Annotated in this window: 53 protein-coding genes (2 of these 53 cut by a window edge); 24 read left to right on the plus strand and 29 right to left on the minus strand. The window is 72.6% G+C overall.

The window, feature by feature from the left end; all coding sequences use genetic code 11:
• Both ACTWNK_RS24480 and ACTWNK_RS24485 read left to right on the plus strand, forming a co-directional pair.
• Positions 1-634, plus strand: partial view of a S41 family peptidase gene (locus ACTWNK_RS24480; RefSeq protein WP_474306828.1) — the 3' end only. It extends 809 nt beyond the left edge of the window; 634 of the gene's 1,443 nt are visible here — the last part of the coding sequence; its start codon lies beyond the left edge, outside the window; it ends in the stop codon at positions 632-634.
• A gap of 41 nt (positions 635-675) precedes the next feature.
• A complete protein-coding gene (locus ACTWNK_RS24485; RefSeq protein ID WP_474306829.1) occupies positions 676-1,851 on the plus strand; it encodes an alpha/beta hydrolase family protein in 1,176 nt (391 codons plus the stop codon).
• On the opposite strand, the gene ACTWNK_RS24490 is transcribed toward ACTWNK_RS24485, so the two are convergent.
• Positions 1,803-2,657: a sulfite exporter TauE/SafE family protein gene (locus ACTWNK_RS24490; protein WP_474306830.1), complete on the minus strand. Its 855-nt coding sequence runs from the start codon at positions 2,655-2,657 to the stop codon at positions 1,803-1,805. The genes ACTWNK_RS24485 and ACTWNK_RS24490 overlap by 49 nt on opposite strands.
• A gap of 65 nt (positions 2,658-2,722) precedes the next feature.
• Between ACTWNK_RS24490 and ACTWNK_RS24495 the strand changes: the two genes are divergently transcribed.
• Complete coding sequence (locus tag ACTWNK_RS24495) at positions 2,723-3,448, plus strand: phytanoyl-CoA dioxygenase family protein (protein ID WP_474306831.1); 726 nt, start codon at positions 2,723-2,725, stop codon at positions 3,446-3,448.
• A 7-nt stretch (positions 3,449-3,455) separates the two neighbouring features.
• On the opposite strand, the gene ACTWNK_RS24500 is transcribed toward ACTWNK_RS24495, so the two are convergent.
• The 3 genes from ACTWNK_RS24500 to ACTWNK_RS24510 are packed head-to-tail and all read right to left on the minus strand — an operon-like array spanning position 3,456 to position 8,481.
• Positions 3,456-5,195 carry an ABC transporter ATP-binding protein gene (locus ACTWNK_RS24500; protein WP_474306832.1) on the minus strand — a complete coding sequence of 580 codons (1,740 nt, stop codon included), beginning with the start codon at positions 5,193-5,195 and terminating at the stop codon, positions 3,456-3,458.
• On the minus strand, positions 5,192-7,738 hold the full coding sequence (locus ACTWNK_RS24505) for an ABC transporter ATP-binding protein/permease (protein ID WP_474306834.1): 2,547 nt from the start codon (positions 7,736-7,738) through the stop codon (positions 5,192-5,194). Before ACTWNK_RS24505 ends, ACTWNK_RS24500 begins: the two co-directional genes overlap by 4 nt.
• Entirely contained in the window at positions 7,738-8,481 is a 744-nt protein-coding gene (locus ACTWNK_RS24510; RefSeq protein WP_474306835.1) for a TetR/AcrR family transcriptional regulator, read from the minus strand. Before ACTWNK_RS24510 ends, ACTWNK_RS24505 begins: the two co-directional genes overlap by 1 nt.
• A 225-nt stretch (positions 8,482-8,706) precedes the next feature.
• On the opposite strand from ACTWNK_RS24510, the gene ACTWNK_RS24515 reads away from it, so the two are divergent.
• Positions 8,707-9,747, plus strand: a complete 1,041-nt coding sequence (locus ACTWNK_RS24515; protein ID WP_474306836.1) for a PP2C family protein-serine/threonine phosphatase — start codon at positions 8,707-8,709, stop codon at positions 9,745-9,747.
• 42 nt (positions 9,748-9,789) lie between these two features.
• On the opposite strand, the gene ACTWNK_RS24520 is transcribed toward ACTWNK_RS24515, so the two are convergent.
• Complete coding sequence (locus ACTWNK_RS24520) at positions 9,790-10,113, minus strand: cupin domain-containing protein (RefSeq protein ID WP_474306837.1); 324 nt, start codon at positions 10,111-10,113, stop codon at positions 9,790-9,792.
• A gap of 71 nt (positions 10,114-10,184) precedes the next feature.
• Here ACTWNK_RS24520 and ACTWNK_RS24525 point away from each other — a divergent pair, with 71 nt between their 5' ends.
• Positions 10,185-11,210, plus strand: a complete 1,026-nt coding sequence (locus ACTWNK_RS24525; RefSeq protein ID WP_474306838.1) for a helix-turn-helix domain-containing protein — start codon at positions 10,185-10,187, stop codon at positions 11,208-11,210.
• Here ACTWNK_RS24525 and ACTWNK_RS24530 read toward each other — a convergent pair.
• Positions 11,108-13,309 (minus strand): penicillin acylase family protein, encoded by a 2,202-nt coding sequence (locus tag ACTWNK_RS24530; RefSeq protein WP_474306840.1) that lies wholly within the window; start codon positions 13,307-13,309, stop codon positions 11,108-11,110. The genes ACTWNK_RS24525 and ACTWNK_RS24530 overlap by 103 nt on opposite strands.
• A 257-nt stretch (positions 13,310-13,566) precedes the next feature.
• Between ACTWNK_RS24530 and ACTWNK_RS24535 the strand changes: the two genes are divergently transcribed.
• Positions 13,567-14,475 (plus strand): D-alanyl-D-alanine carboxypeptidase family protein, encoded by a 909-nt coding sequence (locus ACTWNK_RS24535; protein ID WP_474306841.1) that lies wholly within the window; start codon positions 13,567-13,569, stop codon positions 14,473-14,475.
• Here the strand turns inward: ACTWNK_RS24535 and ACTWNK_RS24540 are convergent.
• The gene (locus ACTWNK_RS24540) at positions 14,465-15,757 is read right to left on the minus strand and encodes an RNA polymerase sigma factor (protein ID WP_474306842.1); all 1,293 of its coding nucleotides are present in this window, start codon (positions 15,755-15,757) and stop codon (positions 14,465-14,467) included. The genes ACTWNK_RS24535 and ACTWNK_RS24540 overlap by 11 nt on opposite strands.
• A gap of 15 nt (positions 15,758-15,772) precedes the next feature.
• Complete coding sequence (locus ACTWNK_RS24545) at positions 15,773-16,192, minus strand: YciI family protein (protein WP_474306843.1); 420 nt, start codon at positions 16,190-16,192, stop codon at positions 15,773-15,775.
• Positions 16,193-16,394: 202 nt separating this feature from the next.
• Here ACTWNK_RS24545 and ACTWNK_RS24550 point away from each other — a divergent pair, with 202 nt between their 5' ends.
• Together ACTWNK_RS24550 and ACTWNK_RS24555 are read left to right on the plus strand one after the other, a co-directional pair.
• Complete coding sequence (locus ACTWNK_RS24550) at positions 16,395-18,569, plus strand: transglycosylase domain-containing protein (protein ID WP_474306844.1); 2,175 nt, start codon at positions 16,395-16,397, stop codon at positions 18,567-18,569.
• A gap of 65 nt (positions 18,570-18,634) precedes the next feature.
• Positions 18,635-19,390 carry a peptidylprolyl isomerase gene (locus ACTWNK_RS24555; protein ID WP_474306845.1) on the plus strand — a complete coding sequence of 252 codons (756 nt, stop codon included), beginning with the start codon at positions 18,635-18,637 and terminating at the stop codon, positions 19,388-19,390.
• A gap of 22 nt (positions 19,391-19,412) precedes the next feature.
• Here ACTWNK_RS24555 and ACTWNK_RS24560 read toward each other — a convergent pair whose 3' ends face one another.
• A complete protein-coding gene (locus tag ACTWNK_RS24560; RefSeq protein WP_474306846.1) occupies positions 19,413-20,273 on the minus strand; it encodes a TIGR03619 family F420-dependent LLM class oxidoreductase in 861 nt (286 codons plus the stop codon).
• A 155-nt stretch (positions 20,274-20,428) separates the two neighbouring features.
• On the opposite strand from ACTWNK_RS24560, the gene ACTWNK_RS24565 reads away from it, so the two are divergent.
• Positions 20,429-20,992, plus strand: coding sequence for a dihydrofolate reductase family protein (locus tag ACTWNK_RS24565; RefSeq protein WP_474306847.1), 564 nt, complete (start codon positions 20,429-20,431; stop codon positions 20,990-20,992).
• Here ACTWNK_RS24565 and ACTWNK_RS24570 read toward each other — a convergent pair.
• The 5 genes from ACTWNK_RS24570 to ACTWNK_RS24590 all read right to left on the minus strand — a co-directional run bounded on the left by ACTWNK_RS24570 (position 20,958) and on the right by ACTWNK_RS24590 (position 27,661).
• Positions 20,958-24,566, minus strand: coding sequence for a protein kinase domain-containing protein (locus ACTWNK_RS24570; protein ID WP_474306848.1), 3,609 nt, complete (start codon positions 24,564-24,566; stop codon positions 20,958-20,960). The two genes, ACTWNK_RS24565 and ACTWNK_RS24570, sit on opposite strands and share 35 nt — an antisense overlap.
• Positions 24,567-24,572: 6 nt before the next feature.
• Positions 24,573-24,911, minus strand: coding sequence for a hypothetical protein (locus tag ACTWNK_RS24575; RefSeq protein ID WP_474306849.1), 339 nt, complete (start codon positions 24,909-24,911; stop codon positions 24,573-24,575).
• A gap of 214 nt (positions 24,912-25,125) precedes the next feature.
• The gene (locus ACTWNK_RS24580; protein WP_474306850.1) at positions 25,126-25,602 is read right to left on the minus strand and encodes a hypothetical protein; all 477 of its coding nucleotides are present in this window, start codon (positions 25,600-25,602) and stop codon (positions 25,126-25,128) included.
• Positions 25,603-25,685: 83 nt separating this feature from the next.
• Entirely contained in the window at positions 25,686-26,789 is a 1,104-nt protein-coding gene (locus ACTWNK_RS24585; RefSeq protein ID WP_474306851.1) for an ABC transporter permease, read from the minus strand.
• Positions 26,786-27,661 carry an ABC transporter ATP-binding protein gene (locus ACTWNK_RS24590; protein WP_474306852.1) on the minus strand — a complete coding sequence of 292 codons (876 nt, stop codon included), beginning with the start codon at positions 27,659-27,661 and terminating at the stop codon, positions 26,786-26,788. The genes ACTWNK_RS24585 and ACTWNK_RS24590 overlap by 4 nt, the downstream gene beginning before the upstream one ends.
• A 209-nt stretch (positions 27,662-27,870) precedes the next feature.
• Between ACTWNK_RS24590 and ACTWNK_RS24595 the strand changes: the two genes are divergently transcribed.
• The 3 genes from ACTWNK_RS24595 to ACTWNK_RS24605 all read left to right on the plus strand — a co-directional run bounded on the left by ACTWNK_RS24595 (position 27,871) and on the right by ACTWNK_RS24605 (position 29,883).
• Positions 27,871-29,130, plus strand: a complete 1,260-nt coding sequence (locus ACTWNK_RS24595) for a serine/threonine-protein kinase (protein WP_474306853.1) — start codon at positions 27,871-27,873, stop codon at positions 29,128-29,130.
• A gap of 118 nt (positions 29,131-29,248) precedes the next feature.
• On the plus strand, positions 29,249-29,737 hold the full coding sequence (locus tag ACTWNK_RS24600) for a hypothetical protein (RefSeq protein ID WP_474306854.1): 489 nt from the start codon (positions 29,249-29,251) through the stop codon (positions 29,735-29,737).
• Positions 29,738-29,760: 23 nt separating this feature from the next.
• Positions 29,761-29,883 (plus strand): hypothetical protein, encoded by a 123-nt coding sequence (locus tag ACTWNK_RS24605; protein WP_474306855.1) that lies wholly within the window; start codon positions 29,761-29,763, stop codon positions 29,881-29,883.
• Between the two features lie 32 nt (positions 29,884-29,915).
• On the opposite strand, the gene ACTWNK_RS24610 is transcribed toward ACTWNK_RS24605, so the two are convergent.
• Positions 29,916-30,755: an alpha/beta fold hydrolase gene (locus tag ACTWNK_RS24610; protein WP_474306856.1), complete on the minus strand. Its 840-nt coding sequence runs from the start codon at positions 30,753-30,755 to the stop codon at positions 29,916-29,918.
• A 106-nt stretch (positions 30,756-30,861) separates the two neighbouring features.
• Here ACTWNK_RS24610 and ACTWNK_RS24615 point away from each other — a divergent pair, with 106 nt between their 5' ends.
• Positions 30,862-31,401: a GAF domain-containing protein gene (locus ACTWNK_RS24615; RefSeq protein WP_474306857.1), complete on the plus strand. Its 540-nt coding sequence runs from the start codon at positions 30,862-30,864 to the stop codon at positions 31,399-31,401.
• 36 nt (positions 31,402-31,437) lie between these two features.
• Entirely contained in the window at positions 31,438-32,319 is an 882-nt protein-coding gene (locus tag ACTWNK_RS24620) for an LLM class flavin-dependent oxidoreductase (RefSeq protein ID WP_474306858.1), read from the plus strand.
• On the opposite strand, the gene ACTWNK_RS24625 is transcribed toward ACTWNK_RS24620, so the two are convergent.
• The 3 genes from ACTWNK_RS24625 to ACTWNK_RS24635 all read right to left on the minus strand — a co-directional run bounded on the left by ACTWNK_RS24625 (position 32,311) and on the right by ACTWNK_RS24635 (position 35,527).
• Positions 32,311-33,972 carry an ABC-F family ATP-binding cassette domain-containing protein gene (locus ACTWNK_RS24625; protein ID WP_474306860.1) on the minus strand — a complete coding sequence of 554 codons (1,662 nt, stop codon included), beginning with the start codon at positions 33,970-33,972 and terminating at the stop codon, positions 32,311-32,313. The genes ACTWNK_RS24620 and ACTWNK_RS24625 overlap by 9 nt on opposite strands.
• Before the next feature lie 586 nt (positions 33,973-34,558).
• Positions 34,559-34,882 (minus strand): hypothetical protein, encoded by a 324-nt coding sequence (locus ACTWNK_RS24630; protein WP_474306861.1) that lies wholly within the window; start codon positions 34,880-34,882, stop codon positions 34,559-34,561.
• Positions 34,883-35,041: 159 nt separating this feature from the next.
• Entirely contained in the window at positions 35,042-35,527 is a 486-nt protein-coding gene (locus tag ACTWNK_RS24635) for an ATP-binding protein (RefSeq protein ID WP_474306862.1), read from the minus strand.
• 406 nt (positions 35,528-35,933) lie between these two features.
• Here ACTWNK_RS24635 and ACTWNK_RS24640 point away from each other — a divergent pair, with 406 nt between their 5' ends.
• Both ACTWNK_RS24640 and ACTWNK_RS24645 read left to right on the plus strand, forming a co-directional pair.
• On the plus strand, positions 35,934-36,758 hold the full coding sequence (locus tag ACTWNK_RS24640) for a helix-turn-helix domain-containing protein (RefSeq protein ID WP_474306863.1): 825 nt from the start codon (positions 35,934-35,936) through the stop codon (positions 36,756-36,758).
• Entirely contained in the window at positions 36,740-36,958 is a 219-nt protein-coding gene (locus ACTWNK_RS24645) for a DUF397 domain-containing protein (protein WP_474306864.1), read from the plus strand. The genes ACTWNK_RS24640 and ACTWNK_RS24645 overlap by 19 nt, the downstream gene beginning before the upstream one ends.
• Before the next feature lie 78 nt (positions 36,959-37,036).
• Here the strand turns inward: ACTWNK_RS24645 and ACTWNK_RS24650 are convergent, their stop codons facing one another.
• The 4 genes from ACTWNK_RS24650 to ACTWNK_RS24665 all read right to left on the minus strand — a co-directional run bounded on the left by ACTWNK_RS24650 (position 37,037) and on the right by ACTWNK_RS24665 (position 39,955).
• Positions 37,037-37,345: a hypothetical protein gene (locus ACTWNK_RS24650; protein WP_474306865.1), complete on the minus strand. Its 309-nt coding sequence runs from the start codon at positions 37,343-37,345 to the stop codon at positions 37,037-37,039.
• Positions 37,346-37,398: 53 nt separating this feature from the next.
• Entirely contained in the window at positions 37,399-38,106 is a 708-nt protein-coding gene (locus ACTWNK_RS24655; RefSeq protein ID WP_474306866.1) for a hypothetical protein, read from the minus strand.
• Between the two features lie 116 nt (positions 38,107-38,222).
• Positions 38,223-38,870 (minus strand): response regulator, encoded by a 648-nt coding sequence (locus ACTWNK_RS24660; protein ID WP_474306867.1) that lies wholly within the window; start codon positions 38,868-38,870, stop codon positions 38,223-38,225.
• Complete coding sequence (locus ACTWNK_RS24665; RefSeq protein WP_474306868.1) at positions 38,870-39,955, minus strand: sensor histidine kinase; 1,086 nt, start codon at positions 39,953-39,955, stop codon at positions 38,870-38,872. The genes ACTWNK_RS24660 and ACTWNK_RS24665 overlap by 1 nt, the downstream gene beginning before the upstream one ends.
• 122 nt (positions 39,956-40,077) lie before the next feature.
• Here ACTWNK_RS24665 and ACTWNK_RS24670 point away from each other — a divergent pair, with 122 nt between their 5' ends.
• Complete coding sequence (locus ACTWNK_RS24670) at positions 40,078-41,109, plus strand: DUF418 domain-containing protein (protein WP_474306869.1); 1,032 nt, start codon at positions 40,078-40,080, stop codon at positions 41,107-41,109.
• Between the two features lie 57 nt (positions 41,110-41,166).
• On the opposite strand, the gene ACTWNK_RS24675 is transcribed toward ACTWNK_RS24670, so the two are convergent.
• Positions 41,167-41,553 (minus strand): hypothetical protein, encoded by a 387-nt coding sequence (locus ACTWNK_RS24675; RefSeq protein ID WP_474306870.1) that lies wholly within the window; start codon positions 41,551-41,553, stop codon positions 41,167-41,169.
• Between the two features lie 180 nt (positions 41,554-41,733).
• Between ACTWNK_RS24675 and ACTWNK_RS24680 the strand changes: the two genes are divergently transcribed.
• Together ACTWNK_RS24680 and ACTWNK_RS24685 are read left to right on the plus strand one after the other, a co-directional pair.
• The gene (locus ACTWNK_RS24680) at positions 41,734-42,513 is read left to right on the plus strand and encodes an SDR family oxidoreductase (RefSeq protein WP_474306871.1); all 780 of its coding nucleotides are present in this window, start codon (positions 41,734-41,736) and stop codon (positions 42,511-42,513) included.
• Between the two features lie 84 nt (positions 42,514-42,597).
• Positions 42,598-42,966: a peptidase inhibitor family I36 protein gene (locus ACTWNK_RS24685; RefSeq protein ID WP_474306872.1), complete on the plus strand. Its 369-nt coding sequence runs from the start codon at positions 42,598-42,600 to the stop codon at positions 42,964-42,966.
• A gap of 41 nt (positions 42,967-43,007) precedes the next feature.
• Here ACTWNK_RS24685 and ACTWNK_RS24690 read toward each other — a convergent pair whose 3' ends face one another.
• On the minus strand, positions 43,008-43,343 hold the full coding sequence (locus ACTWNK_RS24690) for a hypothetical protein (RefSeq protein ID WP_474306873.1): 336 nt from the start codon (positions 43,341-43,343) through the stop codon (positions 43,008-43,010).
• 262 nt (positions 43,344-43,605) lie between these two features.
• On the opposite strand from ACTWNK_RS24690, the gene ACTWNK_RS24695 reads away from it, so the two are divergent.
• From ACTWNK_RS24695 to ACTWNK_RS24705, 3 genes are read left to right on the plus strand one after another with little or no spacing between them, the layout of a single operon-like run.
• Positions 43,606-45,273, plus strand: a complete 1,668-nt coding sequence (locus tag ACTWNK_RS24695) for a serine hydrolase domain-containing protein (protein ID WP_474306874.1) — start codon at positions 43,606-43,608, stop codon at positions 45,271-45,273.
• A gap of 4 nt (positions 45,274-45,277) precedes the next feature.
• Positions 45,278-45,949 carry a response regulator transcription factor gene (locus ACTWNK_RS24700; protein ID WP_474306875.1) on the plus strand — a complete coding sequence of 224 codons (672 nt, stop codon included), beginning with the start codon at positions 45,278-45,280 and terminating at the stop codon, positions 45,947-45,949.
• Positions 45,946-46,986, plus strand: a complete 1,041-nt coding sequence (locus ACTWNK_RS24705; protein WP_474306876.1) for a HAMP domain-containing sensor histidine kinase — start codon at positions 45,946-45,948, stop codon at positions 46,984-46,986. Before ACTWNK_RS24700 ends, ACTWNK_RS24705 begins: the two co-directional genes overlap by 4 nt.
• A gap of 4 nt (positions 46,987-46,990) precedes the next feature.
• On the opposite strand, the gene ACTWNK_RS24710 is transcribed toward ACTWNK_RS24705, so the two are convergent.
• Positions 46,991-47,950, minus strand: a complete 960-nt coding sequence (locus tag ACTWNK_RS24710) for a helix-turn-helix transcriptional regulator (protein ID WP_474306877.1) — start codon at positions 47,948-47,950, stop codon at positions 46,991-46,993.
• A 132-nt stretch (positions 47,951-48,082) separates the two neighbouring features.
• On the opposite strand from ACTWNK_RS24710, the gene ACTWNK_RS24715 reads away from it, so the two are divergent.
• On the plus strand, positions 48,083-48,424 hold the full coding sequence (locus tag ACTWNK_RS24715; RefSeq protein WP_474306878.1) for a peptidase inhibitor family I36 protein: 342 nt from the start codon (positions 48,083-48,085) through the stop codon (positions 48,422-48,424).
• Here the strand turns inward: ACTWNK_RS24715 and ACTWNK_RS24720 are convergent.
• The 4 genes from ACTWNK_RS24720 to ACTWNK_RS24735 all read right to left on the minus strand — a co-directional run bounded on the left by ACTWNK_RS24720 (position 48,377) and on the right by ACTWNK_RS24735 (position 53,910).
• Complete coding sequence (locus tag ACTWNK_RS24720; protein ID WP_474306879.1) at positions 48,377-49,633, minus strand: RNA polymerase sigma factor; 1,257 nt, start codon at positions 49,631-49,633, stop codon at positions 48,377-48,379. The genes ACTWNK_RS24715 and ACTWNK_RS24720 overlap by 48 nt on opposite strands.
• Positions 49,630-49,965 (minus strand): YciI family protein, encoded by a 336-nt coding sequence (locus ACTWNK_RS24725; protein WP_474306880.1) that lies wholly within the window; start codon positions 49,963-49,965, stop codon positions 49,630-49,632. The genes ACTWNK_RS24720 and ACTWNK_RS24725 overlap by 4 nt, the downstream gene beginning before the upstream one ends.
• Before the next feature lie 15 nt (positions 49,966-49,980).
• Positions 49,981-50,607: a dihydrofolate reductase family protein gene (locus ACTWNK_RS24730; protein WP_474306881.1), complete on the minus strand. Its 627-nt coding sequence runs from the start codon at positions 50,605-50,607 to the stop codon at positions 49,981-49,983.
• Positions 50,608-50,682: 75 nt separating this feature from the next.
• Positions 50,683-53,910: a tetratricopeptide repeat protein gene (locus ACTWNK_RS24735; protein WP_474306882.1), complete on the minus strand. Its 3,228-nt coding sequence runs from the start codon at positions 53,908-53,910 to the stop codon at positions 50,683-50,685.
• Between the two features lie 142 nt (positions 53,911-54,052).
• Between ACTWNK_RS24735 and ACTWNK_RS24740 the strand changes: the two genes are divergently transcribed.
• Positions 54,053-54,152: the beginning of a MauE/DoxX family redox-associated membrane protein gene (locus tag ACTWNK_RS24740; RefSeq protein ID WP_474306883.1), read on the plus strand. 398 nt of this gene lie beyond the right edge of the window; the window shows 100 of its 498 coding nt (coding positions 1-100); the start codon lies at positions 54,053-54,055; the stop codon falls past the right edge of the window.

The raw sequence follows: 54,152 nt of genomic DNA on the forward strand, positions 1-54,152 counted from the left end.
GCCCGGCCTGTTCACACTGGGCGAGGACCAGGGGCCGATGACCGCGACCCGGCTGCCTTCGGGCGCCGCCCACATCCGGCTGAACGGCTTCGCGCCGCAGGCCGCGGCGCGGGTGCTCAGGGCGATCACCGAGCTCGGTGCGACCAAGCCGGTCACCGGGGTCGTGCTCGACCTGCGGACCAACACCGGCGGCAGCCCCCGTGAGGTGAACCAGTTGCTCGGCGCCTTCGCGCACGGCAAGGTGACCGCCTACTTCTGCACCGCCGCCGGAGCCTGCGAGGCCCAGCGCACCGACGACGGCGTCGCGCTGCTCGGACTGCCCCTGGTCGTGCTCACCGGCCGCGAGTGCGCATCGGCGTGCGAGCACTTCAGCGGCGCGGTCAGGGACCTGGGGCTCGGGCCGATCGTCGGGACCAGGACGGCGGGCGCGGTGTCGGGCCCGGCCGAGCCGTGGCTGCTGAGCAACAACAGCCGGATGGGGCTGCCCTCCCGGCACCATCTCGGGCCCGCGCGCGAGGTGCTCGACCGGATCGGCGTCGCGCCGGACCACTACGTGCCGCCGAGCGCGGCCGATGTCGCGGCCGGGCGCGATCCGGCGCTGGCCAAGGCCGTGTCGCTGCTGCCTGGCGGCTGAGCCCGCTGTCCGTCGAGGGATGTCGAAGAAGGGATGAGGTCATGCGTTTCGTGTCCGGACGTCGAGGGGTCGCCTGCGCCGCCCTGCTGCTCGTGGCGTCGGTCTCGGGCTGTTCGCCGGTCGCGCCGTCGGCCGCCGCCGCGTCGCCCGCGCCCTACCTGCCCGCGCCGACGGGGCCGCATCGCGTCGGCGCCACGGTGCTGTATCTGAAGGACGCCTCGCGGCGTGACCCTTGGGTGGCGTCCTCGCCCGCCAGGGAGCTCATGGTGACGCTGTGGTACCCGACCGAGGCGCGAACGGGGCGGCGGCTGCCGTACCTGACGGCCAAGGAGTCGGAGCTGCACCTGAAGGGCAACCGGGTGAGCACCCTGCCCTACGACGTGCTGAGCAGGACGCGCACCAACGCCTTCGTCGACGCGCCCGCGGCGGGCCAGGCGCGCACGCTGCCGCTGGTGGTGCTCTCGCCGGGCGGCAACAAGCCGCGTGCCACGCTGTCCGGCCTGGCCGAGGAGCTGGCCGGCCATGGGTACGCGGTGGCCGCGATCGACCACACCTACGAGAGCTACGCCACCACCTTCCCCGACGGCCGGGTGGCCACCTGCATCGCGTGCGAGAGCGACTCCGACCCGGGGTTCGGCGCCAGGACGGTCGCGATCAGGGCGGCCGACGCCTCGTTCGTCGTCGATCGGCTGACCCGCTCCCCCTCGGTGTGGAAGGGGGCCTCGCTCATCGATCCGTCGAAGGTGGCGATGGCGGGGCACTCGCTCGGCGGGGCGAGCGCGCTGGCGGCCATGCTGAAGGACAGGCGGTTCCTGGCCGGGGTCAACATGGACGGCACCAGCTACGCCACCATCACGCCGCGCGGCCTGGCCCGGCCGTTCCTGCTGCTGGGCACGCAGGACGGGCACAGTCCCGGCGGGCGCGACACCTCCTGGGAGGCCGACTGGAAGCGCCTGACCGGCTGGAAGCGCTGGATCGTGGTGGCGGGCACGCACCACGCGTCGTTCACCGACGTCCAGGTCCTGCTGGCCGACCAGCTCGGCCTGCCCCTTGAGGCCAGCACCAAGGGGGCACGGGCGATGGAGATCACCAGGGCCTATGTCCTGGCCTTCCTCGACAGGCACCTGCGCGGGCGGCGGCCGCCGCTGCTCGACGGGCCTTCGGCGCGCTACCCCGAGGCGAAGATCTGCTCGGTCCGCGAGAAGTCCTGTGCCTGACCGGTGGCCAGGGCGCCGGGCAGCGACTGCCAGAGGTAGGACAGGGCCAGCGCCACCGCCAGCACGCCCAGCAGCAGGCGCAACGCGGTCTCGGGCATGCGCGGCTGCAGCCTGGCGCCGACGTAGCCGCCCGCCAGGCCACCGAGGCCGCAGCTCAGGCCCAGCAACCACTCGGGCGCGATGTCGCCCGGCGTGGTGAGCGACAGCACGCCGTAGGTGAGGGCGCCCGCGAGCGAGGTCAGGAACGTCGAGGCCAGCGCCGCGGGCGCCACCACCGCGACCGACATGCCCCACCCGACGAGGATCGGCCCCAGGATCGACCCGCCGCCGATGCCGTACACACCGCCCACGACACCCACCGCCAGCGCCAGCGCGCTCACCACGCGCGGGCCCGGCGTCCTGGCCCCACCCTTGCTCCGGGCGCCCGGTCGCAGCGTGCGCAGGCACAACCACACGCCGAGCGGCAGCAGCAACGCCGCCACCAGCAGCCGGAACACGTGCGGCCCCGGCACCACGAACACCCGCACGACCGCGCCGATCACCACACCCGGCAGCGTGCCCAGCACGAGCTGCCTGGTCAGCGGTCCCAGCAGCTGCCCGTGCCGCCGATACCTCAGCAGCGCGCCCGGACCCGACACCACATTGAACAGCAGGTTCGTCGGCGTCACCGCCGGGCTCGGCACCGCCAGCACGCTCATCTGCACCGGCAGCAGGAACACCGCGCCCGACACGCCGACCGGCGTGGTGAACACCGAGATCACCAACCCGGCGACCAGCCCGATCACACACTCGGCCAGCAAGGACACGGAGGCGATCTTATGCGTCCCGGCAGGCGGGAAAACGCGTGGACAGGGTCGTTAGCGTGGAGGACATGCAGAACATCGATGTCGACGCCTTCGTCAGGGACGGTTTCGTCAAGGTGGAGGAGTCCGTGCCCCGCGAGGTCGCCGACGCGGCGCGTGAGGTGTTGTGGCGGCAGATCGGGCTGTCGCCGGACGAACCCGAAGGCTGGACGCAGGCCGTGGTGTGGACGGCCGACATGACGGGGCAGGGGCCCTTTCGCGCATTGCTCGCCAGTGAGCCGCTGCGGGAGGCGCTCGACGCCGTCGCCGGGCCCGGTGGATGGGCGCCGAGGGGGGCGCTCGGCAACATGCCGATCAGGTTCCCCCGTCAGCCGCCCGCCGAGGACAGGGGGTGGCACGTCGATGCCTGTGTGGCGCAGGAGGGCGGCTCGTGGGCGGTTTCGGCCAGGCCCGAGACGCTGCTCGTGCTCACCCTGATGTCGGATGTCGGGCCGGACGACGCGCCGACGCGTATCCGGGTCGGCTCGCAGCGCGACGCCGTCAAGGTGCTCGGCGACCAGGTGCTCGATCCGTTCGTCGCGGGGCCGCTGCTGGACGAGGCCAGTGCGCACCGGCCGCTGGCCCTTGCGACGGGCCGGCCGGGCGATGTGTACCTGGTGCATCCGCTGACCGTGCACGCCGCCGACGAGCATCGGGGCGCCACGCCCAGGTTCATGGCCCAGTCGCCGGTCTTCCTCACCTCGCCGGTCGTGGCCGGGCAGGACAGCGCCCTGGCGCGGGCACTGTCCGGCTGAGGCGGTCCTAGGTCGCGGACGTGGTGCTCAGCTGCCACCCCGCGGCCTGCTCGCGCCTGTTCCAGTACGCGGCGAAGCGGCCCTGCGCGGCCAGGAGTTCGGCGGGCGTGCCGATCTCCACGACCCGGCCCTCCTCGAGGAAGACGACCTGGTCGGCCCTGGCGATCGTGCTGAGCCGGTGGGCGATGACCAGGGTGGCACGCCGGTCGCCGCCGAGTTCGAGCGCGCCGACGACGGCCCGCTCGTTGGCGGCGTCCAGTGCGGCCGTGGCCTCGTCGAGCAGCAGCAGGGGCGCGTCCTTGAGCAGGGCGCGTGCGATGCTGACGCGCTGGCGCTCGCCGCCCGACAGGGCCGCGCCGCGTTCGCCGACCTTGGTGTCCCAGCCGTCGGGCAGGCGTTCGACGACCTCGTCCAGTCTGGCCGCCGCTGCCGCCTTCTCGACGGCCTCGGCGCTCGCCGCCGGGTCGCCCAGCCGTACGTTCTCGCGAAGGCTGGCGTCGAAGAGGTAGACGTCCTGGAAGACGATGCCGAGGCCGTTCATGAGCTGGGGCGGGTCGTAGGCGCGCACGTCGTGCCCGGCCACGCGGACGGCGCCCGAGCCCACCTCGTGGAAGCGCGCGATGAGGGCGAGCAGGGTGCTCTTGCCCGCGCCCGACGGGCCCACGACGGCGGTCGTGGTGCCGCGCTCCACGACGAAGGACACCCCGGCCAGCGTCTCTGTGCCCGGTTCGTAGCCGAAGTGCACGTCGTCCAGTTCGAGCGCGGGCGCGGCCGGGTCGGGCACGACCTCGGCCTGCGGCGGCGCGAGGATCGGGGCGTCGAGCATCGCGTGCACCCGGCCGAGCGTGCCGCGCATGGCCTGCACGGCGGGGAACAGCTCGGCCAGGGTGACGAACGGCTCGACCAGCCGCACGGCGACGATGACGAGCGCGACGACCTCGGCGCCCGCCAGCGCGCCCTCGACGCCGAGCACGACGGCGGTCGCGGCCAGCGCCAGCAGCACCACCTGGGTGACGACGCCGAACATCACCTGCCCGGGCAGGCCGTACCCGACCAGGCGCAGGGTCGCGGCGCGCTGGCGCTCCAGCGCCCGGCCCACAGCCGAGTCCGGCGTGCCGGCCCTGCCCGCGGCGCGCAGTGCGGGCTGCGCCTGGGCCAGTTCGATGATGCGCCGACCGGCCTCGGCCGACGCCTCGGCGTAGGAGTCGTCGGCGGCGCGCAGGAAACGCGCGCTCGCCCAGAGGGTAGCCATCAGCACGGGCACGGCGGCCAGCGCGACGAGCCCCAGCGGCCAGGCGACGACCAGCAGCCCGGCGCCGATCAGCGCGGGCGTGGTGAGCGCGTTGGCCGCGGGCGTGATCAGGTAGCCGATGCCCTGGCACAGCTCACGGCCCGAGGAGGTCAGCGCCCGCTGCCCGTCGGCCCTGCGATCGGCGGTGAACCAGCCGAGCGCGATGCGCTGCAGCCGGTCGACGACCCGCCCCTCCATGCTGGACAGCAGTGCGAACCCGATCGTGAACCCGGCGCCCGCCACCGCGTGGTCGGCGACCCACCCGGCCGCCACCAGCACGGCCAGGACGCCGATCCAGACCAGCGCGTCTCCTGGCGAGTCCGACAGCAGCGAGCCGAGCAGGGGGACCAGGCTGAGCACCGCACCCGCCCTGAGCACGGCGCTGAGCGCCAGCAGGCTCACGTACCTGGTGACGGCCCGCCGGTCGTCGACCAGCCGAAGTGTCTGCGCGATCATGCCCGCGTCTCCTGGGTGGTGATGAGCTGGGAGGCGCTCCACAGCTCGCGATAGAGGCCCGGTACGGCCAGCAGGCCGGTGTGCGTGCCGCGCTGCACGATGCGCCCGCCGTCGAGCACGACGATGGCGTCGGCTCCGGCGACCGTGTGCAGGCGGTGGGCGATGACCAGGACCGTGCGGCCCTCGGTCAGGGTGCTGAGCGCCTGCTGCACGCGGTCTTCGGACTCGGGGTCGGCGAAGGCCGTCGCCTCGTCCAGCACGAGGACGGGCGCGTCGGCCAGCAGCGCCCTGGCGATCGTCAGCCGTTGCGCCTCTCCGCCCGACAGCCTGGCCCCTTCGCCCAGCAGGGTGTCGTAGCCGTCGCTCAGCCGGGTGATGCGCTCGTGGATCTGGGCCGCCTTCGCCGCCCGTTCCACCTCCTGCCGGGTGGCCTCCGGTCTGGCCAGGGCGATGTTGTCGTGCACGCTGGCCCGCACGAGCGAGACGTCCTGGAAGACGAACCCGACGTGCCGGTACAGCTCGGTCAGCGGCAGGTCGCGCAGGTCGACGCCGTCGAGGGTGATGGCGCCTTCGGTGACGTCGTGGAAGCGGGCCAGCAGGGCGGCGAGCGTCGACTTGCCCGCGCCGCTCGGGCCGACGAGCGCGGTGAGCGTGCCCGGCGCCAGCTCCAGGTCGATGCCCGAAAGGACCGTGTGCCTGGCGTCGTAGCCGAAGGACACCTCACGGAAGGCCACCTTACGGCCGCGCTCGCCGCCGGGCAGGGCGTGCGGCCGCTCCGGCTCGGGCAGCTCGGGCTCGGCCAGCAGCAGGCCGATGCGCTGGGCGGCGGCCTGGGCCTCCCGTACCGAGCCGAGCCCGTAGGCGGCGGCCAGCAGTTGCGCGCCGAACGTCACGCCGAGCAGCAGGAACGGCAGCAGGTCGGCGGCGCCGAGCACGCCGCCCGCCAGCAGTGCGCCTCCCGCGACGATGATGAGCAGCAGGGTGGTGAGCGGCCTGGTGACCAGGTCGACGAGCGTCTTGCGCCCGGTCAGCGGGCGCTGCCAGCTGTCCAGGAAGCGCGCCCGCTCGGCCAGGGTGGCCCGGAACCCGCCGACCGGCCCCGCGTCGTAGGCCCGGACGACCGCGAGGGCGTCCAGGTAGGCGACCGCCTCGGAGGCGACCCGCGTCTCCCACGTGGTGAACTCGGCCAGCGCCGCCGTCGACGACTGCACCATCCTGGCGGTCAGCACCGCGAACACCACCAGCGGCACCAGCAGCACCACGGTCAGCGCGGCCGAGACCGAGAACAGGTACCCGAGCACGGCCAGCGGCGCGACCAGCGCGGCCACCACGTCGAGCACGGCATGCGTCACCAGGTAGTGCACGCTGGCGGCGTCGTCCTGCACGGCCTGCTTGACCGCGCCCGAGCTGCGGGCGGTGAACCAGCCCAGCGGCAGGCGCGAGATCTTGCCGACCACCCTGGCGCGTACCTGTTGTCCGAAACGCGCGTCCAGCACGTGCATGGCGACCACGAGGCCGCCCGCCGCCGTCGCGCCCAGCCCGAGCAGCACCAGGGCGAGCGTCCCGAGCCCGGCCAGCCCCTCGGCCGCCGCCCCTGCGGCCAGCAGCCTGCGGCACAGCTCCACCAGCACCAGGAAGGGCGCCAGCTGCAGCAGGCTGACCAGGGCCTGGAAGACCCCGGCGAGAATGAGCTTGGGGCGCAGCGGCGCCATCAGGCGCGCTCCGGCGCGCGAGCGCCATTCTCCCTGCTTCGCCTGGGATGGGGCTGGTACGGGCGCCGTGGTCTCGGTGGCCGGGCGGTCGCGGTCGGCGCCCATGGCCTGGCCCTTGATCCAGTACGCGCGGGCCTTGACGTCGGTCTTGGGGAAGCCGAGCTCCTTGAGCCTGGCCTGGACCTGCTTGGTCGCGGCCGACTCGGAGGTGACCCAGGCGTACCAGTCGGACCAGTCGCGCCCATCGATCGCCCTGGCGGTCGCGGCGGGATCGGCCTCGACCGGCAGCCAGGTGAGCGTGCTGCGGGGATGCGAGGTGATCGGGATCAGCAGGTCCTCCTCGTGGAAGGACTGCAGGACGACCTCGACCGGCGTCTCGGGCGGCAGCGCGGCCAGGATCGCGTTGATCCCGGGCACGGAGGCGGCGTCGCCGACCAGCAGGTACCCGGCGGGGGCCGGTTGCGGCGCGGTGAAGTGCCCGGAGGCCCAGCGCGTCACCTGGATCGTGTCGCCGGGCCCCGCGCCCGCCGCCCACGCGCTCGCCGGGCCCGCCGGGTCGTGCAGCAGGAACTCCAGGCTCACCGTGCGGGTGATCGGGTCGGGGTCGACGAGCGTGTAGCCGCGCTGGTGCTCGCGTCCGGCCTTGACCTGGTCGGGCGCCCAGAGCCTGACCCAGGCCGCGGGGTCGAACGACTGGCCGTCGAAGAGGGTGGGGGCGTCGAAGGTGATGCGGCGGTAGTGCGGGGTGAGATCCTCGACCGCGATGACGCTGAGCGTGTGCTCGCGCGCCCCGAAGGTCTTCATCATCGCCCCGGCGTATCCCCGAGCCATCAGTGCTGCTCTCCTGTCGTGCCTGTCACAGCTGTCGTACCGGTGGTGGAGCTCATGGCCGCGGGGCGGCGCAGGGTCAGCGAGGCGACCGGGCGTCCCGGCGGCAGGTGGGTGACGAGGCCGTCGGCCGCGGCGGTCAGCAGCAGCACGAAGTAGTCGTCCGGCGTGTGCCCGGGGATGTCGCCGAGCGCGGCCCGCAGCGGCTCCGAGCCCGCCATGGCGGCCAGCGCCGCGCCGACGGCCTCGTCGGCGCCCTGCGGGTCGACGCGGTCGCGGGCGGCACGCGCCTCCTCGGCGGCGGCGATCCCGAGTGCGACGGTGGCGACGGACGAGCTCAGCACGGTGGCGGCGGCCGGGTCGTACCCGCGTCTGCCGAGTGCCGCGATCTGCGCTTCGAGCAGCCTGACCCCCGAAGGCCCGCGCGGGAACAGCCGCTGCAGGTACCCGGCCATGCCCGGCCTGGCCAGGACGAAGCTCCGCAGCTGGGCGGCGAACCCGACCAGGTGGAGCACGGTCTCCTCGCCGGGATGGTCGACGAGCGTGAGGTCGTCGAGCACGGCCTCGCCGACGAGCGCCTCCAGGGCCGACCGGCTCGGCACGTGCCGGTAGACGGCGGCCGTGGTGACGCCGAGCGCGTCCGCCACCTTCTGCACGGTGAGGTCGGCCATGCCGATCGCCGCACCGGCGGCCACGACGTCCCGCAGGGTGAAGCTCGCGGTACGCCCGCCTGTCTTCGCGTTCACTGCCCGCCTCTTGTAGGTAAGCCTAACCTTAGTTATGCGGCATAACTTAGATGAGAGGCTCGAAGCACCACAAGAGGTGACAACTCACCAATCTGGCTACGGCAGCCCCGGCGTCAACCTGCGAGAAGTCGGAGGAAGCCGGTTTTGTGGTTGTGTCTGCCTGCATGGTGAGGTATTTCTTACCGACGACCGGTGGTGACGGACGAGAGCAACACGGAGGCCTGCTTGACCTCGCAGTCGGCTCTGCGGATGCTCCCCTTCGTCGCGATGACCCTGGTCGCGATCGTCGACTTCCTGACGGGACCGTCGCTCGGGTTCCTGTCGCTGCTGACGCTCGGCCCGACGTTCGCCTCGGTCGCGGGCAGCGCGCGGCGCACGGCGTTCGCCGGGCTGGTCGCGCTGGCGATCTGCGTGCCGCTGGCGGCGTACAACGACGTGCTGTTCAGCTGGCAGAACAACATCACGATCGCCACCATCGTCGGCGTCACCGGCGCCAGCATGGTGGCCAGCAGGCTGAGGATGCGCAGGGAGCGTGAGCTCGCCGACGTGCGCAGGGTGGCCGAGGCGGCCCAGCGGGTGCTGCTGCGGCCGGTGCCGCGCCGCGCGGGCGGCCTGCTCGTCGCCCTGTCCTACACCTCGGCGGCGGCCGAGTCGCAGATCGGCGGCGACCTGTACGAGGTGGTGAGCACGCCCTCAGGGGTACGCCTGCTCATCGGCGACGTCCAGGGCAAGGGCCTTGAGGCGGTCGAGACGGCGGCCTGGGTGCTCGGCGCCTTCAGGGAGGCCGCCTACGACGAGCCCGACCTGAGCAGGGTGGGCGCCAGGCTGGAGGCGAGCCTGGCGCGGCACCTGGGCGGCGAGCAGTTCGTCACGGCGATCATCGCCGAGGTGCACGAGAAGGAGATCTCGCTGCTGAACTGCGGCCATCCCGCTCCCCTGCTGTTCAGCGGGCACGCGCGGGCGAGCCTGGCCGAGCCGCCGCAGGAGGGGCTGCCGCTCGGCCTGGCCGGGCTCGGCGCCGAAGCGCCGCGACCGCATCGGGTGCCGTTCGCGCCCGGCGACCAGATCCTCTTCTACACCGACGGCGTCATCGAGGCCCGCGACCACGAGGGCCGCTTCTACCCCCTGACCGAACGGGCCGAACTCCTGCGCTCGGGCGAACCGCAGTCGGCCCTCGACGCCCTCAGGGCCGACCTGGTCGGCCACGCGGGCGGCCCCCTGCTCGACGACGCCGCCATGCTGCTGCTGCGCAGGCCGAGTCCCTGAGTCCTTCGTGTTCCCACCCGGCCTCGGTCGCCCGTGCGGGACTCAGCCCGGCAGGATGCTGATGCCGAGCATGCGGGCGCCCGTCTCGGTGCGCGGGCGGTGGGTGCTGCCCGGTGCGAAGACGACGTAGCTGCCGGGGCCCAGGCGCTCGCCCCTGTCGAGGAACTCGCCCGACAGGACGAAGTAACGCTCCTCGCCGTCGTGCACGTCGTCCTCGGGCCACTCGGCGCCGGGTGCGAAGTCGTACATCCAGCCTCTGGCCCACGCGGTGGCGGGCAGGCGTCGCCTGACGATGCCGGGGACGACCTCCACGGCCTCGACGTCGTCGACCTGGACGATCTGCATATCGGTGAAGTCCTGTGTCATGCCCTCATCGTCGCGAGCGCCTGCCGTACCGGCCCAGTGTCTTGATTGACGTCCTGCGGTACTTTTCTGCCATGACTCCGCATCGGGTGGTCGCCCTGGTCCTGGCGCCGCAGTCGCCGTTCGAGCTGGCGTGCGCGGCCGAGGTGTTCGGCACGCCGAGGCCGGGGCTGCCTGGCCGCTACAGCTTCGAGGTGTGCGCCGAGCGGCCGGGCGCGGTCCCGACCACGGCCGGGTACGGCATGCTGGTCGCGCGAGGGCTCGACGCGCTCGACGACGCCGGCACGGTGGTGATCCCGGGCTGGCACCGGCGCGAGGACAGCGCGCCGCCCGCCGTGCTCGACGCCCTCCGGCGGGCGCATCGGCGTGGCGCACGGGTCGTGGCGATCTGCTCGGGCGCCTTCCTGCTGGCCGAGGCCGGGCTGCTACAGGGGCGCAGGGCCACCACGCACTGGCGGATCGCCGCCGAGTTCGCCGAGCGCTTCCCCGGCGTCGAGGTCGAGCCGGACACGCTCTACATCGACCTGGGCGACGTCGCCACCAGTGCGGGCACGGCCGCCGGGATCGACCTGTGCCTGCACCTGGCCAGGGCCGACCACGGCGCCGCCTATGCCGCCCAGGTGGCCAGGCACATGGTGATGCCGCCGCACCGCGAGGGCGGCCAGCTCCAGTACGCGGGCACGCCGCCTGCCGCCCCCGTCTCCGACTCGCTCGCGCCGATCCTCGACTGGAGCGCCGAGCGGCTGCACGAGCCGCTCACCCTTCAGGACCTGGCCGCACGGGCCGGGCTCTCGCCACGCACGCTGGCGCGCAGGTTCGCGGGACAGCTCGGCGTCAGTCCGGGCCGCTGGCTGCTCGGCAGGCGGGTGGCCGCGGCGCAGGCCCTGCTGGAGGAGACCGACCTGTCCGTCGAGGCGATCGCGCTCAGGGTGGGCCTGTCGTCGGCGACCAATCTGCGCCGCCGCTTCCACGCCGTGCTGCACACCACACCCGCCGCCTACCGGCGCTCGTTCGGGGGCGGCTCACGCCTCAGCTCGACCCGCTCCCCCACGGCGGCCCCGCCGCAGGGCGACGGCCTGATCCAGCCGCCTGACGCGTAGACGCCAAGCTGGTCGGCGTGGTGCGGCGAGGCCGGGTCCGCCGCCTGCGAGTAGGCCATGACGGTCCTGACGTCCGGGCAGGCCGACCCGGTGAAGGCGACGGCCTGCACGTAGGTGGTGCCCGACGAAGGGATGAAGTGCGAGCGGCTCCACTCGCCGCCGACCACGTTGCCCAGCGAGTCGTCCAGCCCGCCGCCCGGCACGGGCACACGCCGTCCGGCCCGGCCGAGGACGTACTGGTGCTCGCCCAGCCTGGCGTCGAGTGCGATCCCCGCCGCGCGCATGGCGCGTACCGCCTCGCCCAGGGCACGGGCGTCGGGCTCGGGGGCACGCGGGGTGCGCAGCGGGTCGGCCGGGTCGAAGGGCACGCCCCAGCGGGGCTCGCCGAGCGCCGTCCAGTACCGCGCGAACAGCAGCGCTCCCCTGCTGCCGGTCTCGAAGCTCCGGTCCCAGCGCGCCAGCACGCCGCATGCCGTCCTGACGTCCACCGGCCCCCGCGCCGACGGCGCACGCCCGCCCGGCAGCCTCCCGCACAGGCCGAGCAGGCCGTCCACGGCCAGTTCCCCGGCATGCGAACGGTGTGAGGCGTTGAGCCGCCACAGCGCCGCCGCGTCCAGCGGTCCGCGCCGCAGGGCCGCCGCCAGGTCGAGCAGGCCGGACCTGGTCCGCAGGCTGCGCGGTGTGGCGCCGTCGCCCGTGATGCGGGGCAGGCCGGTGAGCGGGTGGCCGGGGTCGCTCAGCCAGTGGCTGTCGTTGGCGTTGAGGACGTGGTCGCGGCTCTCGATCACCGGCAGCCTGGCCGGTGCGATCGTGCCGGGCACAAGGGCGCCGGGGTCGCGGCCCGGCGCGCACGCCGCCTTGGAGCCGTCGAGCACGGCGATCCCGCCCACCATGTCCAGGACGCAGGCGTCGGCGGCGTTCGGCACGCCCTTGATGTCGGCGTGCAGCGCCGTGCCCTTGGAGTCGGCCGCGACCGTGTTGCCGATCGCGCTCTGCCCCGCGCGCAGCACGCCGAGCAGATCGCCGGTGTCGGCGGCGCGGGCGAAGCCGTAGGAGGTGTCGAGCATGCGCAGGTTGCCGGTGGTCGCGCTGGCGACGGCGTAGAGGTCGTCGCCGAGCGTGAGCACGTCACCGAACCCGGTCGAGCGCAGCGTGCGGACCTCGGTACGGCCGCCGCCGAGGTCCACGGCGACCTGCCGGACGGCCATGGGGGTGGCGACGCCGTCGACGAGGTACCCGTCGGGCCCGGACGGCTTCAGCTTGACCAGGGCGAACGGCTTGGCGGTCGAGATGGTGTGCGTCCAGGCGACGGACGGCGTGTACCCGATGAGGACCAGCGGCAGCCCGATCACCGTGGCGCCGCCGACGTCCATGAGGCCGGGCACGCGCAGATGCGACTGCCAGAAGCGGTACTGCCCGGCCCACGACAGGTGCGGGGCGCCGAGCAGCACGCCCTTGGCGTCACGGGAGGCGCGCGAGCCCAGGGCGATCGCGTTGCTGCCGCCGCGCGGCGCGGTGAAGCCGCCCGACTGCAGGGCGCCTTCGCCCGAGATCGTGTACATGAACTGGTAGAGCGCGCCGAACACGTCCAGCTCGGTGATCGGCCGCAGCCAGGAGGCGCCGCGGCACGCCGGGTCGGTCACCCGGCCCTGCTTGAGCCGCTTGTTGAACCCGTCGGCGAACCCGCGCGCCGCACCGCGCACCGCGTCGCCAGGCCCGTGGGGCGCCCCCTGCTCGACCAGTCGCCGCAGCCGCCCGTCGGCGATGCGACTGCGGACGAACAGGTCGTGCTCCAGATTGGTCGCCGCCCCCACGCCGAACCCCGCACGCGGCGCCACCCCGGCCCCGAAGGCACGCGAACGCTCGCCCCTGGCGCTGAGGTACGTCTCGGCCATCGCGCACAGGTTGTCTCGCGCCTGGGCGTATCCCTGGCCGAACGCGACCTGCTCCAGGGTGGCGGCGGTGATGTGCGGGATGCCGTACGCGGTGTAGCGGATGGTGGCGTCCGGCCGGGCCGAGGGCGCGCCGGAGGCGGCCGTGAGCGGGGTCAGGGTCAGGCCCGCCACCAGCCCCAAGGTCAGGAAATTTCGCAATCTCATGGCTCTTCATCCTTCGCGCAGGCGCCCCCGCCCACCTCCTGCGCACGACCGATCCCCGCGCAGCCGAAGGTCGCGGGACCCGATCGCCCTTGGACTCGCGCGAGGGGGAGCAGGCTCCCAGCCGGTTGATACCGAACGGATGCACACCCGAGCGGCGGCCAAGACACGCCGCCCGCGATGCGGACACCCCCGACGCCCACAGTGACGGGTGAGCGCCGGTCCCGGCGCGATGGACCACCTGTGGAGGTGCCGTACCCATGCGCTTCACCCACCGCGCCCTCGCCCCCGCCCTGCGCGTGAGCGCCGCCGCCCTGGCCGTGGCGAGCCTGTCCGGATGTCTCGGCGTCGCGCACGGCGACGGCCCTGACCTGGACTGGCCCGACGAGGGCCAGGCGGCCGTCGAGGTGGTCGGGGTCGGCGGACTCGGGGTCAGCGGCCTCGACGACGGCGGCATCCTGCGACCGGTGCCGATCGCCAGTGTCACCAAGGTCATGACCGCCTATGTGATCCTGTCCGGCCATCCGCTCAAGCCGGGCGCGCAGGGCCCGCTCATCACGGTCGACGCGGCGGCGGCCGAGGAGTCGCTGTCGCCGAGCGAGTCCAGCGCCCCGGTGCGCGCGGGGCAGCGGCTGTCGCAGCGCGCGCTGCTCGAACTCATGATGATCCCCTCGGGCAACAACATCGCCCGGCTGCTGGCCCGATGGGACGCGGGCTCGCAGGAGGCGTTCGTGGCGAAGATGAACGCCGCCGCCGTCGCGCTCGGCATGACCAGCACGCGCTACACCGGCGCCAGCGGCAACGAGGACTCCACCGTCAGCACGGCCGCCGACCAGCTCAAGCTGGCCAGGAAGGTCATGCGCGACACGGTGTTCCGCCAGATCGTCGCCAGCACCGAGACGGCCGTGCCCGGCGACTCGCGTGTGCTGCCCAACACCAACACGCTGCTCGGCTCGCAGGGCGTGGTCGGCATCAAGACCGGGTCCGGCACGGCGGCGGGCGGCAACCTGATGTGGGCGATCAACACGCGACTGGGCGGGCGCGCCCGTCTCGTGCTCGGCGTCGTGCTCGCCCAGGCGCCCGGCACCGACCCCGTGACGGGCAAGCGCGCCGCCATCGAGGCGGGCGACGCGCTCATCGCCTCGGTGCGCCGCGCGCTCACCCCGTGAGGCCGTCGCCCAGCGCCTCCAGCTTGTTCTCCAGTACGGCCCGCTCGCGCGTGTTGGCGCACAGCCGTACGGCCTCGCGCAGTTCGGTGCGGGCCTCGGCGTCGCGGCCGAGCCTGGTCAGCAACTCACCCCGTACGGCGGGCAGCAGGTGCGAGGCCGCGAGCGCGCCGGAGGCGACCAGCCCGTCGACGACGGCCAGCGCGTCGGCGGGCCCCTTGGCCATCGACAGCGCCACCGCCCGGTTGAGCTCGACCACGGGCGACGGCGCCAGCCTGCCGATCGCCTCGTACAGCAGCACGACCCGATCCCAGCGCGTCGCCTCGACCGAGGGCGCGTCGGCATGGCACTCGGCGATCGCCGCCTGCAGGCCGTAGAAGCCGAGGCCCCTGCCCGCCTTCGCCGCACGGGCGAGTGCGGCCTTGCCCCGGCCGATCGCGGCATGGTCCCACCGGCGCCGATCCTGGTGCTCCAGCAGGACCGGCTCGCCGGTCGGCGAGGTACGGGCGGGAAAGCGCGCGGCGGTCAGCTCCAGCAGGGCCAGCAGGCCGTGCACCTCCGGCTGCTCGGGCACCAGCCGGGCCAGCACCCTGGCCAGCCTGGCCGCCTCGCCCGCGAGGTCGAAGCGGATCAGGTGATCGCCCGAACTGGCGGACGATCCCTCGGTGAAGATCAGGTAGATCACGTTCAGCACCGAGCCGAGCCGTTCGGACCGCTCGTCGGCCGAAGGCGTCGCGAACGCCACCCTGGCCGCGCCGAGCGTCTTCTTCGCCCTGGTGATGCGCGCCTGGACGGTCGCGGTCGGCACCAGGAACGCCTTGGCGATCTCGTCGCTGGTCAGGCCGCCGATCACGCGCAGGGTCAGCGCCACCCTCGCCTCGCGCGACAGCACGGGATGGCAGGCGACGAACATCAGCGCGAGCACGTCGTCGTCGATCTGGTCGGGGTCCCAGAGCACCTCGTCGCCGCCGCGCGCCGCCTCCCCGCCCGCCAGGGCGCCGCCTTCGCCCAGGTCGCGGGCGAGGGCGGCGTATCTGTCGTCCAGGGCCGAGCGCCGTCTGAAGGCGTCGATCGCACGACGCCTGCCGACGGTGAGCAGCCATCCGGCGGGGTTGCGCGGCACGCCGTCGCGCGGCCAGGTCACCAGCGCCTCGGCCAGCGCCTCCTGGGCCAGGTCCTCGGCCAGCGCGAAGTCGCCGGTGTAGCGGGCCAGCGCGCCGACGATGCGCGCCGACTCGATCCGCCACACGGCGGCCACGGCCTCACGGCCCGTCGGGTCGGCCATGGCCTGCCGTTCCGCTCAGAGCTGCCCGGTCGCCTCGCGCCACGCGCGCTCCTTCTGGATCCACTCGTTGTTCTGCGGGAACTCGTCGATCGAGGTGACCCTGCGGATCTCGGTCTTGAACCCGGTCCCGGCGCCCGGCAGGCGCTTGGCCCACTCGACGGCCTCCTCCTTGGAGGCGACGTTGAGGATGTAGAAGCCGCCGAACAGCTCCTTGGTCTCGCCGTACGGGCCGTCGGTGGCCAGGGGCGGCTCGCTGGAGTGGTCGACGACCACGCCTTCGGCCGCGTCGTCGAGCCCCTCGGCCGCGACCAGCACACCGGCGCGGATGAGTTCGTCGTTGAACCTGCCCATGGTGTCGATGATCTCGTTGAAGTCGATCTCGCCCATCTTCGCGTAGGCCTCGTCGGTGGCCCGCATGATCAGCATGTACTTCATGGTGTTCGCTCCTCGTTGTCGTGACTCGCCCATAGGTCGAACGGGCGATGCCTCGGATCGACACGCGGGCCATTCTATTTTTCCGGTTGGCGGCGTCGCGACCGTCGTGGCCGCGACCTGCTGTCATAGCCTTTTCGATATCGAGGCGGCAGGCATATCAGTCTTGGACGCCTCGCCCGGGCCTGTGCTGTCATGGCGTGCTATGTCCGCACCGACGCCTCGTACCGCCCTGTCCGGCATCACCCGTTTGACGGCCGCGGCCGTGGCCGCAGGGGTGGTGGTCGCGGCCATCGGCCTGCCGGCCGTCGGCGGGGCCGGAGCGGCCATCGTCACCGCCACCGAAGAGCTGAACCTCGCCCCCGAGGAGCTCGACGAGCCGCCGCTGGCCGAGGCGTCCAGCGTCTACGACGCGGCGGGACGGCGCATCGCCCAGTTCTACGCCGAGTACCGCAAGGCCGTGCCGCTGGCGCGGGTCGCACCCGTGATGCGCACGGCGATCGTGGCCATCGAGGACTCCCGCTTCTACGAGCACGGCGTGCTCGACCTGGAGGGCACGGCCAGGGCCCTGGCCAAGAACCTCGTCTCGGGCCGGGTCAGCCAGGGCGGCTCCAGCATCACCCAGCAGTACGTCAAGCAGGTGCTGCTCAACTCGGCGGGCACCGAGAAGGAGAAGAACGCGGCCCTTGAGGCCAGCTACGCCCGCAAGCTGCGCGAGTTGCGGCACGCCATGGCCGTCGAGGCGAAGTACACCAAGGACGAGATCCTGGAGAGATACCTCAACATCGCCTACTTCGGCGCGGGCGCGGGCGGTGTGGAGGCCGCGGCCAGGCGCTTCTTCGGTGTGAGCGCGGCCCGGCTGAACCTGGCCCAGGCCGCCACGCTCGCGGGAGCCGTACAGGACCCCAACAGGACCGACCCGAACCTCGGCGCCAAGGCCCGCGCGCTGCTGCAGAAGCGGCGTGACGTCGTCCTCGACCGCATGGCCGAGCTCGGCCGCATCACCCCTGCCCAGGCCAAGGCCGCCAAGGCCCGCAGGCTCGGCTACAAGGGCGTTCGCCAGCCCAACGGCTGCCAGGCCAGCAGATACCCCTACTTCTGCGAGTACGTCAGGCACCAGCTGCTGGCCGACCCGGCGCTCGGCCCCACGCAGCGCCGCCGCGAGCAGGCGTTCAGGCAGGGCGGGTTCACCGTCCGCACGACGCTCGACCCCAGGGCCCAGCTGGCCGCCGAGCGGGCGATCCGCAGGCACGTGTTCGCCTCCGACCGGGCGCTGGCCGCCGAGGCGCTGGTCGAGCCGGGCACGGGGGCGATCAGGGCGATGGCGGCCAGCCGGGCCTACGGCTCGTCGGCGGCCAGGAACCAGATCTCCTACAACGCGGTCGCCGACACCGCGCACGGCGGGCTCGGCGGGTTCCAGCCGGGCTCGACGATGAAGACGTTCACCCTGCTCACCGCCCTCAAGCAGGGCATGCGCGTCGACGACGGGATCACCGCCGGAGCAGGGTACACCGCGCCGAGCGCCTCCAGCTTCCGCACCTGCTCGGGCCAGGCCGTCGGCGACCCGTCGTGGACGGTCACCAACGACGAGGGCTCGCCCGGCTTCAAGACGCTGGCCACCGGCACGTGGGGCTCGGTCAACACCTTCTTCATGGTGCTGCAGGAGCGGGTCGGCCTGTGCGAGACCGTGCGCACGGCCAGGTCGCTGGGCGTCAAGCGGGCCGACGGCGCCAGGCTGCGCGAGTACGAGACGTTCACACTCGGCATCAACGAGACCGACCCGGTCACGATGGCCGCCGCCTACGCGGGCATCGCGGCCAGGGGCACCTACTGCACGCCCTCGGCGATCACGAAGATCACCGACAGGGACGGCAGGAGCACGGTCGTCGAGCCGGACTGCGAGCGGGCGCTGGAACCCGAGGTCGCCGACGCCGCCGCGCACGTGCTGTCCGGCGTCTTCACCCACGGCACCATGCGCGGCGTGGGCGGCATCGGCAGACCGGCCGCGGGCAAGACCGGCACCACCGACGGGTATGCCAGCGCCTGGTTCGCCGGGTTCACCCCCGATCTGGCGGGCGCGGTCAGCATCGGCGACCCGCGCGGCTCCCAGCGGCACAAGCTGACCGGTGTGACGATCGGCGGGCGCTACTTCGGCTCGGTGCAGGGCGCCTCGCTGCCGGGCCCGATCTGGAAGGACACGATGACGGCCGCACTGCGTGGCGTGCCGCCGAAGGCGTTCACCCCGCTCGACGTGTCCCGCTTCGGCGGCTGCGGAACCGCCTGCGCCCCGGCACGCCCGAACCCGCGCGCGACCCCGGAAGCAGACCCGGAAGCAGACCCCGAGGCGACCACGACCGCGGAGGCGCCTGACGCCCCTTGACAGGCCATGTCAGATCACATAGACCACAGGGAGCCAGCCCGTCGATCATCTTCAGGGAGACTCCCATGTCCGACACCCCACTGTTACGCCTCGTGGCGCGCGCCGCGGTGGCCGCCGCGACGACCGGATCGCTGGTCGCGCTCGGCGCCTTCCCCGCCGCCGCCACGGACGGGGGCGAGCCCAGGCCGCCCAGGACGACCAAGGGGCCCTGCCAGTACACCGAGACCCCCGACGACCCGGCCGTACGCAAGGTCGGCCTGCCGCCTGACCCGCGCCGCACGCCGACCAGGCGCGTCTCGGCCGTCCTGAAGACCAATCACGGCGACATCGGCCTGCGCCTGGACGCCGCCAAGGCGCCCTGCACCGTGCAGAGCTTCGTGCACCTGACCAGGCACCGCTTCTACGACCGCACCTCCTGCCACCGCATCACCGCGTACGACCGGCTGAAGGTGCTGCAGTGCGGCGACCCGAGCTTCACCGGCGAGGGCGGCCCCGGCTACAAGTACAAGGACGAACTGCCCGTCGGCCTGCCCAACTGGCCGGGCGACACGACCGGCGTGCGCAAGACCTACGCGCGCGGCGTGCTGGCCATGGCCAACGCGGGGCCCAACACCAACGGCAGTCAGTTCTTCCTCGTCTACGGCGACTCCGGCCTGCCGCCCAACTACACGATCTTCGGCACGGTGGACGCGGCCGGGCTGGCCGCACTCGACCGCATCGCCGCCGGTGGCATCCAGCCCGTGCCCGACGGCCCCACGCCGCCCGTCGACGGCAAGCCGGTGCTGCCCGCCGACATCCGCGACGCGCGCGTCTGCGGCTGAGCCCACCGCTCGCCCCCGCCGCTCAGGCGGGGGCCAGCCCCATCCTGGCCGCGAACCCCGTCAGCTCGTCCCGCTGCTCGGCGGCGTCGACGGCGGCCGAGCTCACCACGACACGCGTCACGCCCTGCCCGGCCAGCTCCTCCACCCGCTCGGGCGTGATGTCGAGCGAGCCGAACCTGGTGTGCTCCAGCGCCGAAGGGTCGCGTCCGGCCGCGACGGCGCTCTCGCGGGCGAGATCCCACTGCAGGTCGCGTTCCCGCTGGGTGAGCGAGCCTCCGGGGAAGTACCCGTCGCCGCGCGCTCCCGCCCGGCGGGCCGCCGCCCTGCTCGAACCGCCTACGTGGACCGGCAGGTGCGTGCCGCCGTGCGGCTTGGGATAGCTGCACAGCGCCTCGAAGCCGAAGAACTCCCCCTGGAAGTCCACCCCTTCGGGCCCGCCGCCCCACAGCAGCCGCAGCACGTCGATCGCCTCGTCGGCACGCCTGCCCCTGCTCGCGAAGTCCACGCCGAGCGCCGCCGCCTCACCCGGCAGGCTGCCGAGCCCCACGGTCAGCAGCCGCATCCTCCCCTTCGACAGCACGTCGACGCTGGCCAGCCGCTTGGCCAGGATGACCGGATGGTGGTACGGCAGCAGCAGCACGCCGGTCCCCAGCAGGATCCGCTCGGTCGCCGCCGCGACGAAGGCCAGGCAGTCGAGCGGATCGACGTACTCCAGCGACGTCGGAATCTCGTAGGACCCCACCTTGGCCCCCGGGTACAGCACGATGTGCTCGGGCACGTACAGCGACTCGAACCCCACCTCCTCCGCCAGCACCGCGAAGGCCCTCAGCCGGTCGGGCCCGGCCCCGTGCAACGGCGTGCTGTAACTGATCCCGAACTTCATCCGATCGGCCTTTCCTCGTGTTCACGCAGGTCGCGGCCAGGTTAGAACGTTGCCACCGGTGTCAGGGCAAGCCGTAGGTATCCCGTAAACGATCCGTAAGCCGCCCCCGCCAAGCTGAAGGCACATCGAGAACGACACCCGAGGGGAAACACATCATGCGTACGTTCAAGCTCCAGGTCCAGGTCACCGCCGACGGCTACATGGCGGGCCCGAACGGCGAGATGGACTGGGTCACCCACACCTGGAGCGACGACCTCAGCGCCTACGCCGACGCGCTGACCGCCTCCGTCGACCTCATCGTGCTCGGCCGCAGGCTGGCCGAGGGGTTCATCCCCACCTGGGCCGCGCAGCCCGACACCGAGACGCAGGCGACCGCCGACTGGATGAACACCACGCCCAAGGTCGTCCTGTCCCGCTCGCTGACCGACTCGCCGTGGGAGGGCGTGCGCGTCGCGGGCGGCGATCTGGCCGCGGTCGTGCACGACCTCAAGGCGGCGCCCGGCGGCGACATCATCACCTACGGCGGCGCCACCCTGGCCGCCGCCCTCATCGCCGAAGGCCTGCTGGACGAGCTGCACGTGTTCGTCAACCCGGTCGCGATCGGCTCCGGCCTGCCGCTCTTCCCCGCCGACGGGACCACGCGGCACCTGACGCCCAGGTCGGTCACGCCGTTCGAGTGCGGCGTCACGGCCTTCCACTTCGAGCCGAAGCGCTCCTGAGCGCCGGGCACGGATCGGCGTAGGGCACCTCGTCGCCCGCCAGCTCGCGCCAGTCCGCGGGGCTCAACGTGACGCCCGCGCGCTCGCACACGGGACCGGCCGCCCGTCCGGCGTCGATCAGCACGTCCTGCAGCGTGCCGTCGGCCCCGAGCACCCGCAGCACGCCGCCCGGCAGGAACGCCACGCTCGCCATCGGCTCACGCCAGGCCTGCGTCCCGGCCGTCGACACCGTGCGCGGGGCGCCGAGCACGCCGCCGCTCCGCAGGTCGAACACGGTGATCCGCTGGTCGTGCCCGACGACCAGCGTGCGCCCGTCCGGCCCGAACTCCGCGCCGCGCACCACACCGCCGACCCGGAACACCTGTCCCGTCGGCCGCCACGTGCGCGTGTCCCACATCGCCACGGCCATGCTCCCGTACGGCGACAGCGCCCGCCCGCCGGTGCTGTCGTACACCATCCAGTGCCTGGCCTGGGTGCCGGGTGCGGCCGAACGCGGCACGACCTTGCGGGTGGTCAGGTCGATCACGTCCACCCTGAGCGGGTCGCCGATCGACAGCCAGCGGCCGTCGGGGCTGAAGGACGGCGCTCCGGCCGCGACGTCGACGAACGAGGTGGTCTTCCCGCCGTCGCGCAGGTCGGCCAGCAGCAGGCTGCCGTGGCCGTAGCCGTCGTTCGACATCGTGTAGGCGACGGCCAGCCAGCGGCCGTCGGGGCTGAAGCGCATGGCGGCCTTGTTGTCGGCCATGCCCCTGGCCGACAACGGGGCGATGTCGGCGATCTTGCGTCCGGTGGCCGTCTCCCAGAGGGTGAAGGGCAGGTCGGTGCTGTTCTCGCCGGTGGTGACGAGCGTGGCGCCGTCGGGGCTGACGGAGGCGGCCATCGTGATGCCCGCGTCGAACACCGGCGCGACGGCCGTGCCCTTGCGCTCGAAGCCGGGCACCGACCAGGCCAGCGCCTTCTTGCCGACGACGGCGAAAGCGGTCGTGCCGTCCGCGCTCAGCCGGGGTTCGAGCGCGCCGGGCGGCACGGTGGGCGCCGGGTGCGTGTGGCGAGCGATGTCGTACACCGTGACCTGGCCCGAGTCGTCGAGCAGGGTCAGGCGGCGGTTGTCGGCGCTGATGACCGGCCGGGCGGCGCCGGGTGCGGGCGCGGTCAGCCTGAGCAGGACCGCGCCGTCCGACACGCGCCACAGGGTGATCTCGGGTGTCGTGGCGTCGCCGTAGCCGGGCGGGTGGTCGAGGGTGACCATGTACGCGCCGTCGGCGGAGAAGTCGGCGCTTCCCGCCTGGGCGGCGAACACGCGCTGCTCGCGCCTGCCGGTCCGGGCCGACCACACCGACAGCCATTCGTCCTCGGCGACGACGAACCTGCGGCCGTCGGGGGTGGCGCCGACCATCATGCCGGGCGGCGAGGGGCGCAACGGGCGTGACGCGCCGTCCGGCAGGTCGCGGACGGTGGCGGGCGTGCCTTCGGCGTAGTCGTCCCTGGTGACGACGAAGCGGTCGGAGCCGCCGACCACGACGTCCGACACGCCCGCCTTGACGAACCTGCCCTTCGACAGCTGCCACAGGCCGACGAACGGGCCGCCCAGGTTGGCCTTGACCTCCAGGTAGCCGCCTCCCGGGCTGAAGTCCAGCGTGGCGTCGACCCGGAAGGCCTCGCTGTACTCGGCGCCCGTGTGTGTGCCTAGCGACCTGCCGGTGCGCAGGCTCCACAGGCTCAGGGTGCCGTTCGAGGCCAGCGCGAGGGTGTCGCCGTCGGGGCCGAGCGCGGCCCGGAACGGGCCCTGGCCGACGCCGGTGAAGTGCCGCGTGCGTACGCCGTCGGCCACCCGGTGCACACTGACCTCGTCGGCACCGGCGCTCACCAGCAGCGCGCCGTCGCGGCTGAGCGCCCTGCCGGTGTTGGTCAGGCGGGGGTCCCTGAAGGTGTGCTGCTGCGGCTGGGTGAGCGAGCCGAGCACCGCCGACCTGGACTCGGGCACGTCCGCCATGCGGTAGGCGGCCACGCTCAGCGCCATCGCCCTGGCCGGCTCGGACTCGCGCAGCGACTCGGCGCGCGCCGCCATCGACCTGGCCCGCTGCTGGGCCTGCTGGTCGGCCAGCCGCCTGTCGCTGTCGCGGCTGAGCCCGGCCTGCTGCCAGGCCACCAGGCCCGCCGCCAGCGCCGCGACCAGCAGCACCGCCACGCCGCCCGTCACCAGCCTGCGCCGCACGCCGGCACGGGCCGCCCGCTGCACACTGGCCTGGACGAAGGCGGCCTCGACGCCGTTGAGCGTCAGGTGCTCGGGTGCCGACGGCGCCCAGCCGAGCGTCTCGCGCAGGGCGGTGCCGTGCAGGAGGTCCTCGGGGTGACGCCCGTGCCCCTGCCAGCGGTGTGCCGCCTCGCCCAGCCTGCGATGGCGGGCCAGCGCGTCCCGGTCGCCCGCCACCCATTCGTGCAGCCGGGGCCACGCGCGCAGCAGCGCGGCACGCCCCATCGTGACGGCCTCGCCCTCCCGTTCGACCAGCCCCGCGCGTTCCAGCCCGGCCAGGACCCGCTCGGTGTCAGGCCCGTCCCCGGCGAGCTCCTCCACCCGGGTACGGCGTGCCGACTCCTCGCCCTCGCGCACGTCGACCAGGCGCAGCAGGACCTGGCGTGCGATCTGGCGCTCGTTCGGGGGCAGGGCCGCGTAGAAGTGCTCGGCCACCTGGCCGAGCGCGGGCGGCGGCGCGAGATCGCGCGGCGGCAGCACGGCGGCGGCGGCCCTGGCCCCTTCGGCCATCGCGGGGCCGTACCCGGACCGCGAGGTGTCCCCGTGCCCCGCCGCGAGCAGCGCGGTCAGCAGGCCGGGCGCGGTCGGCCTGGCCGCCGGGTCCTTGTCCAGCGCCGAGGCGACCAGCGAGCGCAGCGGCTCGGCCAGCATCGACAGGTCCGGCTGTTCGGTGAGCAGCCGGTGGATCACCGCGACCGTGGTCGGCGCGCGGAACAGGTCGAGGCCGGTGGCGGCGAAACACACCAGGGCGCCCCAGGCGAACACATCGGCCGGAGCCTGCGCGCTCCCGCCGTCGAACACCTCGGGCGCCATGTACATCGGCGTGCCGGTCAGCTCGCCGCTCGACGTCATCGACAGCCCCGCGGCCCTGGCGATCCCGAAGTCGATCACCCGGGGGCCGTCCGGGCCGAGCAGCACGTTCTCCGGCTTCAGGTCGCGGTGCACGACACCCGCCTGGTGGATGGCGGCCAGCGCCGTCGCCACCCCGAGCGCCAGCCGGTGCAGGTCGTCGCCCCCGAACGGCGCCGCCCGGCGCAGGCTCGGCCCCGGCACGAACTCCGTCACCAGGTACGGCCGCTCCGCCTCCAGGTCGTGCCCGATGATCCGCGCCGTGCAGAACGACGCCACCCGCTGGGCCGCGCCCACCTCCCGGAGGAAGCGCCGCCGCAGGGTCGAGTCCCCCGGCAGGTAGGCGTGCAGCACCTTCACCGCGACCCGGTTGCCCGCCTCGTCGTAGGCTTCGTACACCACGCCCTGCCCACCGGCGCCCAGCCGACCGGCCATCCAGTACTGCCCCAGCCGTAATGGCTCCCCGTTCATGCGTGCTTAGACGCGATCGCCATCGTTTTGGTTGTGGGCGGGCGTGCGGTCGAGCGGCACGTAGGCCGAGCTCCGTCCCGAGCGGTCGGGGAGGCCGAGCCCGGCGAAGAAGCTCCTGGTGTGCTTCTCCCTGTACGTCACCCAGTTGGCCGCATGCGTGACGCCCGTGAGGAGCAGGTCGTCGCGAACCCGCCTGCCGAGCGACTCGGCGACCTCCCTGGCCCTGGGCGAGGCCGCGACGTACAACTCGTCGAACACGCACAGGCCGGTGGCCGGCTGATGAACGCGCAGCACGATCTCCCCCAGCGACTTTCCACGGTCACCGTCCGGCCCTCCCTCGCGCACAACGGATCCCAGTGGAAGGCGAACCAGATGAGCGAGGTGGCGAGCACGGGATGGGCTTCGGCCCACACGTCGTCGAAGAGGAACCACTGCTCGTGACCGAGGTACTGGTCCCGCAGCAGCAACTGCGCGCTGTGCTCGCCGACCCGCACCACCGAACCCTCACGTCCGGGCGGCAGCGCACGCGTCTCGGCCTCTTCACGCGCCGCCTCGCCGCCTACGGCCAGCGCTCCTCCTGTGTCACGCGCTCGCCCAGGCTCCAGGCCGGCACCGGCGACGCGAAAGCCCGCGCGTCCGCGGTGGTCACGTCCGGCAGCGGCCCCTCGTGCAGGGCGAAGGCCCACCGCCACGGCTCCCGGGTGACGACGTCGTCGTCGAGCAGGTAGTAGGCGATCTCGTGATCGATGCCACTGACCAGGACACGCAGGCTGTGGGCGTCGCCGTTGCACTGTTCGACGTCCAGCAGGCAGGTCCTGGCCAGCGAGAGCAGATCGGTCATGTCCTGCGGCACAGGGCCCTCGTGGTCGATGAGCTGATCAAGCCCGAATACGTCGAAGCCGAACTCCCGTTGCAGGCACTCCGTGCCGTCCTCGTCCCAGACGCGGCCGAGCCAGGCCAGCACGGTGGGATCGGGCAGACGCCGTACGGTCTTGCCGAGGAGGCCGGCCGCCCAGGAGCGGTAGATCAGGTACATGCGGGTCATCCTGGTGCATGTCCGAGCCCGGCGGGTGGCGCTCGCTCGGCGCGCACCCGCCGGACCCTGCCGGGCCTTGCGCCTCAGCCCGCCTGGCGGCCTCGGGCGCGCAGGACCTCGCCGAGCTTCACCCTGGCGCCCGTACGCAGGACGGCGCCCTGGTAGATACGCGCGCCCAGCAGCAGCACACCGGCCACGGCGAGCGCCATCAGCCCGGCCGCGAGCGCGCTCTCCCACAGCGGCACGGGAGAGGCGGCGGTGCGCACGGGCATCACCATCGAGGAGAACGGCGGGATCAGCGACATGATCCTGGCCACCGAACTGCCGGGCTCGGCCGCGGCGTAGAACGACGTCAGGTACGTGATCATGAGCGTCATCGTCATCGGCGTCAGCACACTGTTGAGCTCCTCCTGCCGCGACACCAGCGACCCGAAGGCCGCCGCGAGCGCCGAGAAGAAGGCGTATCCCAGCAGGAACCACACCACCGTGCTCACCACGATGCCCGTCATACCGGGCGGCAGGTCGGAGGCCAGGCCGCTGGCGAACGCGGCGCCCAGACCGGCGGCCAGCACGACCACCAGGTTGACCAGGCCCAGGATGCCCAGACCGACGATCTTGCCGCCGAGCAGCTGCCACGGCCGTACCGAGGTGAGCAGCAGTTCGACGATCCTGCTGCCCTTCTCCTCGACCACGCCCATCGCCACGTACATCGCGGAGAAGATCAGCTGGAAGAACAGCAGCAGCACCAGCACACTGGCCAGACCCGAGCGGACCCCCTCGTAGCGGGCGTCGGGGTCGAGCGTCCGCACGTTCAGCGGCGTCAGCGTCACGCCGGACGCCTGCAGCTGCCTGCTCTGGTTGGCGTTCTCCAGCAGCAGGTGCAGGCGCTGTTCGAGCTCGCCGCCGCTCAGCACGCGGTCGGGCGCGATGAGCACGGCGTCGACCTTGTCGTCGAGCACGGCCTGCCTGGCCGCCGCCTCGTCCGGGTACGGCGTGAAGGTCAGGCCCTCGACCGGCTGGGCCGAGCCGACCAGGCCGACCTCGTAGGCGTCGGGCCCGGCGAACACCTTGGGCAGGAAGGCCAGCGCCGCCACCAGCAGCGCGCTGACGGCCAGGCTGATCAGGAAGCCCTTGGTGGCGATCCTGACCGCGATCTCCCTGCGGGCCACGAGCCAGAGCCCCTTCATGCCACGGCCTCTCTGAAGATCTTGGTAAGGGTCGGCTGGTCCCAGCCGAAGTGTTCGACCTCTCCGGCCTGCAGCGCGGCGCGCAGGATGGCCTGCTCGTCGCCCTCGGTGGTGACCAGCACCTGGCGCTCGCCCTCGACGCTGACCGGCAGGCCCCCGGCCCACCCGCCCTCGTCACGCGCCCCGCGTACGACCACGCGCAACACGCGGCTGCCGCGCCCGCGCAGCTCCTCGACCGTGCCCGAGGCGACCATGCGCCCGGCCGAGATGATGCCGACCGAGTCGCACATCCGCTCGACCAGCTCAAGCTGATGGCTGGAGAAGATCACCGGCACGCCCGACCTGGACCGCTCCTCCAGCACCTCGGCCAGCGCGTCGACCGCGATCGGGTCGAGGCCGGAGAAGGGCTCGTCGAGCACCAGGGCGATCGGCGTGTGCACGAGTGCGACGGCGAGCTGAACGCGCTGCTGGTTGCCCAGCGACAGCGCCTCGACCGCGTCGCCCCTGCGCTCGCCCAGGCCGAGCCTGCCGATCAGCTCGTCCGCCGCCTTGGCCGCGGCCGGGGCGTCCAGGCCGTGCAGCCTGCCGAAGTAGACGATCTGCTCGGCGACCTTCATCTTCTGATACAGGCCGCGCTCTTCGGGCATGTAGCCGAACCTGCGCCTGTCCTCGAAGCCGATCGGCGCGCCGTCCCAGGTGACGCTTCCGGCGTCCGGGGAGAGTACCCCCATCACGATGCGCATCGTGGTGGTCTTGCCCGCGCCGTTGGCTCCCACGAAGCCGAACATCTCGCCACTCGCCACGGCGAAACTCACCGCGTCCAGGGCGAGCTTGTCCCCGTACCTCTTCTGTACGTCGTGAATCTCAAGCACCGATGATCCTTGTCAGAATGCCAGGGGATGGTAGTGAAAGGTGTGTGCTCAACAACGAGCCACCCCCCGCGATCGTTTCCCCCGCGATCACGATCCGCCCCGGAACCGTAGCAAACCACCGCCCAAACGACAGAGCCGGATAAACGGGATGAGCTGCCCGGCGACCGGTCACGGGCTTGAGCAGGCCCGCAGCGGGTAGGTACGCGCCCATGTCCTCCCCGCCGCCCGACCTCTCCCCGCCGCACGAGGGGCAGGCTGTCGCCGGGCGCTATCGCCTGCTGGGCGAGCTGGGGCGGGGCGGGATGGGCGCGGTGTGGCGGGCCAGGGACGAGCTCCTCGACCGCGAGGTGGCCATCAAGGAGCTGATCCTGCCGGTACGGCTCTCGCCCGCCGAGCATGCCGACGCCGTCGAGCGGGTGCTGCGTGAGGCCAGGCTGGCGGCCAGGTTACGGCATCCGCACATCGCCGCCGTGCACGACGTCCTGCTCACGGGGCAGCGGCCCTGGATCGTGCTGGAGCTGGTGCCCTCGCGCAGTCTGGCCGACGTCATCGCCGCCGAGGGGCCGCTGGAGCCCGCGACCGCCGCACATGTCGGCGCCCAGGTGCTCGACGCCCTGCGGGCCGCGCACGCGGCGGGCGTCCTGCACCGCGACATCAAACCAGCCAACATCCTCATCAGCGGCGACATCGCCGGAGGGCGGCCCGAGGCCGTGCTGACCGACTTCGGGCTCGCGGCCGACGCCACCGAGACCGGCGGGCACGACCACCTGCTGCGCGACGGCATGGTCGTCGGCACGCCCGCCTACATCGCGCCCGAGCGGGCCGGAGGGCAGCCCGCCACGCCGCAGGGTGACCTGTGGTCGCTCGGCGCCACCCTCTACACGGCCGTCGAGGCCCGGCCGCCGTTCGGGCACAGCAGTCCGATGGCCGTCATGGCCGCCATCGTCTCGACCGATCCGCCGCCGCCGCGCAACGCCGGGCCCCTGGAGCCGGTCATCACCGGGCTGCTGCGCAAGGACCCCGCCCTGCGCCTGGACGCCGCCACCGCCTGCGACCTGCTGCACCGCGTCTCACACGACCTGCCCACACCCGTGCCCGTCGCGCCCGCTCCCGATGTGTCCCCGGCGCCGCGTGCCGCCGGGCGGCATCGGCACCGGCACCGGGCTCCGGGTGGTCCCCGGCGTACGACGAGGCTGGTGACCGCGCTGGCCGTCGTGCTGGCGGGCGCCGCGCTCACCGGGCTGCCCATGCCCGGCCGCGCCCCGGCGGCCACGGCGCCCGGGAGCGTGCCTTCGGCTCCCGTTCCGCTGCCGCGCACGGACATGCTGGGCACTCCGATGACCGTCGAGCAGAACGCGGGCCTGCTGTCCCCGCAGCGCCGCGAGGCGGCCATCCCGCCCGACAAATCCGACAAATCCGGAAAGGCGGGCAAGCGGCACAAGGGGAAGAAGCGCGCGCACCGTCACTGATCGGCCCCCGGGTCCGACAGATCCGCGACAGCACGTCCTGCCATCCTCACCAGCGTCAGCGCGTCCGCCCACGACCTTCCTCGCGGCCGGCCGCGCCCCGCGACAGGAAGGAACACACGTGCGTTCAGCGAATCGGACGGCCGCCGCCCTGACGGCCATCACCCTGGGCTGCGGCCTGCTCTCGACCGCCTCACCGGCGAGCGCGGGCACGGCGGCGGCGGGGACGTGCGGCGCCGGGTACGCCAAGATCGGCGTCTACCCCCTGCTCACCACCCCGGGTGCGCGACGGGGCCAGGGGCCGAAGGTGGGCGGCCACCTCACGGTGTACTACTCGGCGAAGACGAAGATGAACTGCGCCATCACCAGGCCGATCCCCGAGTGGGTCGGCGCGGCGACGAGAATCACCGTGCACATCGCCCGCAGCGACGGCTCGGCGGGCCAGTCCGACGGCTACACCTCCTACTACCACTCCTACGCGGGCCCCGTACGGGTGAAGGCCCCGGCGGGCGGGCGGGCCTGCATCGACGTCGTCGGCAGCGTCGAGGCGCCCGAGCGGGTGCAGACGGGCGGCTACTCCGTCAAGAAGGAGCTCATCCACTGCAACTGACGGCGGGCGCACTGCGCCAGGACGTGACGGGAGCCGACGTGTTCGCCCTGATGAACGCGGCGGCGTGGGTCGGCGAACACATGTCGCTCCAACGGGCCGGGCGACTCGTCACCCTGACCAAGTCGGGGCTGCTGACTGCTTCTTGAGCATCCGCACAAGGACTTGCCCCCGGAAGCGCCTACGCCAGGAATGTCTCGATCGTCCCCGCGAAGCGTGCGGCGTCGTCGTGCCAGGGGAAGTGCCCGGCGCCCGGCTGTTCGGCGTAGTGCGCCCCCGCGAACAGCCCGGCGTACTCACGCACCACCGACGGCGGGCTGTTGAGGTCGACCTGCCCGGCCACCAGCAGCACCCGCCCGCCGAAGGCGGCCAGCGCCTCCCGCAGGGCCGCCGGGTCGAAGGCGCCTTCGGCGGCGAAGAGGGCCGCGGCCTCGTCGTTGCGGTGGGCGTCCTGGCCGCTGTCGTAAGCCTGGGTGGCCGCGTCCCATCGGGCGTAGTAGAACGGCGCGATGGCCTCGCGGCTGTGCGGGCCGCCCTTTCCCGCGACGAGGTCCTCAAGCGCGGCGTACGCGGGGCCGTACCAGGTCTCGCCCTGGCGGGTGCGGGCCACCCGCAGTCTGGCCTCGGCGGTGGTCGCGATGCCCACGGCCACCGTGCTGGGCGTCGCGAGGACCAGCGTGCGCACCCGGCCGGGGTACCTGGCGGCGTAGGAGACGGCCAGGTTGGCGCCCGCCGAGTGGCCCAGCAGGTCGAGGCGTTCGAGCCCCAGGTGCACACGCAGCGCCTCGACGTCGTCGACCTGCCGGTCGCAGCGGTAGGAGGAGACGTCGGCGGGTACGGCCGAGCCGCCCGTGCCCCGGGGGTCGGCCAGGACGAGCCGCCGTCGCGCCGAGAGCCCGCCCAGGTCGCCGAGGTAGGCGCAGTCCTGCATCGGCCCGCCCGGCAGGCAGACCAGCTCGGGCCCCTCCCCCGCCTCCCGGTAGGCCAGAACGGTCGCGTCGTGAGCTGCGTAGACGGGCATGGCAGAGACCCTGACAGCGACCTTCGCCCGGGGCAACTCCATTTCCTTTCCCTCCGGCCGATCCCCCGTCGCGGCCCCGGCTCCCGCACTGGCACGATGGGACATAATGGAATACATCCGACAATCAGCAGTGCAAGCCTTCCTTCATCCCGGCCTCGGTCTGCCGGGCATCAGGCGTGCCCGCGTGCTGGAGAGCGCCCTGGACGCCGCCATCGAGCTCCTCGACGCCGACATGGGCAATGTCCAGCTCTTCGACAGCTCCGTCGACGGCCTGCGCATGAGTGCGCACAGGGGGTTCGCCGAGCCGTTCCTGCGCTTCTTCGACGTCGTCGGCGCGGGCGGCGCGTCGGTCTGCGGAAGGGCACTGGCCTCGGGCCGCTCGACAACCGTGCAGGACGTCGCCTACGACCCGTCGCTGGCGGGCAGTCAGGCACGGCGGGTGCTCCTGGATGCGGGCGTGCGCAGTGTGCAGTCCACACCGCTGGCCGACGAGCACGGCAGACTGCTGGGCATGATCTCGGTGCACCACCGCCGGGTGCACCACCTGACCGCGGTGAACGAGCGACTGCTGTGCCCGCTCGCCCGTCGGGCCGGACGCCTGCTCGGATCGTATGTCGAGAACGGCGTCACCGCTCCGACCTCCTGACGACACGACGCGAAGCCCGTCGCAGGAGAGTGAGAGATGACCGTGAACCACATCCGCATAGGTGTCGCCCTGCCCAACCAGGGCCCGTACGCCGGCCCCGAGGCCATCGCGACCGTCGCCAGGGCGGCCGACCGCCTGGGCCTGCACAGCGTGTCGGTCTCCGAACGGCTGCTGCTGCCCGCCGGGCCCGGCTGGACGAACGAGATGGGCCTGCCCGAGACCTACGTCTGGGACGCGCTGGAGACCCTGACCTGGGTGGCGGCGCTCACCACCCGCGTACGGCTGTGCACCGGCGTCGTCAACGCGCTGTTCCAGCCGCCGATCGTGCTGGCCAGACGGCTGAGCACGATCGATCGGCTGTCCGGAGGGCGGCTGGACGCGGGGATCGGGCAGGGCTGGCTGCCCGAGGAGTTCGAGGCGACCGGCGTGCCGCTGTCCCGTAGAGGGGCCGGGTTCGAGGACTACGTCGCCGCCCTGCGCGCCTGCCTCGGTCCCGACCCGGTGCGGCACGACGGCCCGTACTACCCGCTGCCGATCTCCACCGTCGGCCCCAAGCCGCTCGGCGAGCTGCCGCTCCTCATCGGCGCACTCGCCAGGCCCGCCGTCGAACGCGCCGCGCGGATCGGCGACGGGCTGATCAGCGCGGTACGCGACTGGGAGACCAGTGCGCGCGAGATCGGCTGGTACCGCGAAGCCGGAGGCAAGGGCCCGGTCGTGCTGCGGATCGGGCACCCGTACGAGGGTCCTGACACCACGGCGGAGGAGTTCGTGTCCTCCGCGCTCGCCGATCTGCGGGCCGCGGCCGAGGTCGGGGCGGACGAGCTGCAGTTCGAACCGAACCTCGCCCTCATCCCCCCCGACCGCCAGGTCGACCTGCTCAACGCCCTGGCCGCCAAGGCGCTGCCCGGCTCAGCCTGACCGCTGCTCCTCCAGCAGCAGGCGTACCTCGTCCGCACTGCTCTCCTGGAGCTCCTCGCCGAGCACCAGCCATCGGGTGACACCGATCGACTCCAGGAACGGCAGGTCGTGCGCGGCCACCAGCAGGGCGCCCTCGAAGCCGTCGAGCGCGCCGCGCAACTGGCGGACGCCCGACAGGTCGAGGTTGTTCGTCGGCTCGTCCAGGATGAGCAGCTGCGGTGCGGGCTCGGCCAGCATCGTCGCGGCGAGCGCGGCACGGAAGCGCTCGCCGCCGGACAGCGTGCCCACGAGCTGGTCGGCCCGCGCCCCCTTGAACAGGAAGCGCGCCAGCTGCGCCCTGATCCGGTTGGCCTCCACACCCGGCGCATGGGCGGCGACATTGGCCGCCACGCTCAGCCCGTCGTCGAGCACGTCCAGGCGCTGCGGCAGGAACCTCGCCGGCACATGCGTCCTGGCCTCGCCCGCCAGCGGCTCCAGCTCGCCGGTCAGCGTACGCAGCAGCGACGTCTTGCCCGCCCCGTTACGCCCGACCAGCGCGATCCGCTCGGGCCCGCGCACCTCAAGCTCGCCCTCGGCCAGCCTGCCGTACCTGGGCCGCAGGCCGCGCAGGGTGAGCACGGTACGGCCCGCGGGCACGGCGGTGTGCGGGAGGTCGACCCGGATCTCGGCGTCGTCGCGCACAGCGTCGGCCGCCTCCTCGCGGCGCTGCCTGGCCTCGCGCAGGCGTTCCTCGTGCAGCAGGCGCAGTTTGTCGCCCGACTCCTGCGCCGAGCGTTTGCGCTCGCCCGCGACGATGCGGGGGGCACGGCGCTGGGCGTCCATCTTCTTGCTGTGGCGGGCCCGGCGGGCCACCTTGATCTGCGCCTCCTCCAGCTCGCGTTTCTGCCTGCGCACGTCCGCGTCGGCGACGCGGAGCATCCGGCCCGCGGCCTCCTGCTGGGTGGCGAGCGCGCTTTCGTAGGCCGACCAGCCGCCTCCGTACAGGGTGACCGAGCCCGAGCGCAGATCGGCGATGCGGTCCACGCGCTCCAGCAGGTCGCGGTCGTGGCTGACGACGACGAGCACACCCGAGCGCCAGGCGTCGACCGCCTCGTACAGCCTGCGCCTGGCGAACAGGTCGAGGTTGTTGGTCGGCTCGTCCAGCAGCAGCACATCGGGCCTGCGCAACAGGACGGCGGCCAGGCGCAGCAGCACGGTCTCGCCGCCCGACATCTGCCCCACGGTCCGGTCGAGGCCCACGTCGCCGAGCCCGAGCGCGCCGAGCGTCGCCGCGGCGCGCTCCTCGACGTCCCAGGCGTCGCCGATGACCTCGTAGTGCTCCTCTGCGACGTCGCCGCTCTCGATGGCGCGCAGGGCGGCCCTGCGTCCGGCGATGCCGAGCGCCTCCTCCACACGCAGGCCGGTGTCGAGGGTGACGTTCTGCGGCAGGTAGCCGAGGCTGCCGCCGACGCTCACCGAGCCCCGCGCCGGGGTGAGCTCGCCCGCGAGCAGGCGCAACAGGGTGGACTTGCCGCTGCCGTTGACACCGACGAGCCCGGTACGGCCCTTGCCGAGGCCGAGCGAGAGCTCCTCGAACAGCGGCGTGCCGTCCGGCCAGGCGAAGGACAGCGCCGAGCACGTCAGGGACGGGCCTTGGGTGATGGGATGGGCCATGAAGATCCTCGCAGTCGCATACGTGATGATCAGGAGCGTCGTATGCGAGCACCGCGCGGCGACCGAGCCGGAACAGAAGGGTGCGTCCGCCCACGGACAGAGGGGCGATTCACAGCACCGAGGTCGCATCCACGCGGAGCCACGAGCATCAACATCGTGACGAAAGCCGCGGGGTGTTCGCGAACCTCAGATGCGCAACGTCCACCTCTATCGGAGACAACAGGACCCTCCCATGCTACCTCCTCACCCACGAAAGGCATCACCGGTGTGATGACCGTGAGGCTTGCGGCCGCGTGGAACAGAGCGAGCGTCCCTGGTGGAAGGCCTCGGTGACGACGGCCTCGCGGTCGGTGTGCCCTGTCGCCGCGAGTCCGAGCCCCTCCAGCTCGCGGGGGGGCCGAGCAGATGCGGCGCGGGCGCTTCCACGCGGTGCACGAGCATGGCCGCCAGCACACTCTCGCCCCTGGACGCCGCCCGCGCGCCGCGCGGCGTTCCTCGCGCGAGGAGTCCTTGAGCAGGTAGCCGGTCTCCCCGGCCTCGATCGCGGGGCAGGACGTCTCTCCCACGCCGCTGCACCGGTTCAAGGTCACATCCGCGAACCCGGAGCACGCTGCCGAACAACCGGCCGCCCACCCAGCAGGCCGTCGAAGTCCCCGCGCGTCACACGGGACACGAACGCCTCCCACTCCTTCTCCTCCACCTCCACCACCCGGCGCACATCGGCGATCACGAGGCGCACCCGCCCGTCCGCAGTACGATCCGGCTCGTACGCACCCGACCGCACCCCGGTCAGGAACCACGCCCACGCCGTGACGTACAGCAGCGCCACATTGGTACGCGGTTGCCCCTCCACGTACAAACGCACGTGATCCGGCGCATCCGCGCTCACCCTCACCATGAGCGCGTTCACGGCAGAGCACCCGCCCCATGCGGCAGTTGCTCCACCAGCCACCTAGGGCCACCACCGCTCACGACATGCCCCCTTCCGCCCCCGGTGCCCGGCACCCCTCACCAGCGCCACACCGGCACGACAGCGTCGCGATGGGCTCCAGACGATGCACCACGAAACTCACCCCGTGGTCTTCATCGCCGGGCAGGGCATGAGCCCACCAGGCCCGAACGCGGGCACGCGGAACCAGACATGGCACCCGCCGCCCTCTTCTTCCTGCTCAACGCCCCACTCGGCGCTGAACTGCTGTACCAGCCACAGACCACGGCCCCCTTCCGCGTCCTGCCCCGGCAGGACCGGTGACACCACCGGGACCGCCCTGCCACCCGCGTCGGACACCCTCACCCACACCTGACTCGAAGTCGGCCCCGCCACTGATCCCGGCTCCGGCTCCTCCACATCCAGCGTCACATCCAGCGCGAACAGACGGCCGGGCTTGCCCGACTTCGAGTGAAGAACCGCGTTCGTGATGAGTTCGGACACCATCAGCTCGATCACCTCAGCCCGGACAGCCACACCGGCCAGCGCCCCCGCAGCAGCCCGCCGAGCGACACCAACCGCCCACCGCTCACCCGGAAGTGCGATCCTCAGCAAGAGCGCGCTCATGTCAGCCCCTCCGCAAACCGCAGCGAAGCGCGCCCATCCAGAGCCGCCACCAGCCACGCCAGGCGGACTAGACGGATCATCTCTGGCTCAACACCCGTCAAGGGCGCTCTACGATTTCTCATGGGTCAGGACTCCTATTCCTGATCGCGGACCCGTCACCATCCACTGGTGCGGGTCCAACTGTTTAACTACGGGTCCAAATAGCCCTGTCGTGATCACTTCGCTTTCGTGGGCGCTCTGTCGAGATATCTACAGCCGATTCCGTGACTAACAGATTGCCGCCAGATAAGCTCTGGATACAGGCGCATTGACCGACAGTTCGACGACAGAATCCTTCTGAGCTGTAGGCGTCTTGTCATCAACTAGTCGGCAGCGGTAGAGGCAGCGGATACAACGCGAGGAGAGCATGGATAGCGCCCGTGACGAACGCCTGACTCCGCTTGAAAGATTCGGGCGTGAGCTTGCAAGGCTCCGCAGACAGGCACGGCTCTCTCAGAGGCGGCTCGGTGCCCGAGTAGATGTGTCGCCGTCTTATATCGGACATATCGAACTGGGCAATAGAACGCCGAAGCCAGAGCTTGCGGCCCGCTTTGACGAGGTTCTTGGATCGGGCGACCTCTTGACCCGGCTCAGTCAGACTATTGCGTCGCCTGCCGGGCCAGGTTGGTATATCGAATGGTCAGAGGCGATCGAACCCCGTGCTCATGTGCTTCGCAGTTGGGACCCGCTACTGATTCCAGGGCTACTACAGACCGAGAACTACGCCCGCGCGGTGTTTCGTGGCCATCTGACCACACCCGAAGACGTAGTAGAGGAGCAGGTACAGGCTCGAATGCGTCGCACTCTGATACTGGAGGTGGACCCACCCCCCGAGCTGTGGTTCCTGATCGACGAGTGGGCAATACGCCGCCCCATCGGCGGAGCCGCAGTCATGCGTGAGCAACTGGAGTACGTGCTCCTGATCGCGGAGCGACGCAGCATAACGGTCCAGCTCGTACCCGTTGACATGCCATGCACAGACGGGTTGATGTCGGCCTTCACGATTGCGGAGCTCGCCGGACCGACCACAGTCTCCATCGACTCTGCAGGTTCGGCAGACGTGTCAGCGGAGACGGAACTCGTGTCGCTGATCTGGAGTCGATATGACAGACTTCGATCAGAGGCGTATCGTCCAGGCGAATCGCTCAAAATGATCAAGGAAGCCGTACACCAATGGACTCAGCAGACCTGACTCCCGTGGATCTCTCCACGGCCACATGGAAGAAGAGTTCTCACAGCGGCAACAACGGTGGCCAGTGCGTGGAGGTCGCTAGCCTTCGTGGCCTTGTCGCCGTTCGTGACAGCAAGAACCCCGGTCGTCCAGCACTCGTCTTCACACGTGCCGAGTGGGTGGCATTCATTGGCGGAGTCAAGGACGGGGAGTTCGACTAGGTGCCTCCGAGAGCACCCCATTCCCCTAGTTCCATGAGGCGGTAGGACCGCCCCGTACCGAGTAGTCAATCCAATACCTCAGGTATCGCCCATCGGGCGGGGCCGCTCCACCCCCAGCGTGCGGTCGGCGGCGATGCGTGCCAGCCAGCCGAGTGCCGCGGTGAACAGCGGTGGCCAGTCGACCGGGCCGAAGGCGTAGAGGACGGCCAGCGCGAACGGGAGCCAGGCGAGGTGGGCCGCTCGCACGCGCGGCAGCAGGCCGGGCGCGATGAAGAGGAGCAGGGCCGATGCCGTCGTGGGCAGGCCGTACTTGAGCGACTCGAAGGCGGCGAAGGCCACCAGGAGGACGGCCGCCACACCCCAGGCGATGCGCACGGTCAGGGCCATGTGTCCTCCACGACTCAGCTAACGGCGTTAGCCACAGCATGCGGCTAACGCCGTTAGCTTGTCAAGGCGGCCAGCGCCTGGTCGGCCACCTTGTCGATCATGCCTTGGACGGTGGCGTTGCCGATGGGCTTGCCGTCGCGTACCCGGTGGCCCGGGATGTCGGCGCCGCTCGCGGTGATGGTGACGACGACGTTCGCCTTGCGCAGCACGGCCCTGCCCTCACCACGGCGGGCCTCGGCGACCTTGTAGACATAGAAGACGTAGTAGCCCTCGTCGTAGTCCTGTCCGACCTTGAGCGAGCCGACCTGCTTGATCGCCCCCTTGATCGAGGGCGCGCCGCCGAACACACTGGGCTGGCGGTAGTCACCCGTACGCATCCGCTCGAAGGCCATCTTGGCGTCACTCTCGGTGCCCGCCGTCCCCAGCAGGCCGGACTCGTAGGTGATCTTCATATCCCGGAACCGGTACGGCGGCGCCGTGCCCGGCTCGTTGGTCCACTTGCAGGCCACGTCGTACTTGTCGCGCTCGGCCTTGCGCATGCCGACGCTCGCCCTGGTCCTGGCGTCCAGCACACGACAGGGGGCCTTCGGCAGGGCGTACCCGGACTGCGACGGGGCGGGGGACTTCACGACCGCGGGGGTGGTCGGCGACGCCCGCCCGGTCTCACGCGGCGCCGCCTGAGGCGTCGGCAGCAGGCCGCACCCGGCCACCAGCAGCCCGGCCGTCCCCACGGCCGTGATCAACCCTTTGCGTCGTGCCATTTCCGTCCCCCTGAGCCGTTCCTGTGGTGCCAGCCCAGTACGGTAGCGGTCCGTGTCCGGGCTTGCCGCCCTTCGCCGATCGATGGCAGGAATCCCGCGAAATAGGGGGCATTTCGTCATTCGAGCCCGCCTGACCCTCTCCGGCGGAATGCCCAGGCCGCCACCTCCACCCGGTTACGCGCCCCGAGCTTGGCCTGGATACCGGTCAGATGGCCTTTGACCGTGCTCAGCGAGATGAACAGCTCGTCGGCGATCTCCCGGTTCGTCCGCCCGCGTGCGATCGCCGCGACCACCTCGCGCTCCCGTCGCGACAGGACGACCGGCGGGCCGGAGTCGGCGATACGCCGCAGCAGGCGTGTGGTGACCGACGGCGAGATCAACGCCTGCCCGGCGTGCGCCGCTCGCACCGCCTCGACCAGCAGCACGGGCCCCGCGTCCTTCAGCACGAACCCGGCCGCCCCGCCCCGCAGTGCGCCGTAGACGTACTCGTCCAGGTCGAACGTCGTCACCACGATCACCCTCAGCCGCTCCTCCGCCGCCACGCCCGGCCCGGCCAGCGCACGCGTCACCTCCACGCCGTCCAGGCCGGGCATCCTGACGTCCACCAGGCACACGTCCGGCCGCACCTCCCGGGCCAGCTCGACGGCCCGCCTGCCGTCGGCCGCCTCGCCGACCACCTCGATGTCAGGCTGGTCCTCCAGGATGACGCGCAGACTCGCCCGCACCATCGCCTGATCATCGGCCAGCAGCACGGTGATCCCCATCAGCGCCGCACCTCGCCGATCGGGAGGGTCGCCAGTACGGCCCAGCCGCCCGCCTGCCCGGGGCCCGCGCGCAGGGTCCCGCCCAGTGCCTCCAGCCGCTCGCGCATCCCGGCCAGGCCGTACCCGCCCCTGCGCACACGCCCGGCGGCGCCGTCGTCGACGACCTCCACGGTGAGGGCGTCGTGCGCCCGGGTGACCGTGACGTGGACGCTCGCCGCGCCTCCGGCGTGACGTGCCACATTCGTCAGCGACTCCCGCACGACGCGGTACACGGTGGCGCGCACCTCCGGCGGCCAGTCCGCCTCGTCGGGCGAGCTCAGCCGTACGTGCGGCCCTTCGAAGCGTGCGACCAGGTCGGCCAGCCGTTCGGCGTCGAGCGTGGCGAGGGCCGCGTCGCCGTCCTCGCGCAGCAGGCCGACGAGGCGGCGCATGGCCGAAAGGGCGTGCGAGCCCGCGGTCTCGATGCCGGTCAGCGAGCCGTCGAGCTCGTCGGGGCGCTTCCTGGCCAGCAGCCGGGCGGCCTGCGACTGCAGCACGATGCCGGTGACGTGGTGGGCGACGACGTCGTGCAGTTCCCTGGCCAGTTGCAGCCGTTCGTCCCTGCGGATCCGCCCGGCGACGACCTGCCGCCGCGCCGCCAGCAGCCTGGGCACGAGCCCGGCGCCGAGCGCGACGAACAGCGCGAGCAGGTTCAGCGCCGTCGCCGGTGGCAGCCCCGCCGGGGAGGGCGAGGTGGCCAGCCCGGCCACGATCACGACCAGCCAGGCCAGGGCGACCGCGCATACCTGCCGCCACGGCAGCCCACCGGCCGCACGCGCGGTGAGCACCCCGAGCCCGAGCACCATCGCGGGCCCCGGCTCGGCGGGCAGCTCCGCCTGCCAGGACACCAGTACGGCGCCCCCCGCGACCAGGAACGCCGGCAGCCACCGCACGCCGCCGATCAGCGTCAGCGCGCACACCACGGCTCCCGTCGCGCAGCCGAACGCCCAGGAGGCCGGCCCCCAGCTCTGCCCGACCCTGACCGCCCAGAACACCGACACCGCACCGAAGAGCGCCGCGAGCGCGGCCCTGCGCATTACCGCCATGCCGTACAGGCTAGGGAGATCACCCGTCGGCGCAGAACCGGCCGAAAGTACCGTCGCAGCCGCCGGGAACCCTGCTTTCGGCCCGTGCCGCACAGGTGGCGCCCGGCCGCAGGATGAGCGCCATGTCCCACCTTGACGAACATCTCCGCCCGGCCCCCTCCCCCGTACGGCAGCGCATCGGCGCGCTCGACGTGGTGCGGGGGTTCGCGCTGTGCGGAATTCTGCTGGCCAATGTCAGGCCGATCGCCGACCTGGGAGGCGTCGTCCTGCGCCCCGAGCCCGTCACACTCGCCGAGGTGGGCGGGTGGACCTCGCTGCTCGTCGCGCAGAGGTTCTTCCCGATCTTCGCCCTCCTGTTCGGCATCGGCTTCTCGCTGCTGCTGGAGTCGGCGGGCACGCGTACCGGCTCGCCCCGGCTGATCCTGCTGCGCAGGCTGGGCGCGCTGCTGGTGATCGGCCTGGCGCACATGTTCCTGCTGTGGCGCGGCGACGTGCTGACCGTCTACGCGATCGTCGGGCTGGTGGTGCTGCTGCCCTCGACCTGGCTGCCCCGGTGGGCACTGGCCTGGCTGGCCGTGGCGCTGGGCGTCGCCTCGTTCGTCCTGTCGGGCGGCGGCGGGTACACGCTGACGCCCGCACTGTTCCTGGCGGGCTCGGCGCTGGTCAGGTTCGGGGTGGCCGATCGGCTCGACGCCCCCGGCCGCTGGCCCGCGGTCGTGGGCGGGCTGGGCGCGGTGGCCGCCGTGCCGCTGCTGTGGGCGCAGGCCGTGGGGCAGGCACGCGTCGAGCCTCCGCTCTGGCTCGGCCTGGTGAGCTCGGTGGCCGGGCTGCTGGTCGGGTGCGTGTACGTGTGCGTGCTGCTGATCGCACTACGGACGCGGTTCGGCGTGGCGCTCAGGGCGGTGTTCGCGCCGCTCGGGCGGATGGGGCTGACCAACTACCTGGGCGCCAGCGTCCTGGTGCTGACGGCGGCCCGCCTGCACGGCTCGCCCCAGGACTGGCCGGACGCCGCGGTGTTCGGCCTGGCGGGCGCGGTGCTCGCCGCCCAGTGGGGGGCCTCGACCCTGTGGCTGCGCCGCTTCCGCTTCGGCCCGCTCGAATGGCTGTGGCGCTGGGTCACCTGGGGACGCCGTCCGGCCCTGCGCCGCGGGTGAGGCACTCGGCAGACGGGCGGGGTGCCTCCCGCCCGTCGCCGTGGTCCGGGGTAGGGCCTAGTAGATGCGGTACTTGCGGCCGCAGTTGTCGAACTTTCCGGCCCAGCAGGTGAAGGTGTAGATCTTCTTGATGCCCTTGCCGCTCCAGCTGCTGGTGGCGTGGCCGTCCCAGGCGCGGTTGAACTTGTGCCAGCCGCCGTTCTGGTAGTACTCGAACCACACCCAGGCGCGCTTGCCGCCGGGCTTGTCGATGCCGTGCCACTTGGTGTGCACCGAACCGCCGCTGCTGAACGTCTTGCCGTAGGTGTAGGCCTTCTTGTCGCTGGAGAAGAACTTGCCCCAGTTGCCGGACGACGTCCCGGCGGCCTGGGCGGCCGGAGCCAGGCCGATCCCGGTCCAGGCGAGCGAACCGGCGAGTACGGCTACCGCTATGGTCCTGCGCATTGCGACTCCCTTGAGGTCTTGCCGGGTGGATCGGGCAGCACGAACGTTACGGAGCGGCGGGCCCGGCTTCTGTGGAGGAATACGCACAACCCGACAATTTCTTGACCCGCCGCAGAGTGCACGGGAGGACGGCCCGGGAAACGAACGATGAATCACCGTCTCGGGCAAGGGAGCATCACGATGGCCGCAAACGCGGGCCTGACACTCGAAGGCAAGGTCGTCGTGGTCAGCGGCGGCGCCAGGGGCCTCGGCGCGGCCTTCGCCGAAGGCATCGTGAGCAGGGGCGGCAGCGTCGTCATCGGCGACGTCCTCGACCAGGAGGGCGAGGCCACCGCCGCCGGGCTCGGCGACGCCTGCACCTACACCCACCTCGACGTGACCTCGCCCGAGCAGTGGGCGAGCGCGGTGGCCCTGGCCGAGGCGACGTACGGCCCGCTGACCGGCCTGGTGAACAATGCGGGCATCGCCACCGGTCAGTTCATCGAGCACGAGCCGCTCGAACACTTCGAGCTGGTCCTCAAGATCAACCTGACCGGCGTCTTCATCGGCATGCAGGCCGCGATCGGCCCGATGCGCAAGGCCGGAGGCGGCTCGATCGTCAACATCTCGTCGGCCGCCGGTCTGTTCGGCCTGGCGCTGACGGCGGGGTACGGCGCCTCCAAGTGGGGGGTGCGCGGCCTGACGAAGATCGGCGCGGTCGAGCTCGGCACCGACGACATCCGCGTCAACTCGGTGCATCCCGGAATGACGTACACGCCGATGACCGCCGACACCGGGATCCAGCCGGGCGCGGGCAACTACCCCAACACGCCGATGGGCCGGGTCGGACTGCCGCAGGAGCTGGTCGGGGCGGTGTGCTTCCTGCTGTCGGACGAGGCCTCCTACGTCACCGGCGCCGAGCTCGCCGTCGACGGCGGCTGGACGACCGGGCCGACGGTCCGCTACGTCATCGGGCAGTGAGCACGCGCGAGCGGCGGGCCAACGCCGGGCCAACAGCGGCGGCCTAACGTCGGCGGCGACCGATCGAGATCCCCGAGGAGGATCATGCGTCGTTTCGCCGTGTCCGTCGCCGCCGCCGTCATGGCGGTCGCGGCTCTGGCCGCCCCAGCGCAGGCCGGGGCCGCCGCCGCGTGGGCGTGCAATGCCGGTTACGTCTGCTTCTACTCGGACGTCACCGCCAACAACAAGATCTGCCAGACCGATGCCAGTGTGACCCTGAACTGCTTCCACAACGCCAGGGCCTTCTACAACAACGGCAACGAGCAGTACGGCAAGGACCACGTCTACGTCTACGACCGGACCGGCAGGCTGCTGCGTTGCCTGCACTTCGGCTGGAACGAGGGCAGGGGCACCTTCGCCGCGCCGGGCGCCGACGTCTACCGGGTCAGGTGGGGCCCCGAGTGCCCGAACTGACGACGCCGTGACGGCGGGTGTGCGGCCCTCGCGCCGCACACCTACGGCGTGAGCGAGTGCGTGTAGGCCAGCGACAGCGCGGCCAGCAGCCCGCCGAGCACATAGAGCGCACGCGGCACGAGCCGATGCGCCGCCCCCTTGCGTACCGCGACGGCGGCGAGCAGCCCGCCGGAGGCGACCAGCGGCCCGCCGAGCACGACGCCCACCGCACCGGCCGGCCCGTGCCGTGCGACCAGGTCGTCGAAGGCCCCCGCGTAGACCACGACGACCAGCAGCACGCACAGGGCGAACCCGGTCAGGACCACCACATCGCCGCCGATCTTGCGTAGCTTTCTGACGGCGTTCGTCCCGGTCGGCCGGGTCTGTGGGGTAGTCACGACGCAGACGGTACTTCTCCTGTCGTGCCGCCGTCCGGGGTTCACCCAAGAGCCGGGCGAAGTGCGGCTTTTGTCGGCGAGATTGCCGGGGAAGTGAGGGGAAATCACGTCTTCTGCCGGGCGCGGGAGGGGCTTTCGTCGGGCGTGGAGGGGCTTTTCAAGGGCGCGAGCAGGACGACGCCGCCAGCCCCCGTCGCAGCGGGCGACACGTGGCCGCCGCCGTTCACATCACGTTCGCGGGCTGATTCGTACGCTCCCGTGCATGATCAGACCCCACCTGGCGACGGCCGCCACAACCCTCGCCGCCCTGACCCTCACGGCATGCACCACCCCACCCCCCACCCCCCTGAGTGCCTCCCCTCCCCCGGCATGCGCCCCCGCGACGCAGGCCGGCTTCGCCGCCTGGGCCGCCGTCGGATTCAGCGGCTCGATCGCGATCTCCAAGCACGGCAGGACGGAGTGCCTGGCCGCGTTCGGCGCGGCCGACCGGGCGAGCGGAAGGCCGAACACGCCGCGGACCGTGTTCGCGATCGGGTCCATCACCAAGGCGGTCACCGCCGCGTCGATCTTCGGCCTGGCCGACGCGGGCAGACTGTCGATCGACGACCAGGTCGGCAGGCTGCTGCCCGGCCTGCGCGGCCCGGTCTCCAAGGCCCGGGTACGCGACCTGCTGCTGCACACCAGCGGGCTCGACGGCTCCCACGGCCACGACTACCGCCCGCTCGGCGAGGACGCCGCGCTCAAGGCGATCGGCGGGCTGCCGCTGGCGTTCCGGCCCGGCCGGGGCTACGCCTACTCCAACGCCGGGTACACCCTGCTCGCCCTCGTCGTCGAACGGCTGTCCGGCAGCGGCTACCGCGCCTACACGACCGGCACGACGCTGCGCGGCACGGCGGGCGCCTTCTGGAACGGCGAGCCCGCCGTACGGGGGCCCCGGGCGATCGGCTACTCCGAGGACGGCAGGCCGGGCCGTACCGGTGACTTCGCCGGGCCGCACTGGGCGCTGGAGGGCAACGGCGGCCTGGCCATGACGCCCGAGGAGCTGGCCGCCTGGACCCATGCCCTGTTCACCGGGCGCGTCGTCTCGGCCGCCGCCACGAAGGCGATCGCCACACCCGGCCGCGACCTCGGCGACGGCAAGGCCGAGACACCGGGCTGGGTGGCCTACGGCCGATCGGCGTTCGGCACGCCGGTGCTGGCCACGGCGGGCGGCGGCGACGAGGTCGGGCACAATGCGGTCGTCGCCTGGCTGCCCGAACGCGAGCAGGTGGTCGCCATCGCCTCCAACGGAGGTGAGGTCAGCGCCGAGGAACTGCTGAAGGCGGTGGCACCGGCCCTGGTCGCGGGCACGCCACCGCCCCCGCCGCCCCGCGCGTCCGGCGGCGTCGCGGATCCGGCCGTCGCCGGGTCCTACACAATGGGGGCAGGAGGTTCCTTCGCCGTGGACGTGACCGACGACGGGCGGCTGACGATCGCGGCATCGGGCGGCGCCGCGCTCACCGCCCTGTTCCCGCCCCGCACGACCCCGGCGGCCGAGCTGCGGGCGCACGAACGCCGGGTGCTCGACCTGCTGGGCGGCCTGACGTACGAAGGCCGCAAGGAGCGGGCCGGGCTGGAGCGCGCGTTCGGGCCGATCTCGGCGCTGACCGTCGAGGGCACGGTCGTCACCGGCGGCGAGGCGCGCACCTATGTCGTGCTGACCGCGGGCGGCCGTGCGGTCCGCACCTGGTACGCCGTCAGTGCGAGCGGCTCGGTCCAGGCCGTCTCGGCCCCGGCGAAGCCGCCCTCGTTGCTGCTGGCCCGCGGCGGCGACGGCTACCTGCCCAGCGATCCGACGGGCACCGGGCCCGGCATCGGCGTCAGGTTCGACGGTGATCGCATGATCGTGACCGGCCCGGCGGGCGAGCGCGTCGCGCGAAGGGCGGGGTGAGCACGTGCGTGTGCTGCTGGTCGAGGACGACGACGACCTGGCCGACGTGCTCGCGCTCGGCCTGCGCAACGAGTCCTACGCCGTCGACGTCGCCCGCACCAGGGCCGCCGCCGACGAGTTGCTGCGCACGACCGACTACGACGTGGCCTGCCTCGACCTGGGGCTGCCCGACGGCGACGGGCTCGACCTGCTGCGCGCCATGGGCGACGGGTCCGGCCCGCGCAGGCCGCGCCGGTGCCTGGTGCTGACCGCGCGTGACGCGGTGGGCGACCGGGTGGCGGGGCTCGACGCCGGGGCCGACGACTACCTGGTCAAGCCGTTCCACTTCGCCGAGCTGGTGGCCAGGTTGCGGGCCCTGGGCAGGCGGGGCGAGCAGCACGACTCGACGCTGCGCGCGGGCGAGCTGACACTGGAGCTGGCCACGCACCGGGCCTGGCGTGCCGGGCGCGAGCTGCGGCTCACCGCGCGCGAGTTCTCGCTGCTGCGTTACTTCATGCATCATCCCGGTCGCGTGCTGCCGGCCGAGGAGCTGCTCGAACACGTCTGGGACGCCCATGCCGACCCGTTCACCACCTCGGTGCGGGTGATCCTCAGCCGGTTGCGCAGGAAGATCGGCGATCCGCCGCTCATCACCACCGTGACCGGCGCCGGATACCGGCTGCGGGCGCCGTCGTGAGCCTCAGGGTGCGGCTGGCCGTGCTGGGGTTCGGGGCCATCTACGTTCCGGCGCTGCTGCTGTTCGGGGTGGTCTCGGTGACCGAGAGCGAGATCGTCACCCGGATCGCGGGCGAGGCCGCCAGGACCAGCACGACCGTGCACCGCTCGGACTGGGTGACCTGGACGATGCTCGCCCTCGCGCCCGCGGCGGCGGCGCTGGCGTGGTGGTGGGCTGGACGTGCGGTGCGGCCGATCGACCAGGTGCGCGGCGTGGCCGACGACATCCAGGCGGGCGACCTCGGGCCGCGCATCGGCATGACGAAGGGCCCGGCCGAGGTGGTGGCGCTGGCGGCGGGGTTCGACGCGATGCTCGACCGGCTCGATGCGGCGGCACGCGCCCAGGAACGCCTGATCGAGGAGACCGGCCACGAGCTGCGTACCCCGCTGTCGGTGCTCATGACGGGCACCGACGTGCTGCTGGCCCACCCCTCCCCCACGGCGGAGGACTACCGGCAGGGCCTGCTGCGCACGCACCGCACGATCGAACGGCTGCACGCGACCATCGAGGACCTGCTCCACGACGCCAGGGCCAGGGCGCGCACGCTGGAGCGCGACCCCGCCGACCTGATGGCCGTCGCCGCCTCCGTCCTGCGCGAGTGCGGCCCGGCCGCCGAGGCGCGCGGCCTCGCCCTCACCCTGCGCGGCCCCGCGCGCGCCGCCTGCCCCGTGGACGAGCCGGGCGTACGGCGGGCCCTGGGCAACCTGGTCGGCAACGCCGTCAAGCACGCGCCCGGCGGCTCGGTCGTCGCCGTCACCGTCGAGGCCGTGCCGCAGGGTGTGCGCGTCGAGGTCGCCGACCACGGGCCCGGCATCGCGCCCGCACTGCACGAGCAGGTCTTCAGGCGCTTCTGGCGCGGCTCGCGCGACACACCAGGCAGCGGGCTCGGCCTGGCGATCGCCAGACAGGTCGCCGAGGCGCACGGCGGCACGCTGACGCTGCGCTCCCCCGGGCCCGACGGCGACGGCTGCGTCTTCACGCTGACCCTGCGCGGGTGAGCGCTCAGCCTCCGGCGGCCCTGGAGGCGCGGGCGGCGAGGTCGCGCAGGTGGGCGAGGAGCTCGGGCGGCTCGTGCACGGTGAAGTCGCAGCCGAGGCCGAGCAGCCGGGTGGCCAGCCACTCCAGCGTGTCGGCATGCCCGCGCAGCACGCAGCTGTCCTCGCCGAGCGCCTCGACCTCCTCGGGCGACGCCCCGAGCCGCCGTACCACCTCCTCGGCGGGCAGTGCGATCCGCGCCTCGATCGCATAGGTGGGCGCCAGCGCGTACATCCTCGCGGTGAACATCGCCGCCGCGTCCCGCTCGGGCAGCTCACGCGGGGCGAACCTGGCGCCCGTGGCCGTGAGATCGGCGATGCGGTCGACGCGGAAGATACGCCAGTCCGCCCGCTCGTCGTCGAAGGCCAGCAGGTACCACCGCCGCCCGGCCGCCACCAGCCGGTACGGCTCCGCCAGGCGTCTGCTGCGACCGCCGTCGCCCGCCCGGTAGCCGAATCGCACCCGTTCCCGGTTGACGACGGCCGCCGCGATCGTCGTCAGGGTCTGCGGGTCGACACTGGGCCCCGAGCCGGTCAGCACCTGCACGGTGGCGGCGGCGAGCGCCCCGACGCGGTGCCGCAGTCTGGCCGGGAGCACCTGCTCCAGCTTGGCCAGCGCCCGCACCGACGCCTCCTCGATGCCTTCGACCGGATGCCCGGCCGAGGTCCGCAGGCCGACCGCGATGGCCACGGCCTCCTCGTCGTCCAGCAGCAGCGGCGGCATCGCCTTGCCCGCCTCCAGCCGGTAGCCGCCCACGACGCCCATCGTGGCCCGCACCGGATAGCCGAGCTCGCGCAGCCGTTCGATGTCACGCCGTACGGTCCTGGCACTGACCTGAAGGCGTTCGGCCAGTTCGCTGCCCGGCCATTCGCGTGGGCTCTGCAGCAACGACAGCAGAGCCAGCAGCCGTGCGGAGGTATCGCTCATGCCGTACAGCATGCCCGCTCATGTAGGACAAGGGGCGACCTAGTTCAGCGGTGAGGGCCAACGGCCGCCCAACGCGGGCTGCCTAGCATCGGCGTTCCGCGCTGAACGGAGGCGCGGGGAAAGCGGGACCTCATGCGTCATCTCGTCGTCGCCGCCGCGGCCCTCACCGCGTTCGGCCTGACCACCCCCGCCCAGGCGGCCACCACGGCCGCCTGGGGCAACTGCCCGCCTGGCTATGTGTGCTTCTACACCGGCACGCAGGGCACGGGCACCGTGTGCGGCACCCCGATCAGCCGCCGGATCGTGTGCCCCAACTCCCGATCGGTCTGGAACAACGGCGTGCACGACCCCGGCAAGAACGACGTGCACGTCTACACCGCAGGTGGGGCCCACGTCACCTGCGTGCCCCGGCAGGCACGACGGAACCTACCGGGAACGGTCAACGTCGGCCGGGTGCAGTGGGGCACCTGCTGATCGCCCCCCGGCCAGACGTGCGGCGAGGAAGGCGCGCTCGGCGGCGTTGCCCGTCAGCGAGATCGCCAGCCGGTAGGCCGACGCCGCCTCGGCCGTGCGCCCGAGGCGGCCCAGCAGGTCGGCCTTGACCGAGGGCAGGTAGGGGTAGACGGCAAGAGCGCCGCCGGACTCCAGCGCCTCGATCTCGGCGAGCGCGGCAGCCGCCCCGTCGACCATGGCGAGGGCGACCGCCCGGTTCAGGGCCACCACGGGGGACGGCCACACCGTGGCCAGCACGTCATAGAGCCGCAGGATCTGCGGCCAGTCGGTGAGTTCGTACACGGGGGCGCAGGCGTGCAGGGTCGCGATGGCCGCCTGCAGTGCGAACCTGCCGGGATCACCGCCGCTGATCGCCTGGACGACGAGGGTGTCGGCCTCGGCGACGGCGGCGGCGTCCCAGGCCGAGCGGTCCTGCTCGGCGAGGGTCAGCAGCCGCCCGTCGGCGTCGGTGCGGGACGCCCTGCGGGCGTGTCCGGCCAGCAGGAGGGCCAGCAGGCCTTTGACCTCGCGTTCGGCGGGCATCAGGGCCGCCAGCAGCCTGGCCAGGTCGAGCGCGTGCCCGGTGCGGTCGTCCCTGGTCAGCTCCTCGCCGCTGGGCGCGGTGTGGCCGGTGGTGAACAGCAGGTGGATCGTGGTGAGCACGGCGTCGAGCCGCGTGGGGAGCTCGGGCCCGGCGGGCATGCGGAACGGGATGCCCGCTGCGACGATCTTCTTCCTGGCCCGGGTGAGCCTGGCCGCCATCGTGGCCTCGCTCTGCAGGAACAGCCTGGCGACGTCGGCGGTCGACACGCCGCACACCATCCGCAGCGTGAGGGCCACCTGCGCGGGTGCGGCCAGCGCCGGGTGGCAGCACAGGAACAGCAGCCGCAACCGGTCGTCGCCCGCCGGACCCTCCTGCCGTTCGGGCTCGACCAGCAGGTGCAGTTTCGTGCGCAGCGTCCTGGCCCGTCGCATGGCGTCCAGGGCGTTGTGCCGAGCGGCCGTGGTCAGCCAGGCGCCCGGCCTGGCGGGCACGCCGTCGCGGCTCCAGGCGCCCAGGGCGTCGGCGTAGGCGTCCTGGACGCACTCCTCGGCCAGGTCGAGATCGGCCGTGAGGCGTACCGTCGCGGCGAGCACGGCGGCCCACTCGCGACGGTGCGCCTCGGCGAGCGCCTGCCGCACCGCGCTCACGGTGTCAGCAGCGGGCGTACCTCCACCGCGCCGTCCATGATGGGCAGCAGCCTGGCGACCGCGGTGGCGGTCCCGATGTCGCCGGCCTCCACGACGAAGAACCCGGCGATGACCTCCTTGCTCTCCAGGAACGGACCGTCGGTCACCAGGCCGCCCTTGCGCACGGTCCTGGTGGCGGTGCTCGGCTCCAGCGCCTGCTCGTGCACGACGCGCACGCCCATCGCCTCGATCTGCTCACCCGCCCGGATGTTGGCCGCCATCACCTCGGGCGGGATGTCGGCCACCCCGCCGGGCCTCTCCCGCTCGTAGATGAGAATCGCGTACTGCGGCATGATCTCGTCCCCCTCTCACCAGTTACCGGTCTCCGGGCCCATCTCCCCGTATCTCACCCTGCCATCGCGCACGTACGTCACGCCCAGCACCCCGCTCCCGTACGTCGTGGCCGCCACCGGTCGCAGTCCGGCCGGCGCCGTGCCCTCGGCGAACAGACGTTTGCCCGAGCCGAGCAGCACCGGGAACACGAGCAGGTGGAACTCGTCGACCAGGTCGTGGCGCAGCAGGGTGGCGAGCAGGCCGCCGCTGCCGTGGACCTGGATCTCGCCGCCCTCCTCCCGCTTCAGCGCGGCGACCGCATCGGCCGCATCGCCTTCGAGCAGGGTGGATCCGGCCCACGACACCTCGGTGAGCGTGCGCGAGGCGACGTACTTGGGCAGGCCGTTCATCCTGTCCCCGATCGGGTCGCCCGGCCCGGCCAGCGGCCAGGTGGCGGCGAAGGTGTCGTAGGTCCTGCGCCCGAGCAGCAGCGCACCCGCCCTGGCGACATAGGCGCCCATCGCCTCCAGCAGCCGCCCGTCGAAGTACGGCACAGCCCATCCCCCGTGCTCGAACCCGCCGCCCCGATCCTCGTCCCTGCCACCCGGCGCCTGCACGACCCCGTCCAGCGAGACGAAAGCGGTCACCGTCACACTCCGCATACCGGCTCCTCCGTTCGACTTCACACCAGTACGGCGAAGCAGCCGCGCCGAAATCGACAACGCGCTCGGAGAACTTCAGACGAACGGATTGCGGGTCGCCCCCCGGTCGAGGCCGAGCGCGGCGAACACCGCGCGTGCGGCCAGGTCGTCGCCCGCCGGGCCCCCGCACCGCGCCCGCAGCTCCAGCGCCAGCCCTTCGTGCAGCCGGTACCCGGCCGAGCGCGCGGTCGCCAGGGCGAGATCGGCATGGCGCAGGGCCACGTCGCGTTCGCCGCGTGCGATCGCGACCGCGCCCAGGCCGAGCAGCGCCTTGGTCTCCGGGTAGCGGTTGCCCGCCTGCCTGGCCAGGTCGAGGGAGCGGGTGAGGTGTTCGAGCGCGGCCTCGATCTGGCCCAGACGCAGGTGGATCAGTCCGAGCGTGGTCAGCGTGTCGGCGACCAGGCGGCGATGGCCGGTGTGCTGGGAGACGTCGAGTGCGGCGCGTGCCAGTTCGAGCGCACGGCCGAGATTCCCGGCGTCGCGCTCCACGGCCGCCAGGTTGCGCAGCGTGTCGGCCTCGTTGCCCCGGTTGCCGACCTCGCGGTGCAGGGCGAGCGCCGCCTGGAGGGTCTCGCGTGCCTGGCCCAGACGGCCGAGGCCGTGCTGGACCTCGCCGAGCACGGCCAGGTTGTTGGCCTCGCTGCCCCGGTGCTCCAGCGTCCTGCAGATCTCCAGCGCCCTGGCGACGCTTTCGCCCGCCTCGTGCAGGCGGCCCATCTCCAGGTACAGGTTGCCCAGGTTGCCGAGATTGACGGTCAGCGCGGCGCTGCGGCCGAGTTCGCCGTTGAGCCTGAGCGCGCCCTGCAGGTGCTCGACCGCCTCGGTGAGCTTGCCCAGGTCGGCGAAGGTGACGGCGGCGTTGCCCATGGCGACGACCAGGCCGTCGTGCCACTGCGAGCGTTCGGCCAGCCGCATGGCCAGGCGGTAGTGGCCGATCGCCTGGTGCTGCCTGCCCTGGAAGCCGTGCAGCCCGGCCAGGCTGAGCAGCAGTGCGGCCTGCGCCCTGCTCTCGCCGTGCGCCCTGGCGGCGGCCAGCGCGGCCTCGGCGATCGTGCTCCACTCGGCCACGCAGTGACGCATGAAGAAGTAGCCGCGCAGCGTGTCGGCCAGCTGCCAGGCCAGCTCGCCCGGCCCGTGCTCGGCGGTGTGCAGGACGGCGGCCATCAGGTTGGGCAGCTCGGCGTCGAGCCAGCCGGACGCGGCGCCGTGCCCGGGGAAGCGCTCGCCGGAAGGCGGCGGGTCGAGGCGGAGGAACTGCGGGTACAACGTGCGTGCCGCCGCGTCGGCCCGGTCCAGGTAGTGCAGGTGCACCCGGGTCAGCGCCTCGCCCTCTCCCCTGGCGTACTCCGCCGCGCACAGCCGCAGCAGGTCGTGCTGGCAGAAGCGCCCTGGCGACGGCTCGTCGAGCAGATTGGCCGAGCGCAGGACCCCGGCCAGCGCGGCGGCCTCGGCCGGGTCGGTGTCCAGCAGCGCGGCCATGGCGGGCAGGCCGACGTCCGGCCCGGGGATCAGGCCGAGCAGCCGGAACAGGCGCTGGGCGGGCGCGGGCAGTGCGGCGTAGGACAGCTGGAAGGCGGTCCTGACGGCCGATTCGGCATCACCGGGCACTTGCAGCACGTCCAGCCGGTTGCCCGCGCGCAGCCGTGCGGCGTAGTCGCCGACCGTGCACGAGCCGCTGAGCAGGTTGGCCGCCGCGATGCGCAGGGCCAGCGGCAGATGGGCGCAGAGCGCGGCCAGGTCGAGCACGGCGTCGGGCTCGGCCTTGACCGTGGCCTGGCCGAGCAGTCCGGTCAGCAGATGACGCGACTCGATCGCACTGAGCGCTTTCAGCGGCAGCACCTGCGCACCGTCGAGTGCGACCAGCCCGGCGAGCGCGTCCCTGCTGGTGATGAGGGCGGCCGAGCCCGCACAGCCGGGCAGCAGCGGCCGAAGCTGTCCGGGATCGACGGCATTGTCCAGCAGGACGAGGACCTTCTTGCCCGCCAGCATCGTCCGGTAGAGCGCCGCCGCCTCCTCCTGGTCGGTCGGCACCTGTTCGGGCGGCACACCGAGCGCGTGCAGGAAGCGGGCCAGCGCGTCGATCGGCCGCAGCGGCCTGGCCGCGGCGTAGCCCCGCAGGTTCACATACAGCTGCCCGTCGGGGAAGCGCGAGCGCGAACGCTGGGCCCAGTGCACGGCCAGTGCCGTCTTGCCGACCCCGGCGGTGCCGGTGAGCACCGCGATGGCCGGACCTTCCCGGCGCTCGGCGAGCATCCTGTCCAGCCGCCTGAGCGAGGCCGTCCTGCCGGTGAATCCGGCCAGGGCTGCGGGCAGCTGTGCGGGTACGGCGGTCGCCCTGCCGCTGTCGCGCTGCGGCGCCTCGATCGGCCTGGTGACGATGCGCTCGCGCGCCTCCCGGAGTTCGGGGCCGGGCTCGACGCCGAGTTCGGCGCCCAGCCTGGTCCGCATGGTGGCGTGCAGGCGCAGTGCGCTGGCCTGGTCGCCGTGTGCGGCCAGTGCGGTCATGAGGCGGGCGGCCAGGCCTTCGTGCAGGGGTTCGTCCTGGGTGACCGGCCACAGGGCCGCCGCCACCCGGCCGCCGTCCTCGCAGGTGGCGGCGAAGGCGAGCGCGGTCTCGATGCGGCGGCGTGCGGTCGCCACCGCCACCGGGTGGTCGCGTAATCGTCCGGGCGATCCGGCCAGGACCGGCCCGCGCCAGCATTCGAGCGCCGCCTGCCGCTCGCCCACCGCCCTGAGCCGGTCGAACGTGGCCAGGTCGATCGCGTCGCCGTCCAGCGCGAGCAGGTAACCGCCCTGGGTGCGGCGCACGGTCTGGGCGCCGATCGCGGCCCGCAGCCTGGCGGCGTAGACCTGGATGAGGTTGTCGCTGGTGCGCGGCGGCCGGTCCTCCCAGAGCACGTCGACGATCTCCTCGTGCGTGACGGGTGTGCCCGCGCGCAGGGCCAGCAGGCCGAGCAGCGCCCTGGGCATGGCGGCCCCCACGTCCACCTCGACCTGGCCCCGCCGTACGATCAGGGGGCCGAGCAGGCCGATCCAGATCGGTTCGGCCGTCTCGAAGGCGGCGATCAGCTCCGCCCTGTCCGCCTCCCACAGCGGCAACGCCGCGACGAGGCGCATCAGCGACGCGCGATGCGGATGGCGTACGCGTCCGCGTTCGATGTCGCGCAGGGTGCGCACGGCGACGCCTGCACGTGAGGCCAGCTCGTGCTGGCTCCAGCCCACTGCCAATCGACGGCGCCTGAGCGCCTCGCCCCCGGAGTGCATACACGTTCCTGCCGCGAATTCTGCCGGTTTCGCCGCCTGCCATGCCCCATGGGTGCGGCATTTGCCCCGATGAGATCATCCTGCCAAACAGTTAATTTTCTTTCCAGTAGTTTCGAGTGGCCCTTTGCCTAGGGTCCCCGGCATGGAGTTCATCTCGGCCGTCTGCCGGGCCGTCCTGGTGGTGGTGTTCCTCGCCGCCGTGGTCGGCAAGGCCCGCGACCTGCCCGCTTTCGCGCACTCGC

The organism is Nonomuraea sp. IBHARD001, assembly GCF_056106265.1.

Bases quoted from the DNA above. Each gene is read 5' to 3' on its own strand.
- ACTWNK_RS24485 (WP_474306829.1), top strand. From the start codon at position 676: ATGCGTTTCGTGTCCGGACGTCGAGGGGTCGCCTGCGCCGCCCTGCTG.
- ACTWNK_RS24495 (WP_474306831.1), top strand. From the start codon at position 2,723: ATGCAGAACATCGATGTCGACGCCTTCGTCAGGGACGGTTTCGTCAAG.
- ACTWNK_RS24500 (WP_474306832.1), bottom strand. From the start codon at position 5,195: ATGATCGCGCAGACACTTCGGCTGGTCGACGACCGGCGGGCCGTCACC.
- ACTWNK_RS24505 (WP_474306834.1), bottom strand. From the start codon at position 7,738: ATGGCTCGGGGATACGCCGGGGCGATGATGAAGACCTTCGGGGCGCGC.
- ACTWNK_RS24520 (WP_474306837.1), bottom strand. From the start codon at position 10,113: ATGACACAGGACTTCACCGATATGCAGATCGTCCAGGTCGACGACGTC.
- ACTWNK_RS24525 (WP_474306838.1), top strand. From the start codon at position 10,185: ATGACTCCGCATCGGGTGGTCGCCCTGGTCCTGGCGCCGCAGTCGCCG.
- ACTWNK_RS24530 (WP_474306840.1), bottom strand. From the start codon at position 13,309: ATGAGATTGCGAAATTTCCTGACCTTGGGGCTGGTGGCGGGCCTGACC.
- ACTWNK_RS24535 (WP_474306841.1), top strand. From the start codon at position 13,567: ATGCGCTTCACCCACCGCGCCCTCGCCCCCGCCCTGCGCGTGAGCGCC.
- ACTWNK_RS24540 (WP_474306842.1), bottom strand. From the start codon at position 15,757: ATGGCCGACCCGACGGGCCGTGAGGCCGTGGCCGCCGTGTGGCGGATC.
- ACTWNK_RS24545 (WP_474306843.1), bottom strand. From the start codon at position 16,192: ATGAAGTACATGCTGATCATGCGGGCCACCGACGAGGCCTACGCGAAG.
- ACTWNK_RS24550 (WP_474306844.1), top strand. From the start codon at position 16,395: ATGTCCGCACCGACGCCTCGTACCGCCCTGTCCGGCATCACCCGTTTG.
- ACTWNK_RS24555 (WP_474306845.1), top strand. From the start codon at position 18,635: ATGTCCGACACCCCACTGTTACGCCTCGTGGCGCGCGCCGCGGTGGCC.
- ACTWNK_RS24560 (WP_474306846.1), bottom strand. From the start codon at position 20,273: ATGAAGTTCGGGATCAGTTACAGCACGCCGTTGCACGGGGCCGGGCCC.
- ACTWNK_RS24565 (WP_474306847.1), top strand. From the start codon at position 20,429: ATGCGTACGTTCAAGCTCCAGGTCCAGGTCACCGCCGACGGCTACATG.
- ACTWNK_RS24570 (WP_474306848.1), bottom strand. From the start codon at position 24,566: ATGAACGGGGAGCCATTACGGCTGGGGCAGTACTGGATGGCCGGTCGG.
- ACTWNK_RS24580 (WP_474306850.1), bottom strand. From the start codon at position 25,602: ATGTACCTGATCTACCGCTCCTGGGCGGCCGGCCTCCTCGGCAAGACC.
- ACTWNK_RS24585 (WP_474306851.1), bottom strand. From the start codon at position 26,789: ATGAAGGGGCTCTGGCTCGTGGCCCGCAGGGAGATCGCGGTCAGGATC.
- ACTWNK_RS24595 (WP_474306853.1), top strand. From the start codon at position 27,871: ATGTCCTCCCCGCCGCCCGACCTCTCCCCGCCGCACGAGGGGCAGGCT.
- ACTWNK_RS24610 (WP_474306856.1), bottom strand. From the start codon at position 30,755: ATGCCCGTCTACGCAGCTCACGACGCGACCGTTCTGGCCTACCGGGAG.
- ACTWNK_RS24615 (WP_474306857.1), top strand. From the start codon at position 30,862: ATGGAATACATCCGACAATCAGCAGTGCAAGCCTTCCTTCATCCCGGC.
- ACTWNK_RS24620 (WP_474306858.1), top strand. From the start codon at position 31,438: ATGACCGTGAACCACATCCGCATAGGTGTCGCCCTGCCCAACCAGGGC.
- ACTWNK_RS24625 (WP_474306860.1), bottom strand. From the start codon at position 33,972: ATGGCCCATCCCATCACCCAAGGCCCGTCCCTGACGTGCTCGGCGCTG.
- ACTWNK_RS24635 (WP_474306862.1), bottom strand. From the start codon at position 35,527: ATGAGCGCGCTCTTGCTGAGGATCGCACTTCCGGGTGAGCGGTGGGCG.
- ACTWNK_RS24640 (WP_474306863.1), top strand. From the start codon at position 35,934: ATGGATAGCGCCCGTGACGAACGCCTGACTCCGCTTGAAAGATTCGGG.
- ACTWNK_RS24645 (WP_474306864.1), top strand. From the start codon at position 36,740: ATGGACTCAGCAGACCTGACTCCCGTGGATCTCTCCACGGCCACATGG.
- ACTWNK_RS24650 (WP_474306865.1), bottom strand. From the start codon at position 37,345: ATGGCCCTGACCGTGCGCATCGCCTGGGGTGTGGCGGCCGTCCTCCTG.
- ACTWNK_RS24655 (WP_474306866.1), bottom strand. From the start codon at position 38,106: ATGGCACGACGCAAAGGGTTGATCACGGCCGTGGGGACGGCCGGGCTG.
- ACTWNK_RS24660 (WP_474306867.1), bottom strand. From the start codon at position 38,870: ATGGGGATCACCGTGCTGCTGGCCGATGATCAGGCGATGGTGCGGGCG.
- ACTWNK_RS24665 (WP_474306868.1), bottom strand. From the start codon at position 39,955: ATGGCGGTAATGCGCAGGGCCGCGCTCGCGGCGCTCTTCGGTGCGGTG.
- ACTWNK_RS24670 (WP_474306869.1), top strand. From the start codon at position 40,078: ATGTCCCACCTTGACGAACATCTCCGCCCGGCCCCCTCCCCCGTACGG.
- ACTWNK_RS24675 (WP_474306870.1), bottom strand. From the start codon at position 41,553: ATGCGCAGGACCATAGCGGTAGCCGTACTCGCCGGTTCGCTCGCCTGG.
- ACTWNK_RS24680 (WP_474306871.1), top strand. From the start codon at position 41,734: ATGGCCGCAAACGCGGGCCTGACACTCGAAGGCAAGGTCGTCGTGGTC.
- ACTWNK_RS24685 (WP_474306872.1), top strand. From the start codon at position 42,598: ATGCGTCGTTTCGCCGTGTCCGTCGCCGCCGCCGTCATGGCGGTCGCG.
- ACTWNK_RS24695 (WP_474306874.1), top strand. From the start codon at position 43,606: ATGATCAGACCCCACCTGGCGACGGCCGCCACAACCCTCGCCGCCCTG.
- ACTWNK_RS24710 (WP_474306877.1), bottom strand. From the start codon at position 47,950: ATGAGCGATACCTCCGCACGGCTGCTGGCTCTGCTGTCGTTGCTGCAG.
- ACTWNK_RS24715 (WP_474306878.1), top strand. From the start codon at position 48,083: ATGCGTCATCTCGTCGTCGCCGCCGCGGCCCTCACCGCGTTCGGCCTG.
- ACTWNK_RS24725 (WP_474306880.1), bottom strand. From the start codon at position 49,965: ATGCCGCAGTACGCGATTCTCATCTACGAGCGGGAGAGGCCCGGCGGG.
- ACTWNK_RS24730 (WP_474306881.1), bottom strand. From the start codon at position 50,607: ATGCGGAGTGTGACGGTGACCGCTTTCGTCTCGCTGGACGGGGTCGTG.
- ACTWNK_RS24735 (WP_474306882.1), bottom strand. From the start codon at position 53,910: ATGCACTCCGGGGGCGAGGCGCTCAGGCGCCGTCGATTGGCAGTGGGC.